Below are 57,671 nucleotides of genomic sequence, written 5' to 3' on the forward strand. Positions count from 1 at the left end.
CCGCAATGACGTCCTAAGAGGGGATATTTTGCTACTTCGTTACATCTAACTCAGGTTAATTAATAAACAAAAAAAACCCCAGCTGCAAGCAGCCAGGGCACGATTTGGATGTATGTTATCCCACGTGTGGGATATTAGTAGGACGATTTGTCGTTGGGAATGTTTCCGCTGTTCGCTAATTATTTTTTCTTTTTCCTTAACTGGTTCCAGGCAATACCTCCCAAAGCTAGTGCACATAGTCCCCAGGCTATTTCCAGGTGTATATAGGAGAGAGGTATACTGGCAAAAACAGTCAAAATGCCAATGGCCCAAATCAGGTCGGCTTTGGGGTTACTTCTTCGGGTACTTATCTCGCGGGTAGCCATATGCCTTTCGGCAAAGATGAATCTCAGCTTGGGGTAGTCATAAATCAAAAGCCACAGATTAAGAACAATAAGAAAGGCGTTGACATAAGGAGTGCCCTGCCAGCCAAGAGAAACCGTAACCATGAAAATATTCGAGATCATGGGCAAACACATAATTGCGCCAAGGGTGGCAAAACGCTGAGTAAGGAGTAGCAAACCTATGGTTACCTGACTGGCTCCAATAAACCGGGCATATAGCCCAAGCCCGTAGGTCGAAAGTTCATCTTCTAACCAAACAGGGCCAATAAAACCGGGGAAACTATGCTCGAAATACAGTTTGGCCATGCCGGAACTGAAGAAAGTAAGCCCTAAAAAAAATCGAACAACAACGATTAGCCTGGGCTGATGTTTTTGGAAAAGAGCTATCATATGGCTGAGGTTAATGCTAAATAATTCGTTTACGCTGCGTATCAATGGCGGCAATGGAAAAGACCACCGCGGCCAAAGCCAGACTTAGGTACACCGGTTCCATGTGGCTCCAGAGGCTAAAGTTTTCGGTACCAACCGGCCCGGAAGACAATACATGATAACCGTAGGGGTGATACCTGGCATATTCCCATCCTTGCACCAGAATCATAAACGATACAATGCCACCTACTCCAATACCTAAGGGTAGAATAAGGTTTTTGGTGCGCTGGCTTAAGTAAAAGTGTATGGATCCAAAGCCCAGTGTGGCCAGAAAGATGGTAAAACAATTGCCAAGTAAATGCCACAGATTAAACGGATCGGCAAAACCCAGGTCAGGGTTGGCCAGGTGCAACAGCCAACCAACAGCGTAGGTCATTAGACCAAAGAGCATTAGGCTGCAAAACAACATGGCTATATACACCAGCATTTTGGAGCAGAACACATTCAGTCGGGAAAGCGGCTGAGCATAAATGAGTTTCCATGTGTTGGAGTTAGATTCTATGGTGTTCACAAAGAGTGCTACTATAATCACAAAGAAGGGAAACAGAAAGTTGGCAGGTCCGCTGCTAAACTGCATCAGGTTTTCCCAGGCCGTACCACCCCGGGCAACAATGGCATCGCCTCTTCTTAAAAAGGCAATGAGGTTTATGGCCGGAATAAAGGCCGGGGCCAACAAAACAAACCAAAATACAAAGGTGCTTCGGTACTTATATATTTCTGCAGAAATACCTTTTTTCAATGCTAGAATGGCCATTACTGATCAAGTTTTTTAGTGAGATTAAGAAATATCGATTCAAGATTTTGAGCTGTTGTGCTCAATCCGTATACCTCTAGGCCGGCATCTACCAACAGCTTATTTACATGCGCAATCTCCTGCCAGGATTGAATGGGTAAGATCAGTGACTGCCCGTTTTGTTCGGAAATGGTGAAGTTGCCGGTTTTGAGTACCTGAACAGCGGTGGCCACATGGTTGAGCTCTACCCTGAGCTCTGTTAGCTGGGATCCTTGACGGAGTCCGTCCAACTTGCCTTGGTAAAGCACCTCTCCCTGATCAATAATTGCAACGTCTGTGGCCAGCTTTTCAATTTCTGAAAGTATGTGGCTGGAAAGGAAAATGGTTTTCCCATGTTCGCGATTAAGGCGAATAATTAACTCCCGCATTTCTATAATCCCGCTGGGGTCCAGGCCGTTGGTGGGCTCATCCAAAATCAGTAATTCCGGATCAGTCAGTAAGGCAGCCGCTAAGCCTAGCCGCTGACACATACCCAGAGAGTAATGCTTGGCTTTTTTGTCGGCATTATCAACAAGGCGAACAATCCTGAGCACCTCGTCTATCCTGGATACAGGAACGTTCACCATTCTTCTAATTACCTCCAGATTTTGGCGGCCGGTGAGGTGTTTGTAAATACTGGGGTTTTCAATAAGGGCACCTACCTGTTTTAGAATAGCACTGCGGGCTGTTTCATAACTCTTGCCAAAAAGTTTTACACCACCACCTGGCGCATGAAAAAGGTCGAGTAAAATTCTAATGGTTGTGGTTTTGCCTGCTCCGTTGGGGCCTAAAAATCCAAAAATACTACCTGTGGGTACTTGCAGGCTAACATTGCTCAGGGCTTTAAAGTCTTTAAAGTAAAAATTGAGCTCCCGGGTTTCTATGCTGTATGACTCCATAAAAAATGGCTGATTTGACAGAATGACGAACTGATGAAGCACTTGGGTAACAAAGACCAGCCAAAAACACAAACGGCTTAGTCCTATCCACCAGAGGAGGTAATAAAAAAACTGTGTTTTAAAGGACACATTCGGCTTAAATCGTCAACCTTTTTCATATAACTGGTGTTAGTGAGGCATGGAAGAATCAAAAGCGGCAAAAGCTACCTCAAAAAAGTCGCCAGACCAGAAAATAAGGGACGGCTACATTGGTCATGTGCTGGAACACGGCAAGGCACCGGCTTCAATTTACCAGTTCATTAAGTCGGTAAAAATTAAGGAAGAAGACTTCTACAACCACTATAACTCGTTCGAAAGCATTGAAAAAGATATTTGGTTGTATTGGTTCAGACAAACAGTAGACACGCTAAAGACCGACCCGGTATATGATGAATATTCGGTACGCGAAAAAATGTTGGCTTTCTTCTACACATTTATAGAGCAACTTAAAACTAACCGTAGCTATATTTTGCAAACGGTGCCGCGCAAAATAAGACCTGAACTTACTCCATACTACCTCACAACCGTACGAAAGAGCTTTAAAGAATGGGTGGGAGAGTTGTTGCTAGAAGGTGAAGAAACAGAAGAGGTACAAAGCCGTCCGTTGATTGGTAAAAGATATGACGAAGCGCTTTGGTGGCAATTTCTATTTGTGCTCGGATTTTGGATTAAGGATGAAAGCAAAGCTTTTGAAAAGACCGATGCCGCTATTGAAAAGTCTGTAAACCTGGCCTTTGATCTTTTGGGGCGGGGCCCGCTCGATGCCATAGTAGACTTTGGCAAGTTTTTATTCCAGAACCGTTAATTCCAGTTCATGAAAGAACAATCTAAAATACCTACCTCTAAGGTGCAGCGTGCTGCCAAATTTGTGACTACCGGAGCCAAGGTAGGGAGCAATTATGTAAAACATTATGCAAAGAAGGCCATTAACCCTTCTCTGGGAAAAGAAGAATTGCATGCCGATAATGCCAGAGATATCTACAATTCGCTAAGTGAATTGAAAGGTAGTGCACTAAAAGTGGCGCAAATGATGAGCATGGATAAGAATATGTTACCAGCCGCTTATCAAGACAAATTTTCCATGGCTCAATACAGTGCGCCACCACTTTCTTACCCGTTGGTAGTAAAGACTTTTCAGCAGTATTTTCAGAAAAATCCGATGGAGATTTTCGATACATTCACCAAGTCGGCTGTCAATGCGGCCTCTATCGGCCAGGTACACCAGGCAACCCGAGACGGCCATAAGTATGCCGTAAAAATCCAGTATCCTGGAGTGGCCAATTCGGTAAAGTCCGACCTCAAGCTGGTACGTCCGTTTGCCGTGCGCCTAATGAACCTGAACGAACGAGACCTGGATCATTACATGGAGGAGGTAGAAACCAAGTTGCTGGAAGAGACCGACTACCATTTGGAAGTAGAACGATCTATGGAGATTTCTGAGGCTTGTTCGCATATTCCTAACCTAAAATTCCCCAGATATTACCCCGATCTTTCGGCCGATCGAATTATTACCATGGACTGGATGGAAGGCAAAGTGTTGAAGGAGTTTATTAAGTCTAACCCCGATCAGGCCACCCGCGACAGAGTGGGACAAGCTATGTGGGATTTCTATGACTTTCAAATTCATACCCTCAGGCAGGTTCATGCCGACCCGCACCCCGGTAATTTTATAATTGATGACGAGGGTACACTGGGTGTAATTGACTTTGGTTGTGTAAAGGTGATTCCCGATCGGTTCTATGACCCTTACTTTAGCCTTATTCGAAAAGATATACTTACGGCCGACAATGAGCTGGAAAACCGATTTAAGGAACTTCAGTTTATTTATGACGATGATACGACTGAGGATAAGGCCTATTTCTCAGGTGTTGTGAAAGATATGATGGGCTTGTTGGGAAAACCGTTTCATCAGGATGAGTTCGATTTTGGTGACGATACATACTTTCGACAGATTTTTGAGATGGGAGAAGTAATTTCTGAATCCAAGAAATTCAGAGCGTCTGAAAAGGCCAGAGGAGCCCGGGATGGTTTGTATATAAACCGAACCTATTTTGGACTATATAATATTCTTAACGAATTGAAGGCCAGGGTGAAGACTACTAAACCTGAATGGGCTGCCCGTGTAGTGGCTTAAGGTAAATTGGAAGGAAGGGAAATGGAGCCTAAAAGGCTACTGGCTGTTACCGACTTTATGGTGAAGTTTAGGTTTTCCAGCTTTTTGAGCTTCTCGTGTTCAAAGTCAATGGGCTGCTTTAGCGTAGTAATGAGTTGGCCTGCTTCATCATATATCTCAAAATAAATAAGCCCTTGTTTGCTTATCTCTTTCATGTCTTCTAGCAGCTCCTTGCGTTCCTTTTTCAGGTTGCGTTTTACAATGCCCAAAAACTGATCGGAAAGATTGTCTGGAACAAGTTGATAGCTAAAAAGGCATAGGGCAAACAGGCAAGCTGCCAAGAGATAGGTGAAAAGTCTGCTCATCATTGCAACTTATACCAGACAAAGCCAAACTACCCTACCTGCCTCTCAAAAATTAGGAGCAAATAGGGGATACGCCTAAGCTATTTCCAGTCATCGTTTATTTCTATCCAGTAGCCGTTCGGATCCTGAATGTAGATTTGCCTTACACCATCGGGTCTGATGGTTACTTTACCCGCCTCGCCTTCCCAGCTTTCGTAGGGTATTTGATGTTCTTTGAGTCGGTTGATAATGGGCATGAGAGCTTCTACCGCTAAACTAAGGTGGAATGATTTGGTCAATTGTATGGCGCTCATATCGCCCTGAAGCATATGAATTTGCTGGCCGCGACTGTTGCCCATCCAGTCAATTAAAGGATTGCCCGTTGGGTCTTCAATGGGCTTAAAGCCGAGGGCTTTGGCATAAAAATCTTTGCTTTGCTGTAGGTCTTTGACCACTATGGCCAGGTGATTGAATTGGGTTTGTGTTTGGGCATGTATCTGCGATACAGCCACTGTTGAAATAAAGAACAGAACGGGAATTAATTTGTGCTTTATCTTATCCATATTTTTTGGTCATATAATCGTACGATTCTTGAATAAGTTGTTCCAATACCTCCAGATCTATATCTTCCAGCCTTTTTACGTACAGGCATGACTTTCCGGTTTTATATTTCCCCAGTTTTTTCATTAGGGAATCGTACCGCTCAAAGCCGGGCATTATGTAGAGGGTCAGATTTTGGGCGCGTGGCGAGAAGCCCACTTTCATAAAGTCACCTTCCCGGCCGCTGTCATATTTGTAGTGGTATACATCGAAACCAACAATGGCAGTGCCCCACATTTTTGCTGGTTTGCCGGTTATTCGCTCCATCATGTTTTTGATGGCAAAGCTATCGGCACGTTTCTTTTCGTCTTTTACCGAATTTAGAAATGCATCAACGCTGGCGTTGTTTTCTGTGGTTTTGTTTTCGTTTTTGCCCATTGGTTCTACTATTTATCCAGTACAGGGATTTTGAATTTAGCTATTTCAGGCTCTTCATGTGCCTCTTCCATTGCTTTTCTTATCCTTTCCACAATATCGGGGTGTTTATTAGCCAGATTATGCTGTTCAGCCGGGTCGTTTTCCAAATCATACAGTTCTATGGCTAAGTTGCCTTCCATCATGTCTTTTCTAATACCCTTCCACCGGCCCATACGTACAGCCTGTTGGCCATTATAACTCGGAAATTCCCAGTACAGAAAGTTGTGAGTGTTTTTGGCTTGCTTGCCATAAAGCACCGGAACAAGGCTTTTTCCATCGGTTTGGGGTATAACTGCGCCAGCCAGTTCGCTAACTGTGGGTAACAGATCGTAAAAAGCACCGATGTGTTGAGATATGGATTCTGAAGGGATATGTCCCGGCCATGAGGCAATAAGTGGTACACGAATGCCACCTTCGTATGTAAAACCCTTGGTGCGACCATAAGCGTTGGGGAATGGCCCCGCACTATTAAAGTATTCGGGGTCTACTCCTCCCGCATAGGTTGGGCCATTGTCGCTGGTGAATATAATTAAGGTGTTCTCGTAAATACCTTCTTGCTTCAATAATGCAACGAGTTCTCCCACCTGATCGTCCAAGTAGTTGATCATACCTGCATAGGCGGCCTTCGGATAGGGGTGGGGAAAGTACCCATTCTGGCCCAGGTAGGGTTTTTCTTCACCAATAATGTCTCGGTACTTTTCTACATATGGCTGTGGCACCTGTAGTGGTACGTGGGGGAGAGGGCTGGCATAGTAAAGGAGAAAGGGAGACTCTTTATCTCTGTTTTTTATAAACTCAAGTGCTTTCTCCTGCATTTTTTGCGGTGCATAGTCCGTTTGAGTAAAGGCATCGTAAGCTTGCGGATTGTATGGGTTGGCTTCTGCAGTTAGCTTGGTGCCTGGAGGCACCGTGTCGTTGTTCAGGGCAACCTTAAGTTCGTTTTCCCACAAGTGAACGGGGTATAAGTTGTGTGCCTGGCGCTGACAATTGTATCCGAAAAAATAGTCGAACCCCTGCCGGTTGGGTGTGCCTTCTGTATTTGGAGCTCCTAGCCCCCATTTGCCTACCAGAGCTGTTTGGTAGCCTGCGGATTGTAATACTTCGCCCATGGTCAGGGTAGAAGCGGGGATGGGACGTTGACCTTCGAGCTCAGGGTTTTTTATGGCCTCTTTATAATTCCAAACATCTCCACGTTCTGTCCATTCGTCATTACCTCTTATAAAGGCATGACCCGTATGCCGGCCGGTGAGCAGTACATAGCGTGAGGGTGCACACACGGGAGAACCTGCATAAAAATTGGTGAAACGCGTGCCTTCTCTGGCCAGTGCATCCAAATGGGGAGTTTGAATCACCTGCTGACCATAGCTGCCCAGTTCGCCATAGCCAAGGTCATCGGCCAAAATTAGCAATATGTTAGGCGGTTTTTGCTCCCTAGGTTTAGTGCAGGCGATAGTAAGGAAAAAACAGAATAGGACAGCGTAGCGTAAAGGCATAGAAAAAATCGTTTCTCCAAAATAGAAAAACGATTCGAATTATTTTCTTGATGAACAGGGCCTTGGACCGGTGGTTGTCAATAAAGCCCCAGAAAATTAGGTTGCGGCTAGTTGTTGCCTTTTAAGGCTTTAAAAATGTTTTTACTGTCTTTTCCTTTCTTTAGCTTAATAATGATAAGGCCTTTTTTATTTTCCAGATCATAAATTTCGAGTACTTGTTTTTGTTTGATTACCTCAATAGTTTGAATGTTTTCCGGGCCAATGGAGTCTATGTTGTCGTTGGATGTCAGTAAATAACTTTCATTGCCATATCGCACCAAAAAAGCAACATCTTCCATGGCTGGGTTTTCTATGTGGCTTCTTACTTGCACTTTGGCCTCGCTTTGATTCGTAATACTTTGGGATTCAGAGGCATTGCCTAAAACAGGATCTACTTCCAGTAGATGGGAGCGCCTTCCTTTTTCAACGTTAAAATAAGCTCGTGTTTCAGGGCTGTCTTTCAACCATATTTGAATGAGCCCATTCTTTGCTGCATTTCCGTACAGAGCCGTGGCCGATTGTCCCTTCAATACGGTTATGCTCTTTATGGCCTCCTGATCAATTTGGTCTAGCCGGGCCAATGGAGAGAGCAGAAGTTTTTCGTTTCCTAAATGTATTTCAATAAGAGGTTTCTTCTTTTGATCAGTTATAGAAGTATCTGAATGAGTGACCGTAAGTTGAAGTTTTTGTTGTTGGGCAACAAGAGAAGCGGATAATGCAACAAGCAGAACGGGTAGAATCAGTAAGTTTTTCATAGCAGTAGTTTGGCGCATTTGTCTCAAAAATAAGGCCAAAGTTTTATTTTTTAGAGGATAATTTAAATTATACTGTGTGAATAGAAACTCTGCTAATTGCAGGGTTTTGCGTCTAAGACACGGAATGCACAAACCGCTATGTTTTGTTCGCCTACACCAAACAGTTTTATTCAACTTTACATTGTTTGAGCAGGAGCTAAGGTGTAATTTGCCCCTCCAAAGGCATGAAGAAAGTATTTCAGTTAATTGTACTAGTGAGTCTATTAGTGGCTTGCGACTCTGATCAAGACAAGGCGGGTAGGTTTTTCATTAAAGGAAACGAAGCCTTGAATCAGGGGCAGTACAACGAAGCCGTACGTTATTATACAGAAGCCATTGCTCTGGCACCTTCTATGAAAGAAGCCTATAATAACCGTGGTGTGGCCTATTACAAAGATGGTCGCTATGCGGAGGCTATTAATGATTACAGCTATGCGTTGGTACAGATAGATGAACACTATGCCGATGCCATTCGCAACAGGGCCAACGCCTACCTGGCCGACCACCGGCACAGCAAGGCCATAGAAGACCTAAACAGGCTACAACGCATTTATCCAGACTCCTCATTTGTCTATTTCACCAAAGGCATTGCGCTGCACGAAGATAAGGCCTATGCTGAGGCAATCGATGCATTCGAAAAGGCCCTCACAATGCAACCGAACGATGCAGAAGCCATGGTGAACCAGGCCAACAGTTATTATATGCTTCAGGAATTTGAGCAGGCAGAGCAGTTGTTGAACAGAGCCGAGTCTATTGACGCATCGGAACCCAATATCTATAACACCCGAGGTCTCATAGCCATGGAAAAGAAGGAGTATAGTAATGCACTCAACTGGTTTAACATAGCTCTAAGAATGGATCCGGGCAATGCGTATTACTTGAACAACAGAGGGTATCTATACCTTCAGATGAACCGTATAAGTGCAGCAGAAGAAGATTTGCGCAGAGCAATAATTGGTGCGCCAAACAACGCATGGGCTTACAGAAACAGAGGTTACTACTTTCACTTAAATAAGCGATACGAAGATGCCATTCGTAACTTTGAATTAGCCGCTAAAATGGACAATGAAGTACCCTTGCTTCATTTCTATTGGGCCCAAACGCTGCAAAGTCTGAACCGTGGAGAAGAGGCTTGTGAGATTTTATCTCGTGAAACCACCACTTTACCCGAGGTTGAAGACCTGCGTCAGCAAGTTTGCCGATAGCCCGATTTGGCCGTATATTCAGATATCCAATATTTTTTTTTCATGCCTGTGTTAACATCGGTACATCACATGGCGTCTCACTTTTGATTATGGATGTATCGCGCTTCAAAGCAGAGATTTTACCTCTTAAGAATAAACTCTACCGCTTTTCGCTCCACATTGTAAGAGATGAGGAACTGGCGAAAGACGTAGTGCAGGAGAGCCTTATAAAGGTTTGGGAAAAGCGGGAAGAGCTGGGGCAAATTCAAAACATAGAAGCCTGGTGCATGCAAATTACGCGCAACAAGTCGCTCGACAAACTCCGAAGCAAGCACGTAAAGAAGACCGACCTTTTTGAGGTGGAATTCGATACCCGAAAGGAGAGAGATACACCCTTTGTGGTCACAGAAAGAGGCGATTTGATGCAACGAATTATGGAACTGATTGAAAATCTTCCGGACAGGCAAAGAGAAGTAATGCACCTGAGAGATATAGAAGGGTATGCCTATAAGGAGATTGCCGAAATGTTGGGCATAGACATCAATCTGGTAAAAACCAATTTGTTCAGAGCGCGAAGAAAATTAAAAGAGAGCTTAATAAAAGTAGATGCTTATGGACTTTAAGACATCAGAACTAATAAAAAAATATTGGGAGGCAGATACAAGTCTTCAGGAAGAAGAACAACTGAAAAGAGAGTTGCTTTCTGCCACCAACGAAACCGATTGGGAAGAAGAAAAAGCATTATTCGCCCACTTTAAACAAGCCAAAGAAGCAGAACTGGACGATTCGTTCGATCAGGCCCTTCTTGCTGAGATTGACTCTCGTGAAACGGCCGGAACCAGGCAAGTGCAATGGACCGACTATTTTAAGCAGTACTACAAAATTGCGGCCGCAGTGGTAGTGCTTCTTGTTTCAGGAATGCTCTATCAGCAACAACAAAAAGAAGTGGTGGTAGAAGATACTTTTGACAACCCTGAAGTAGCCTATGCCGAGTTGAAAAAGCAGTTACTGATTGTTTCGCGTTACCTGAACAAGGGGCAACAAACCGTATCGGAGCTCAACAACCTAAGCAAGGTACCCTCCGAGCTGAAAGACTTTGCCAAAATGAGTGAAGCCTCTGAAGGCCTGGAAATGTTAAGTGAAATGAATGTTGAAAATTAAGTTAGAATGAATATGAAAAAGTTAGTATTAACAATGGTTATGGCTGTGTTTGCTGTAGGAGCAAAGGCACAGACTGATGCGATATCGAAGTACTTTAGCAAGTACGTTTCTGATACTTCCTTTATGCACGTAAACTTTAGCGGTAAAATGTTTCAGATGATTAGTCGTCTGGAAATGGATAACGCTGAAGAGCAAAAAATGATGGAAGAGTCGCTCGGCAAAATTAAGCGCGTGCAGGTGCTGGGGAAAGATAAGAATGTAGACGGAAGAAAAATGTATGCCGAAGCCATTAAACTAGTAGAAGGTAAAGGTTTTGAGGAGCTCATGTCGGTAAGAGAAGATGACAAAGACATCCGTTTCCTTATCAAAGAAAGCAACAATAAAATCGATGAGTTATTTATGGTAATGGGTGGCAAAAACGAGTTTGGCTTGCTAAGCATTGTTGGAGACGGAATCGATTTGAACGCCCTATATAAGCTGTCCAAGAAAATAGGAATGGATGGTTTTGAGGAACTTGAATTCCTGGATCAGCGCAAAGGAAACTAAATTATACCCGAATTGTGGCGGAGCTTTACGATTGGCTCCGTCCCAATTTTTTAAGTCAAAAGCTCACTATTTGGATGTATGAAATGAGCTGAAACCACCCTCCGGAGCCCTGTTTCGGAACTACACTTTTGCGGTTTTAGCAAATTTCATGTGTGCAGACAACACAAAACGATTACACATGAAAAAAATCTTAACCCTTGGTCTATGCCTATGTATGGTAAGTTTTGCCACAGCGCAAAGCAAGCATATAGAGCGGTTTCGAAAAGACCATAAACCCACCACATCGCTCTTCTTTTATAAGAGTACATTAAAAATGTATGCTCGAATGCAGCAAAGTCTGCAAGGTCAGTTCGATGCTGAAGAGTTTTCAGAAATGCCACAGTTGGCCGAAATGATTGATGGAATAGAAAAAATCAAATTCTTTTTATACGAAGATTGGACGTCTCAGCAAGACAGACAATTGTTTGAAAAGCTGACAGAAGATGTGCGATCAGAAGGCTATGAGGAGCTCATGTCCGGCAGGGTTGAAGGTAATCAAATGAGTGTTTTCATGAAAGAGGGCAGAAGCCGTCCGCAAGGCTTTGTGGTGATTGTGCGAATGGAAACCGGATATAGCATTATAGATATTGAGGGCTATCCTAATGTCAATAAGATCATGAAGCTCTCTAACCTCATCAATAATAGCTCCAATAGCCTCAATCTGTCAGAAGCAATTAAGTAAGGTCAACCTAAAATTCACGATTTGGACACAGTATTATCAATAAAAGGTCTTTCCAAGCACTATGGGAAGATAAAAGCCCTTGATGGCCTCAACCTGGAGGTAAAGAAGGGCAATGTATTTGGCATATTAGGCCCCAACGGAAGTGGAAAAACCACTACACTCGGAATGATTCTGGATGTAATTAACCCCACAGCCGGGCAATTTGAGTGGTTTGGAAAGAAAAGTGGACCTGCTACCCGTAAGCGCATTGGCGCCATACTGGAGCACCCCATTTTCTACCCTTACCTTACCGGTAGGCAAAACCTCATGATTGTTTGCGATATCAAACAAGTACCCTATGAAAGGGTAGACGAGGTATTGCTTCAGGTAGGGCTGGAAGAACGCAAAAACTCAAAGTTTAAAACCTATTCTTTGGGTATGAAGCAAAGACTTTCTATTGCTTCTGCTTTGTTGTGCGATCCTGAGGTAATGATTTTGGACGAACCAACCAATGGGCTAGATCCACAGGGTATTGCCGAAATCAGAGACCTGATTATATCCATTGCCAATAGTGGTAAAACCATCATCATTGCCAGTCATTTGCTAGATGAGGTGCAGAAGGTATGTACTCACTTTTGTGTGCTGCAACGAGGCAAACTCATATACAATGGTTTGGTAGAAGATGTGGGCAAAGGAAACCTGAGTGTAGAAGTAAAGGCCGATGATGAGCGACTGGAAGAAGTACTTGGAGCCTGCAATTTACACCTCGAAATGAAAAGGGAGTTAGATAAATACATTCTTACCATGCATGATGGCTACAGTGCAGCCGATGTAAACAAATACCTTTTCGACCACGGTATTACGGCAAAGCACCTAATTGTAAAGACTAAAAGTCTGGAAAAACAGTTCTTAGAAATTCTAAAAGACCAGGAAGGAGGCAAACAATGATACGACTATTAAAAATTGAGCTTAAAAAGGTTTGGCCGAGCCGGGCGTTTCGTTTGCTTTCCATCATGTATATGGTAGCTATGGTAATCATAGCCATGGGCGTAATGCCGTTTTTACGGTGGATGAAGTCTAAGTTTGAAGATTTTGATCTGGACGGAATTGATCCCACCATAATTCCTTTTTATGAATTCCCCGACATTTGGCAAAACCTTACCAGCGTGGCCATTTGGTTTAAATTACTTTTAGGTTTTAGCCTTGTATTTTCTATTACCAATGAGTTTTCGTACCGAACCATACGCCAAAATGTAATCGATGGACTTAGCAAGCATGAGTTTATTCTGTCCAAGATTATTATGGCCGGTTTTTTGGCAGCCGCTTCTACAGTAACCCTCTTCGTACTGGGCTTAATTACGGGATTAATGTATTCTACCGAGATTTCTTTTATGCTTATTTTTGAAGACAGCTTTTTTCTGTTGGCCTTTTTTATTCAGCTATTCTCCTTCCTGCTCTTTACTTTGCTCATAGGGGTGCTAATTAAGAAGTCGATTATTGCCATGGGACTGTTGGTTTTCTGGATACTTGCGGTAGAAAACGGGTTCTACATTTACAGCCAGGTAAAGAAGATTGAATGGATCGAATATTTGCTGCCCATAAAGTCAATCAATGCGCTCATACATAATCCTTTTCCCAAGTACGTATTTATGGAAATACAAGACTGGGTTGCCCTGCCCGAACTACTGCTTGTATTAGGGTATGGCGGTTTGTTTTACTGGGCTACTATACGACTGGTGGTAAAGAGAGATCTTTAAGAGACCCTGCTGCCTGCCAGCGGAACAACCTCAACAGCCCTTACCGGTGGTTGAGGTTTTTTATTTCTTTTTATGTTTCAACAGCCAGAAAATGCAACCCAGCGTAATGGCGAGCAATAAGAAGAGAGCAGGTAAACCACCCAGGTTAGAAAGCATTTTTATACCCTCAATTCCGGCCATACTCACCATAATATAGGCTACAAGACCTATGGTAGTGCCCCAAACAATTTTAATAAAAACCGGGGCAGAAGGCGCCTGAGGCGAAATACCGGTCGAACTAATACCACCCATGGCCTCGGTGTTGGAATCGGCAGCCGTTACATATGAAAGAAAAGCTGTGAAAAGAAATATCAAGGCCAGCAGGTCAGACCAGGGTAAAGCATCGAAAATACCATAAATTACCGATTCGGGCCCCAATGAGGTGAGCAAGCCAAGAAGATCGGCCTTTTTACTTAGCTGAAAATGGAGGGCAATACCACTAAAAATACTCATCCAGAGCATTCCGAAAAGAGAAGGTAGCACCCAGTTGAAAAGCATAAACTGGCGAATGGTATAACCTTTGGCAAGCCGCCCTAAAAACAGGGCTGTAATAGGTGCCCAGGCCATCCAGTTGGCCCAGTTAAAGGTTGTCCAGCTTTTAGGCCAGTCGTCATTCGGGTAAAGCACACTAACCACTGTCATTTCAGGCAGCGATTTAAAGTAAATGACCAGAGCCTGGCCCCATTGCGATAGAATGCTTTTAGTGGGGCCAAAGAAAAGTAAGAACAGAGCCAGAATAAGAAATATGCGGGCATTGATGTCCGAAAGCACCCGAATACCTTTCATTAAACCCGATATAGCCGAAAGAGTAAAGCATCCCACTATGAGAAGGGCAATGAACAGCAACAACCAGGGACTTTGATAACCCATGAGGTTATGAATTCCACCACTAAGGGTTAGTATACCGGCTCCCAAAGAGGCCGCCATTCCAGCAACCAGTGCATAAAGACAAATGCCGTCTATTAGCACTCCCAACTTCCCCTTTGGAGTAGCCTTTTGCCAGGGGAAGAGTGTAGACTCCAGGCTGAAGCTTCGTTTTCGGTTATAGAATGCAATCGCGAACATCAGGGCCGGAATACAATAAATGGCATAGGGAGTAAACGTCCAGTGCAGGTACATGTAACTTAGAGCCTCCTGAGCGGCTTTTTCGCTCAAGGCTGGAGTTTCAGAGAAAGCAGGAGGAGAAGAAAAATGAAACAGAGGTTCGGCAGTTCCCCAGAATATGATGCCCGTGGCAATGGTGGTACACAATACAATAGAGAACCAGCGCCACTTGCTGAGAAAGGGTTCCGCATGCTCACCACCAATTTTTTGCTTTCCCAGGGGGTGAAAGCATATTACGAGGCAACAGAGTAGCATAAGACCGGTGGTTAGGCTGAACAGCCATCCGAAACGAGAAATGATGAGGTCATTGATGCGGCTGGTAGTTTCAAGAAAACCCTCCGCATCTGCAAGACTATAGACAAGAGCTGCGAGAAGGAGGAGAAAGGGAGGCCAGAAAACCTGATGACGAAAATTGGAAAACAATCGATTAATTCTCAACGGTGTTCAGTATATCAGTTATTTTTGAAAGTAAACCATTCTTTATCGTTAAACAAACCATCTGCTATTGGCCATGAAAGCACTGTACACTTCCCTATTCTTTCTTTTTTTTACTACCCTCAGTGCTCAGGATTTACCTTACAGGTCTATCCCTGATGTGCCGGAAGGGCTTTATGCCCAGCAGGCAATGGCACGAATGGTCGATGGTCTGGGGTTTAGGTTTTATTGGGCCTCTGAGTCGCTAAGGCCAGAAGACCTTGTCTTTGGGCCTGAAGGAGAGGGGCGAAATGTAATGCAGACTATTCAGCATATTTATGGCCTTTCTGTCTTTACAATGACCTCTTTAGATAAAACCTTTGAAGCACCCAAGGCAGCCGACACCTATGAAGAGCTTCGTGCCCAAACCCTTCACCTGATCAAGGCTATATCTGATAAGTTGCAGCGAATGGATAATGTTTCACTGCAAAAGGTAGAAGTGAATGGACTGCCCTTTTGGTACTTGATTAATGGCCCGATTGCCGATGCCATATACCATACCGGTCAGATAGTGCTGCTGAGAAGGATGTCTGGTAACCCCACAAACCCAAAAGTGAGTGTGCTAAGGGGAGTAGTGGGCAATTAAGTATTAGAAGTTCTTATCGATAATTTTTTTGAGTATTTCTTCTGTAAGAGGTTTGTGAATAAAGCCCTCTACTTTGGTGCTTTTGGATTTTTCAAGATCATCGGGGTTGAGCGATGTGGTGAGCATTACAATAACCACTTTGGCCTTTTGGTCAATGTGTAGCTTTTCGTAGTGCTCCAAAAACTGCCAGCCGTTCATGCCGGGCATGTTTATATCTAAAAAAATTAGATCGGGCTGCGGATATTCTCCGTTTTCCGATGACTTCAAGAACTCCAGAGCTTCCATGCCGCTTTTAGCTACCACACAGCGTTCGCAACATTCGGCCTCTTCAACAACCATTGAGTTCAGAAAATTGGTGGCAGCATCATCGTCAACCAACAGAATGCATTTTAGCTTCTTTTCCATAGACTATAAATTAGGAATGTTAAAAAAGAAGGTAGATCCTTCATTTGGGGTCGATTCTACCCAGATATTACCACCGTGCAACTCCACTATCTTTTTGCAATGCGACAGGCCGATACCGGTACCCGGATATTCACTTTGGTTGTACAGACGTTGAAAAATGACAAAAATCTGATCCTGATACTGTTTGTCAATACCTATGCCATTGTCTTCTATAGAGAAAGTCCAGCCATTGTTGGGTTTGGCCGAAACGACCACACGGGGTGGAACGTCTTTTCTTCTGAATTTTATGGCATTGGCTATTAGGTTTTGAAAAAGTACTCTTAGCTCTGTTTCGTAGGCGTTGATTATAGGCAAGTCGTTAATAATAAGCTCTCCGTCTACTTCCTCAATAGAGGTTTTCATGTCTTTCTTTACGGCCTTTACCAGCTTAATACAGTCAACCGATTTCAGTTGTTTGTTTTTTCCAATCCTGCCATACTCTAACAGGCCTTTTACCAGGTTGCGCATGCGGTTAGATGAATCGGAGACAAATGAAAGCAGCTTGTTTCCTTTGGCGTCAAGTGTATCGGCATAGTCCTTTTTCAGCTTTTCTGAGAGGTCTATAATGGTGCGTAAGGGTTCTTGCAGATCGTGAGAGGCTACGTAAACAAATTGCTCTATTTCCTGATTTTGTCTTTGGAGTGAAGAAACGGCCCTTCTCAGCTTACGTTCGGCCAATTCGGCCTGCTTGGTTTTTTCGGCTAAATCGTGATTAACGTACTGAAGTTCAAATATAATGCTGGTTAGCTTGGCCATGCCTTCCAGATACTCCTGGTCATGCTCGTCAAAATCACCTTCGAATCGGTCGCTAAGTTGTAAAACACCCACAACTTCACCATTGGGTCGTTTTACAGGTGATGCCAGCCAGCCAGGCATAGGAGGATGCTCAAGTCCACGGGCATCTTTAAGTTCGCTAAAGCGTTTGAACATAGGGTGGCTGTAGAGTTCTTCTTCCGTAAATCTCACCGACTTCCTTTGGTCAATAACCAAGCGCCAGATCCCCTTGCCAGTGGGCATTACGTCATAGGAATTATATTTTTCGTACTTACTCGAGAAGCTATGGGTATGGACTGCCCGCTGAAAATCTCCGTCTGGTATAAAGCTTACCGCTGATTGATGAGCTCCAATCGATGTTCTTATCTCTTGGGCGATGTCGTGCAAGACATCGGCAAAAGACTTGTCATGAGCCAAGCTCAGCGTGGTGTTTATATTAAGTACCAGCTTTGCTTTTGACTCACGAGAATCAGATGTGCCCAAAGAACTAAACATAGACAATTCTTACGCCTAAAAACTTTAATGGATTAATGTAATTACATGTTAATTTACATATAAAATCATATAAATCAATATATGTAAATATTATTCTTTGATATGTTAAGAAGAAAATTTCTTCGAAGATCTGTGAAGATAGACGTATACGGGGTTCTGTTTATACGTCTTAGTCAACATATTGTTTTAAAAAGTTCTTCCCAAAATTCAATAATGGGGTGGAGGCCATAATTTTCAATTCTTCTAAAAGCCCCGTCTCTTCATCGAGAAATCTAAACATTGTGTGCAGTCCATTTTTTCTGAAAAGAGATCCGAAAATTTCTTCACCGGTATATTTTCCTTCGGCTAAAACCCTCAATAGAGTGGCATCATAGGCTTTGAATCGGGAGGTTTGGTAGGGTAGATGGCTGTCGGGTGCTTTTCCCTTTTTCAGGTTTTCTACCATGGCTTGGAGTATTTGCTGTCCGCGCAGAAATGTGTAGCCCGTAGAGGCCTTGGCAAAGCCTCCGTTAATGCCAATGTTATAGACGTTTTCACTTTGTTTGATCACGAAGCGATGATCCGTCATTGGAATTACACCAAACTCTTCCTCAGCAATGGTGTAACCTTCAATACCTAATTGTTTAATGTAGCTCTTCAAACCCAGTGTATATTCTGTATCAGAAAGCATTGCAGGGCTAAATAGGGTATATTCAACAAGAGCCCTTTTGCTGCTGAAAGGCAGCACGTAGCCAAAGCGACAATCGCCTTGTTGGTCTACCGAAAAATCCATGTAGGTGGCTGTGTCCGGCAAAAAACTGTCTGATGCAGTTTCAATTACCCACCCTTTAAAGTGCTGTAAAAGAGTAGTGGAGGCTTCTTTTTGGAGCGTGTTAAGGTTGAAAATGCTGGAAAAAACCAATCGTCCTTTATACTCAGAAGAGTCAGTTTTAACCACTCCGTTTGGGCTTATTTGTTCCACCGTTTCCTGTACCCAGACTACTTGCGGCACATTTAGGTTTTCTTTCATGAAGGCATAGAAGTCTATTGCCCGAATCATCTTATAGGAATATGGAGCGAGAGCATAGGTTTTATGCCACTTTGAGGTAGCTACTCTGGCGTTTGCCCATGTTTTGAACACCAGTTGCTCCAGCAGGTTTTGGCCTTTTTGCCAAAAGCACCAGGTGCGGTCGTTGGTGCTTTTTGAGTCTTTTTCGATTATAAGTATGCTTTTTTGCTTATCTTCGAAACCCGTCAGCAGATAAGCCAGGGTTAATCCGGCTGCCCCACCTCCGGCTATTATATAATCGAACTGCTTCATTAGATCAAACTTAATAGAATAACTGCTATTCTCTCTTTTTGATTTAAATGCTTTTTAAACGACTGTAAGACTGTGTGATAAAGGGTTTTTGGGGAACCTCTTTATGTAAAACTTTTTAAATTGGCGGCCAACTGGGAGACCACGAATGACTAAAACACCTGTCATATGCCTTATGGTACTGTGCCTGCTATCTTCTTGCGGGATACAAATGATATGCCCTGCTTACCATTCTTCCTTTGTGCTGGATGAAGATCACCAGCGCGATCTTTACTCTCTGTTTACTGTAGTGGATGGTGATACCGTGCCCAAGCGTCCTTACGGATTTAAGTACAAAGCAGAAGGTGATAGCATGATGGAAAAGTTTATCAAAGGTACGGAAGGTAAAGGGTTTAGAATACAGACCGGCAGGGTGCATTCTTTAGAAAAGGCCGGTTTTACCTATGAAAACCGGGTGAAAGAAAAACTGTGGGTGAAGATTTTTTCCGGTCGGGAAAAACCTGTTCTTGAAAACCCTTATCTGTTCGACCGTATTACCAAAAAGCGACCGTTCTATAAACTCGACCAGTTGGAGACCGAGCTGGTTCACTTTAACAGTGCCGCCTACGATAGTCTGGTGCGAGCAACTGTCAATCGTGGAGATACTGCGGCTTACGATCGTTTAATGCAGGAGTATAATGCGCTACCTCCGGCTATACAGGCACAACATGCCCCGCTGCTGAGAGGAGGGTTCAATGTGGAGCAAGATGAGTACGACAAGCGTTACAAAGATTACTTTCTGGAACTGCCCGAGCCCCCAGCACCCATAGACAGTAGTTTGTTAAAAGCTCAACAGCCCGACACCCTTGCTACCGATACAACCTCCAAAAAGGGAATTTTAGGGCTGTTCAAAAAGAAAGGGAATAAGAGTGAAGAAAAGCCGCCTAAAAAAGAGCGCAAGCGCGATCGGAAGAATAACGATGAAGGTATCTTGAATGAAGATGATGATAATTAAAGCTTCCGTTTCGGGGGGCGACTTTGTACTAGGTCTTCCGTTTTTTCTTTTTAGCAGCCGGAAATAGAATATTGTTTAGAATAAGCCTGTAGCCGGGCGAATTAGGGAAAAGGTTAAGATCGGTCGGTTCTTCACCTACCCGATGCTGATAATCTTCCGGGTCGTGTCCTCCGTAAAAAGTCCAGAATCCCTTGCCATAGATGCCGTGAATGTATTTGTCTTCATTGGCTGCAATTGTTTCGCCCATTACTACCACATCTGGTTTTACTACCCGTTTCTTAAATGACGTGGTTTGCCCGTAAAACCCTTTAATGAGATTGGTATGGTTTTGTGTGAGCATAGTTGGCACCGGATCCCACTTGGCTGAAAACTGAAAGAGCTTAAAGTAATCATTGCCCTCGTTGAGCGAGCGTTGTCTGCGGGCATCCGTGTTGTCTATATCGGAAAATTCATACTCCAGTGGATTGGTTTTGAGCTTAAAGTTTTCGAAGGCCAGCGTTTGTGTAAAGTCAAACCTTCGTTCTGCCCCCGGCTCGGCAGGGTCGCCATCGTACATAGACTCTATAAAGTCTACTCCATTGGCTGCCAGGGCAATGTCGAAAGAGTCGGTGGCCGAGCACATGGCAAACAGAAAGCCCCCCCCGGCCACAAATGCCCTGATTTTTTGAGCAATGGCCAATTTGAGTTGAGAAACTTTTGCAAAGCCATGTTTTTTGGCCGAAGCTTCATAGTCTTTCTGCTGCTGAATATACCACGAGTAGTTTTTAAAGGTGGCATAGAACTTTCCGTACTGACCCGTAAAATCTTCATGGTGTAAGTGTAACCAATCGTATGAGGTTAGTTCATCGTTCATGAGTTCATCATCATAAACCACATCGTAAGGAATTTCTGCATAGGTCAGGGCCAGTGTTACGGCATCGTCCCAGGGCATTTTGCTTTTGGGTGAGTAAACGGCAATTTTGGGCACCTTCTCCAGCCGCATCATATCCATGTTGCTCGAAGGAGAGGAGAGGAGTTGCTCCAGCTTGAGGGCATCGGCATCAGAAATTACCTGATAGCTCACTCCCCTTACCACCAGTTCATTTTCAATGCCCGTTCGGGCGGGCAGTAAAAAACTTCCTCCCCTGTAATTTAACATCCAGTCAATTGGTTCGTCTTGACTTAAAACCCAATAGGCAATTCCATAAGCTTTGAGGTGGTTGGTCTGGCTTTCGTCCATAGGAACCAATATCTTATTGGCAAAACCAGTGATTGTAAAAAGGCAGAAGAGAAAGGTGAAAACTAGTTTCTTCATAGCGAACAAGATATTAAACCGTTTAGCTGTGGAATCGTTCAATTTACGTATTAGTTGCTAAAACTTGACCAGTGGTCAATTACATTTATAACGAGGTTAGACTCAAGTATTACGCATGAATTTAAGACAAAACATCTCCGAAGGCATTAGCTCCATAAAAGCCAACATTCTCCGAACTGTCCTTACCGGACTCATCATTGCCATTGGTATTACTTCTCTGGTAGGTATGCTCACGGCTGTAGATGGCATTAAAAGTGAAATTGATGCCAGCTTATCCAACCTGGGAGCTAATAGTTTCGATATTAATTCTCGTTTTTCCGGCCGAAGAAACCAGAATGGTAGAAAGGAGAAGTCTTATGAGCCCATTCGCTTTACGGAGGCCAACCGCTTCAAAGAAACTTTTGAGTTTCCTTCTACCACTACAGTTTATACCCGTGTGAGTGGTATTGCGGAAATAAAGTATGGTAGCAAAACCACCAACCCAAATATTTCGGTTACGGGAGGCGATGAAAACTACATAGCTATAAAGGGTATTAATATTGAGCGCGGTAGAAATTTCTCTTCGTTGGAAATTCAATATGGAAACTACGTGTGCATTTTGGGTACGGAAGTAGTAAAGGCCCTTTTCGAAGCCAATGAAGACCCGCTCAACCAACAAGTGAAGTTTTACGGCAACAATTACCGGGTAATCGGAATTTTGGAAGAAAAAGGAGGTTTTGGTGGCGATACAGAAGAAGATAGAAACATTATCATTCCGCTACAGAATGCCAAACGACTGGATAGAAGAGGCTCTATGCGCTTCAATATTACTACCATGATCCAGAACCCTGAAGATATTGAGTATGCCATGGGTGAAGCCACCGGTTTAATGCGTCAGATTAGGGGCGATAGAATAGGAGAAGAAGACTCTTTCGAAGTAGAAAGGAGCGACTCGGTTACAGAAGCCCTTGATAACATTACCAATGGCATGCGAATGGCCGGATTTGGTATAGGTGCTGTAACCCTGTTAGGAGCGGCTATTGGCCTAATGAATATTATGATGGTTTCGGTAACCGAGAGAACCCGTGAAATAGGGATTAGAAAGGCTCTTGGAGCTACTCCAAAGCGCATACTGCAACAGTTTCTTATTGAGTCGGTAGTAATTTGCCAAATGGGCGGTATTGCAGGAGCTGTTCTCGGCATTATTGTAGGGAACATTCTGGCCAAGTTATTAGGAGGAGCATTTATTATTCCGTGGCTGTGGATTACCGTAGGTCTGATTATTTGTGTTGTAGTAGGAGTTATTTCCGGTTACGTTCCTGCCAAGCGAGCTGCCGCTATGGATCCTATTGAGTCGCTTCGCTTTGAGTAAGAAGCTTTCAGATGGTGGGCATTAGAACGAAAGCATTGGTTTACAAAGGTCTGCCATACTTATCGGATTGACACCTATTGGTAATTGCTGCCTACAATATTTAAATTGAAAAGAAAAAGCCATGAATCTCACCGATCCTGTTCACAAAAAAGTCATTGGTATCATTTTCATTATCTTCAGTGCTTTTGGTCTTCTGAGTATTCTGTTTTACGATCAGTTTATGGATTTTATCATTCGAATGGCTGCGCAAGATGGAGATATGCCTCCGGAAGCTGCATGGATTTTCGATTTCATCAGCTCCTTACTTTGGGGGATAGCCCTTATTTTCTTCATTCCTCGAATTATTATTGGGATAGGGCTTGTTAATCAACGCAAGTGGGCCGAAGTTCCGGCTTTGGTATATGGCATAATAAGCCTTATCAATATTCCTATTGGTACCCTACTGGGAGTCTATTGCATTTTGGTACTAACGGCCAAAAAAAGGGCAGAAGAAGACTACTGAGCCGGTATATAGACCACTTTCTTGGTCTCGAAGAACTCTTCTTTAAAGTGCTCTGAAAGTGCATATGTTTTTATACGCTTCAACTTAGACTCCTTTAGTTCTTCATCCAACTCGCCACCTTTTAGGTACAGGATACCGTTTTTGAGGGAGTGGTTAGACTGCTTCATAAACTTGTCTTTCACCCAGGGATAAAAATTGCCCAGACGTGTGACCGCACGGCTCACAATAAAATGGAACTGGCCCTCCACTTGCTCAGCCCTTACGTGCTGACCTTTGACATTTTCAAGGCCCAGGGCATGGGCTACTTCGTTAACCACTTTGATTTTCTTGCCAATGGAGTCTACCAAAAGAAATTGGCACTCGGGGAAAAGTATGGCCAGCGGAATACCGGGAAAGCCACCTCCTGTGCCTACGTCAAGAATCCGCGTTCCCGGCCTGAAGTTCAATACCTTGGCTATACCCAATGAGTGAATCACATGTCGCTCCATGAGGTTCTCAATGTCTTTTCTGGAGACTACGTTGATTTTATCATTCCATTCGGCATATAGACCCGGCAGACGTTCGAACCGTTCTTTTTGCTCTTGGTTCAGGTTGGGAAAGTACTGAAGCAGATTCTTCATGCTGCAAAGATATATGGAATACACATTGACTAGCTCCATTCTTCCAATTTAAAGGGCAGAGGAAGATGCAATGACCGTTGGTGCGATTAGATGTGCTCCTTCTTATTTTTCACCAAATCGTACATGAGCTCTCTGGCACGGTGTAGTTGAGCTTTTACAGTACCCAATGGTGCTCCCAGTTCCTGAGCAATTTCATCGTAGCTCAGTTCATCGAAGTAGCGTAGTTTTACTAACCGCTGATATTTTGCAGGTAGTTTGTCTACAAACATATGGACCAGCTCAATTTTTTGAGCCTTTATGGTTTCATCTTGTGGGTTCAGATTTTTATCCTGAACATCAATGGTTACAGCCTCTCCGTTGTCATCGGTAAACGATGTGTTAAGGCTCATGGTGTCAAGCCGCTTTTTGCGAATAAAGTCAATGGTATTGTTAGTGGCTATACGGAACAGCCAGGTAGAGAAAGTAAAGTCTTTTTTAAACTTATGAAGGTTTTTGAAAGCCTTTGCAAAAGCTTCAATGGTCAGGTCTTCGGCATCATCGACATTACGAACCATTTTAAGGATCATATGATAAACCGGTTTCTTATACCGTTTCATAAGATCAGCATAAGCCTGTTCGTCTAGCCCTGAAACTGCTGCGTCAATTAACCTGAAATCTTCTAATGCCTTTTTTGAGAATTGCTTACCTACTTCCATTCAACTTGCTTCGTTGCCAATGCCTTTATGGCGACTAAGGGATAATAAAAACAATAACAAAGATCTAAAAAAGGAAGCGACCAAATTTCTATCTCTGTTTTGAGTTTTTGCCCCAATTGCCTGATGATTGCATAGTTCAACAGACATCTGACGCCAAAGGCCGTCCATATCCATGAGGGGAGTGAACTGGTAGCCAATGCCCAAAAAAACAATCCCCATCCGACCACACAAGATAACGTAAAAATTCCCAAAAGCGTTTGGTCTTTTTTATCATAGTGCTTTCCGGCTGATAAATGTCTGATTTTCTGATGCAAGTATGATTTAAGCGTCTCTTTTGGCGTACTTACAGTGAATGCAGCTGGTTCAATAAGAATTTGTATGGAGTGTGTTTTGCTCAGGTGGCCAACCATTAAATCATCGTCTCCACCTTCTAAATGACCAATCTTTTTTAGAAAATCAAGGTCGTAATGTTGGTGGGTCACCGCCCAGTTTCTTCCCACTCCCATGTAAGGTTTTTTCCACAAGGCAAAGCCCAAATACTGCATAGCTACCCAAAGGGTCTCATACTGAATAAACCGGTTTAGCCAGCCCTTTCTTTTAGCATAAGGCGAGTACCCCAGTACAACCTGATAATCATTCGCCAGAGCGTTACCCATAAGCTGAATCCATTGATCTGAGGCTGGCAGACAATCCGCATCGGTAAACAGTAGTTTGGAAAACCGGGCTTTTTGTACTCCACAGAACAATGCATATTTCTTTCCGGTCCAACCGGCAGGTAAGGACTCCACATCCACTACGGTCAGGGCCTTCCATTGTTTTTGCCATTCGTTCAGTAGTAAGGCTGACTGGTCTGTAGAACGATCATTTACAACAATTACCTCATACGGATACTCCTGGTCTTGTTCTTTGAGCCTTTGGAGTAACTGATTCAGGTTTTTAGCTTCATTTCGAGCGGCAATAATTACCGATACCCCCTGGTGATTGTCAAACGTTTTTGGGGCTCTATGCCTGATTAATGGAATAACAAGTGCAAGGACAAAGCCAGTTTGCACAGCCATACAGATTAAAAATGCAATATCAATGAGGCTCAATGAGGAAAGAATAAACGCTAAAGAAAATAGAATTAAGCAATACTGCTATTTTTGTGGCTTCAAATCAAGTCGATGGAGTTTAAGCTAGTAGCAGAAGATAAGGGGTCGAAGGCAAGAGCAGGGGTTGTAACTACCGATAATGGTAGCATAGAAACCCCAATTTTTATGCCTGTGGGTACCGCAGGTACCGTAAAGGCCGTACATCAACGTGAACTACACAATGATGTACAAGCTCAAATTATTTTGGGCAACACCTATCACCTTTATTTGAGACCCGGACTGGATGTAATTGAAGGAGCCGGGGGACTGCATCGTTTCAACGGCTGGGACAAGCCAATTCTTACGGACTCAGGTGGGTATCAGGTGTATTCACTGTCTGGAACCCGAAAGATCAAAGAGGAGGGTGTAACTTTTAAATCACATATCGATGGGTCTAAGCATGTGTTTACCCCAGAAAATGTGATGGATATTCAGCGAACCATTGGGGCTGATATTATCATGGCTTTTGATGAGTGTACTCCTTATCCCTGTGAATATGGATACGCCCGTGAGTCTATGGAAATGACCCACCGTTGGCTAAAGCGTTGTTGTGATAGGTTTGATGCCACCGAGGGTAAATATGGATATTCGCAGACCCTTTTTCCAATAGTACAGGGCAGCACCTTCAAAGATTTACGCATCAAGTCGGCCGAAACAATCGCCTCGTTTGAGAGAGAAGGTAATGCCATAGGAGGGCTTTCTGTAGGGGAGCCTCATGAAATGATGTATGAGCAAACTGAAGTGGTTTGTGATATTCTGCCAAAAGATAAACCCCGATACCTGATGGGGGTGGGTACGCCAGAAAATATACTGGAATGTATAGCTCTGGGGGTAGATATGTTCGACTGTGTAATGCCAACCCGTAATGCACGTAACGGAATGCTGTTTACCTCAGAAGGAATTATTAACATCAGGAACGAAAAGTGGAAGAACGACTACAGCCCCATTGACCCAAATCTTGGTGGCTATGTAGACACTTTTTACAGCAAGGCATATTTAAGACACTTGGTGGTAAGTAAAGAAATTTTGGCTGCGCAAATTGCATCCATTCACAACCTTACCTTTTACCTGTGGCTGGTAAAAGAAGCCAGAAAAGAAATACGAAAAGGCACGTTTATTGATTGGAAAAACCAAATGGTGAAAAAGGTGACCAGACGATTATGATGAGAATTCTCGATAGGTATATTCTCGTTAAGTTTCTGACCACCTTTGTGTTTGTGGTCGGTATACTGGTTTCTATTGTACTCATCATTACCTTCTCTGAGCGCAACGAAAACTTCATTAAAAACGAAGTTCCCGCCCGCCTGATCATAGAGTATTTCTTAACCTACGCGCCCTATATAGCGAACCTTATTACCCCTATAACGGTTTTTATTGCTACGGTTTTTGTTACCTCCAAACTGGCCAGTCATACAGAGATTATCGCTATTCTGAGTGGTGGAGTTAGTTATCCGCGCATGCTGAGACCCTTCTTTTTTGGGTCAGTGATTATTGCCATAACCAGCTTCGTTTTTACCGGTTGGGTTATTCCCGAGGCCAATAAATTCAGGGTCGCATTCGAACAGGCTTATTTTGGTCAGGAATTCAATTTTTCGGAACGCGATGTGCACTTTAAGGTGAGCCCCACAACTTATGCCTACATTGCCTCATACGACTCGCGTAGAGATATTGCTTTTCGCTTCACGTTGGAAGAAATAAAAGGAACCGATGTTGAGTGGAAGTTTACTGCCAGGCAGGTAAAGTGGGATTCTTTGCAACAAGGATGGGAGGCTTCAGATTGGACTCTCCGTAAATTTTTATCTATGGGCGAAGACTATAAATACGGAAAGAACAACGATACGCTTCTGAAAATTAACATGAAACCCAGTGATTTTGGTAACCTGAACAGTTTTGAACAAACGCTTACCCTCAATGAACTGGATCAATACATTGCCGACCTTAAAATGAAAGGGGCAGATAATATACCCATATATGTTATTGAGAAGTATGTTCGGTATATGTCGCCTTTCTCGGCTATCATTCTCACCTTCATCGGAGTTATTCTCTCTTCACGCAAAACAAGGGGAGGTGTAGGCTTTCAAATTGCGCTTGGCTTCATGATTGCCTTCATTTATATCATACTCTTTATAGCCGCAAAAAGCAATGCTGAGGCAGGTTCTACCAACCCCTTGCTGGCAGTTTGGATTCCTAATATCATTTTCTCCATTATTGGTGTACTTTTGTACCGTTTTGTCCCAAAATAATGGAATCGGCTTCTTTAAGAGACTTTTTAAAACTCCACTTTATAGTATTTCTCTGGGGGTTTACGGCCATACTTGGCAATGAAATGAGTATCGATTCAACCGATTTGGTTTTGTACCGAACGGGAATAGCAGCACTGGTGCTTTCGGTAGTGATGCGATTCAAAGACAAAACCTTCAAATTCCCTCCCCGAGGGGTTTTTCATTTGTTTCTCACCGGTCTTGTGGTAGCTGCCCATTGGGTTACTTTTTTCGAAGCCGCCAGAGTATCAACAGTGTCAGTTTGCCTGGCCGGAATGGCTACTACTACTTTCTGGACCAGTTTGGTAGAGCCGTTATTCAAAAAACAACGCATTCAGCCTTTTCAGGTATTCCTGGGCTTGGTGGTAATATTTGGTTTATACCTCATCTTTAAATTTGAATTCACCCATGCCTACGGCCTTCTTCTGGCCATTATTTCAGCATTTCTGGCAGCTGTTTTTTCGGTGCTCAATTCTAAATTCACCCTAAAGTATCCGCCCTACGGTATTACCTTTTATGAAATGCTTTCGGCAGCAGTAGGGCTGTTATTGTTCATTCCGGTGTACAAAACTTTTGTACTGCACAGCGAAATAATGTATCAATGGCCGGAGCCAAGAGACTGGGTACTTCTCTTGCTTTTAAGTGGGGTTTGTACCGTATATGCCTTTTCGGTTGGAGTGGAGCTTATGAAGCGTATTTCGGCTTTCGTGGTTAACCTAACCATTAATTTGGAGCCTGTGTATGGTATAGTACTGGCCCTGCTCATTTATGGGGAAGATGAGCAAATGAGCACAGGTTTCTACTACGGTACCCTCGTGATTCTTGGAGCTGTTTTGACATATCCGGTCATTAGAAGAATGCAAAGGCGCAGGCAGCTCAGCGTTGAAAGCAAGCCTAAAATGGGTGCTTAAAAGCGGTATATAGTTCGCCTTCTTGAAGGCTTTGCACTTTGCCCTCTGCTACTTCGAAGCGAACAGGAATAGTGATATATGGCGATTTACCGGTGGTATATACCACAAAGTGGAGATGAGACCCTGAAGCCCAACCGGTAGCCCCTGCGAGAGCTATGGGCTGCCCTTCCAATACTGTATCTCCCAGTGCAACCAAAACACCTCTGTACTTCAGGTGCACGTAGTCTGCCAAGGTTCCATCATCATGCAGAAGGGTTACATAATTTGAGTAGTCGGCACATTCAGAACTTGGGCAGCCTCTTCGAGAGTCTTCTTTTATACGTACCACCACACCCGGTCTGGCTGCCGTTATGGTATCGCCTTCAGGCATCGTAAAGTCCAATGCATTAGAGCCGCGATGGGTTGTTGCTCCGTTATAGCCTTGGCTTAGACGGTAAGATTTGCCTTTGAGAAATGGCAACCGGTAGGTATGGTCATCGTTATGCACGGCCTTGGCGTTGCCTATGGCATAGTTGTAACTGAGTTGATAAGACCATGTCTGATTTTGTGGTTTGGTAATGGAGGTGAGTTTGAGGGCTCGTGTTTTTGGCGGAATTACGTAAAATTCCTCCATATCTTCGGGCAGTTTGGCGTTCACCACTCTCAACTGAAGCGATACTGAAATTGGGAAAAGCTCCTGGTTATCGGCTAGTATCGATACTTCGTTTTCACTGTCCTCTGCAAATATTCTTAGTTCCATATCTACGCTTTGAGCAAACGTCCAGTGTACACTAAGAAGTAAAAGGAAGGTCCAACGCATGGATGAAGAAACGAACTTTCTTACTACAGGCACATGGTTTGATAAAAGAATTTGTCTTTTAGGGCCCGAATTTCTTCCGGTTTAGAATTGAAAAGCCCGAAAATACTTGATCCTGAACCACTCATGGCCGCATATTGAGCCCCCGATTGATAGAGTGTGTCTTTGATTGTTTTGAGTTGAGGATGATCTTTAAAAATCGAATCTTCAAAGTCATTGACCAGCTCTGTCCGCCACCGTTCAAAGTTTTTGCTTAAAAGAAGGGGTTCAAGTGCTGTGGGGGATGCTTTGGGACTCACCCCTGCATAAGCCTTTTGTGTAGCTATGTGAATGGCCGGATATACCAGCACCAGGTACATTCCACTTAAATCAAGAGCCAGGGGAGAAAGCTCTGTGCCGGTGCCCGTGGCCATTGCGGCTTGATTACCGATAAAAAAAGGGCAATCGGATCCTAGCTCTCCTGCATATTCTTCCAGTAAACTATCATCTAAGAACAGCTGAAAGTGTTGGTTCAGGGCTTTGAGCATAAAGGCAGCATCTGCCGAGCCTCCTCCCAAACCTGCTCCAATAGGAATGTGTTTATGCAGGTGAATATCGAGTTCCGGAAGCTGAAAATCCTTCTTTAACAGCTTGTAAGCTCTAAGCACTAAATTGTCCTTTCCATCTTGGGGAATGTGGCTTCCGCTGGCCTGAAAGCTTGTTTTCTTCTTAGCGGGTACAAACTCCAGGGCGTCTTTTAGCGGGATGGGGTAAAAAGAAGTATTGATGGCATGATAGCCGTTGCTGAGTTTCTCAGTGATTTGTAAACCAAGGTTAATTTTTGCGTTGGGAAAAACCAGCATGTTGTATAAAAGGGGGCTTAACAACTACTGTGCTCACCCTAATGGCCTGTGTAAAAAGAATTACTAAAGCCCCGATGATTGACACACGAGTTGCTAAGACCCCTGTTTGTATTAGTTGTCTTTCTTCAAATCTTCGATCAACCGATCTGTAATGCCCGAGGTAGAAAATCCTCCATCGTGCATTAGGTTTTGCATGGTTACCATTCGCGTAAAGTCTGAGAAATACATTACACAGTATTTGGCACAATCTTCAGCACTGGCATTGCCTAGTGGAGACATTTTGTCGGCATAATCATAGAATACATCAAAACCTCCAACACCGGTGCCGGCAGTGGTCATGGTTGGCGATTGAGAAATGGTATTTACACGTACTTTTTTAAGTCGGGCAAATCGTTCTCCATAGCTTCTGGCAATAGACTCAAGCATGGCTTTGGCGTGGGCCATATCAGAGTAGTCAGGGAAGGTTCTCTGTGCTGCAATGTATGAGAGTGCCATTATAGATCCCCACTCATTCATGGCGTCTAACTTCTCGGCTGTTTGCATTACTTTATGGAAGGAGATAGCCGAAACATCGAGTGTTTTCATTAGCCAGTCGTAGTTTAGGTCGCCATAGTTTTTGCCTTTTCTCACATTGGGGCTCATGCCAATGGAATGCAGAACAAAATCTATTTTTCCGCCTAAAACCTCCATAGATTTGGTAAACAAGTTTTCCAAATCTTCTACAGAAGTAGCATCGGCCGGAATAATTTCGGCATTACACTCTTCAGCCAGTTTATTAATTGTTCCCATTCGCAGAGCAATTGGGGCGTTGGTCAATGTAAAAGAAGCACCTTCGGCATGGGCAACTTGCGCCACTTTCCAGGCGATAGAGCGCTCATCTAGCGCACCGAAAATGATTCCTCTTTTTCCTTTAAGTAGGTTATGTGACATGATATTCGATCGTTTTGCGTGTCAAAAATAGGGAATTGGATTTAAAATGGAGAGTTTGCAGAATCACATTTAGCTCAGAATTCAATATAGGCCCTGAGTGCCAGTACAACGGGGTTTTTCATAGGTCTGCGAATTTCGTTCATGCCTATGTAGTGGAAGTAGGGCTGAAGACTGAGCCAGTCGTCAACTTCTTGCTTAAAGTTAATTTCAAGCACTGTTTCAGAGGCCAGCCCATCGGCCAAATTTCCATATTCTGTATTTACTTTGGCATGAGCAACAGCCATTCCCAGAGCATTGGGTCGACTGGAGTTTATGAGATTGTCTATTTTCATTCCCAACCCCAGGTAATAGTCGAGCAAACTTGCCTTTTGTTTAACCGTGAGGTTGTATTGTGCAAAAAGGCTGAGCTTCTTCTTTTCTTGCCATTGCAAGAGCATAAGATCACTCACCAGGTAAAGTCCGGAAAGCCCTTCCGTGGTCGTGTTTGCACCGGGAGTATAATCAGTAAAGGTACCTGAATGATAGTAAAACCCCACTTTCTGCACTAACCGGTTTTTGAACAGTTGGAACCGCGGCTCCAGAACGTAAATGAGTCCCTCTTTTTCATTCAGGGCCCAGTTAATGCCCAGATAGTTGTTTCGGGGCATGGCAAACTGACCATCGAATATACCGGCTTTAATCCTCACCAACTCGGTAATGGGTATCTGAGTGGTAAGTGAAAAACCGGTTACCGGGTAGGTGGGAGCGGGTACGTTCATAGCGGCTACAGCATCTATGCCAAAAGAGCTATGCGTAAAGAGCAATCCGTTGCGGCTAACGAGAAAATCGGTGTTGATATCCACCTGCCCCAGTTTCACCCAAAAGTCACCTTGTTTGTATTGATAATAAACCTCAAAGAAGCCGTAATTGAAACCGGCTTCAAGGTTCGAGAATGTTTGCAAGTCGCCAACAATGTTGGCTGAGGGTTCTCCACCGTGAGTAAGTGCCAGGCTGAGGTTCAGGCTATGACCTTTTGGAAAATTGAGTTGACTGGTGTTGAGCAGCCAGCCAATAAAGTGAATATCTTTCCCTGAATTGGACGATGTGTGAGCCAGTATTTCGGTGAGATAGGCCGTATGATTTTCGTAAGAAATTCTTTGGTCTTGGGCTGCCAGGTTACAAACTAACAGCAGGCACAGAACAGCGTATACAGCGCATCTCCTCATAACTTCCAAAATACTAAAGGAGAGGCTAAAAGTAGTGACCTCGATTGAAATCAGAATTGATCTAAATAAACGTTAATGACTGTCTGGTTTTGAGAGAGGTGTGGAAACGCCTCAACCCATGTTCATTAGTTCGCGGGCCGAGTCCAGGGCTTTGGCCGATGCTCCTTTGCCTCCAATCATTTCGGCAATTTCCTTCAGGCGATCGGCTTCGTTGAGGAGTTTAATCTGGCTGTTGGTAGTGGTTTCAGACTCATCTTTATACACAAAGTAGTGAGCTGCACCTTTAGCGGCAATTTGTGGCAAGTGGGTAATGGTAATTACCTGATGGTTTTGTGCCATTCGTTCCATCATTTGCGCCATTTTTATAGCAATTTCTCCGGAAATGCCCGTATCTATCTCATCGAATACGATTGTAGGTAAGGCGGTTTTGTCGGCCAGAATGTACTTTATGGCAAACATAAGTCGCGAAAACTCTCCACCGGAAGCCGCTTGTTTTAAAGGGCTGGGAGAGATGCCTTTATTGGCCGAAAAGAGAATATCAATTAGGTCTGAACCCGATGGGCTCAATGCAATTTCCTCATGTTTTACCTGAAGGGTGGCACTGGGCATCCCCAGGTCGCTCAGTAGTTCTTTTACCGATTGCTCTAGCTGAACGAATACGGCTTTTCGCGAATCTGAGAGTGCTTTGGCTTGTTGTTGGGCGGCCGCAAGAGCTCTGCTTTCGGCTTTGGCCGCCTCCTCTATGGCTTCATCGAGATTGCCCAGCCGCATTACTTTTTGCCCGAGTTCTTCATAAATATCTAATAGTTCTTCAATAGAGCCTACCTGGTGTTTTTGTTGCAGCTTGTAAATGAGGCTCAACCGCTCCTGACATTCTTGCATACGTTGCGGGTCTACCTCTACCCGAGCCTCCTCATTTTCAAGTTCGCTCACAATATCTTTCAGCTCAATTTGCAGACTTTCAATACGCTCTCTTAATTGTTCATAGGCTTTGCCATAAGCGCTAATTGAACTCAGTGAACCTTTTAATTCCTGAATTAGTGAAAGGGTATTGAATTCGGACTGATCGGTGAGCATTAAGGCTTCGTTGAGCTTTGTTTTAATTTCTTCGGCATGTTCCAGCCGGGAAAGCTCTTGTTCCAATTCGTCTTGCTCATTTGGAGACAAGGCGGCTTTGTCGAGTTCTTCAAACAAAAACTGATAATAGTCGGCCTCTTTGCTCATTTGGTTACCTTCTTCAACAAGCTCACGGTGTATTTTCTGTTTCTCTTTGTAGAGGTTATAAGCTTGTTTGTAGGCTTGCTTGAGCGGTTCATTATTGGCTACAATATCAATTACCTGCAATTGGTATGTGCTATTGCCAAGAGCCAGGGTTTCATGCTGAGAGTGCACGTCCATTAGACGTACGCCCAGGGCCTTAAGCACTTCTAAGGTAGTGGGTGAGTCATTTATAAAAGCTCGTGATTTGCCATTGGCGTTTACTTCTCGCCTTACAATGCACTCCTCGTCATAGTCAAGGTCGTGAGCTTCGAACAGGTCTTGAAGCGCGTAGGCTTTTATGTCGAATATGGCTTCAATAATGCACTTCTTGCGCTCATCGAACACTACACTCGACTCGGCTCTTTTACCTAACAGGAGTCCGAGGGCACCCAGCATAATAGATTTTCCGGCCCCAGTTTCGCCCGTAATAATATTGAGCGAGCCCACCGGACGAATTTGCAGTTGCTTAATGAGAGCGTAGTTTTCTATGGAGAGGCTTTTCAGCATGAAGCAAAAGTATCAATTCAGCCTACTCTAAACAACATCATTTTTTACCGGATGGAGCAATTTTAAGAAGGGAGAGAGTGCAAGTGCCGAGAGGCTAAACTCAGTTTTGAACAATCTTTTGGTACTTTGACCTGCGGGTTGGGTCTAGCTTAAGTAATTCGTTGTATACCTGCCTGCGAAGAGACATTTCACCCTGTGAAAAAATATTTACCAATTCGTCATTTTTTGCATCGAGAAAGGCAATAATGAGGATGGCATTGGGTTGAATAGCATTTACTTTTTGAATCTCTACCAGCGATTCATAAATATTTTTACGAGCTTCTTCGGGGGTGTCTTGAAAAATGTCAAGTCCGTTGAGGTGGTAATCGTATAGGGCTTGTCTAACCGGTTGAAACTGACCGTTGCTAAAGAGGTTTTCTACCAGCCAATATCTATTTCTTCGGCTTTGAAACTGCCCCCAGCCAACGGCTCCGGAGTTTTGTGCATTGTTCACTATGGTTAGGGCTCTTTCATAGTGCGATGTACCTCCAAGCGGACTAAAAGAGTCGTAGTCTACGCCTAGTGCGATATAAGCATAGTAGGCCAGAAGGGAGGTGATGTTGTTGGTAAAGCTGTTTTCATTGAATTGCAACGGCTGCGATTGTGTAAATTGAAATTCCCAGTCGCGGTCGGCAAAGTTGAGCAACAATGTTTCATAGGTGCTACCATACACGGGGCGCACCACCTGAATTTGAGCGTTGGCTGTAAATCTGCCAATACTGGGCTGATCTTGAATGGTGAGAATTAGGTTGCCTTTTATTTTTTCATTGTTTCTGAACTGATCATCGGTCCATTTGGTGTCATTCAAAAACCGTTCGAAAGCGGTTTTCATTTCTTCAAAGATGCCACGCTCAGTGGTTTGAACAACATCGGCATTAATACTTACTGTAAAGTTGAGTTCCTGAGCACAGAGTGGTGCCAGGCCAGTGAGTAACAGAAGTAGTGAAAGGCTAAATTTTTTCAACAATGTTTTTGATAATGTCTTTGGCAACCTCGGTTTTAGACTTTAACTCAAAATGTTGAATATTATTGGCTTTGTCAATGAGGGTAATCTTATTGGTATCGTGTCCGAAGCCTGCACCTGTGTCTTGCAACGAGTTAAGTACAATCAGGTCGAAGTTTTTACTTTTTATTTTTCCCTTGGCGTGTTCTATCTCGTTGTTGGTTTCCAGGGCAAAACCCACATTGAATTGTTCTTCTCTTTTTTTAGATCCGAGTGTTTTGGCAATGTCTATGGTCTTGCTCAGTTTGATTTCAAAGGCATCATTTTCCTTCTTTATCTTATGGTTGGCCACCTGAGCAGGGGCATAGTCGGCCACGGCTGCCGCAAATATATTGATGTGCGATGTGGCATAGTGTTCTTCACAGGCCTCATACATTTCTTTTCCACTTCTTACATTGATTCTATTCACCAGGGGATGTTCAATGACTAAGTGAGTTGGCCCCGCCACCAAGGTGACATGCGCACCCATTTGAGCTGCTTCTTGAGCCAGTGCAAAGCCCATTTTACCCGAAGAGTAGTTGCCAATGAACCGTACCGGATCTATGGCTTCATAGGTTGGCCCTGCTGTAATGAGTACCTTCTTGCCTTTTAGAGGGGCGTTTCTGCCGAAAAAATCAGAGAGACTTTCTGTCAACTCTTCCGGTTCGGCCATTCGTCCCTGGCCAACAAGACCACTGGCTAGTTCTCCATGCCGTGCTTCTATGAGTGTATGGCCAAATTGCTGAAGTCGTTGAATGTTGGTCTGCACCGCAGGGTGCTGATACATGTCTAAGTCCATGGCCGGGGCAAAAAGCACCGGACAACGGGCGGAGAGGTAGGTGGCCAGTAACAGGTTATCGCAAAGGCCATTAGCCATTTTGGCTATAGTATTAGCACTGGCCGGGGCTATAATGAATGCATCGGCCCACAGCCCCAGGTCTACGTGGTTGTTCCACTCACCTTCCTGGCCTTGGGTAAAATCAGAAAGCACCGGGTTTTTAGATAGGGTAGAAAGGGTTAGTGGAGAAATGAATGATTTGGCAGCTTCGGTCATTAAAACCTTCACTTCCGCTCCTTCTTTTACCAATAACCTAACGAAAATAGCAGCCTTGTAGGCTGCTATGCTGCCGGTTACCCCGACTATTATTTTCTTACCCTTCAACATGAAGATTATTTATCTTCTGCTGCAGCCTCTTCGGCCTCTTTGAATCTGAAGTAGATTTCACCATTCAAAAACTCTTCAATGGCCATAGCTGTAGGCTTTGGCATTCTTTCGTAGAATTTAGAAATCTCAATTTGCTCTCTGTTTTCGAAGATTTCTTCCAGGTTATCCACAGTAGAAGCGAATTCGGCCAGCTTGCCGTTGAGCTCCTCCTTCATGTTGCTGGCAATTTGCTTAGCTCTTTTTGAGATAATAGCTACTGACTCATAAATGTTGCCGGTTTGAGCGGCTATTTGGTCAGTATCTCTGGTAATGATTGATGGACTTGCTGCCATATTAATCGGTTTTCAGTTTATTTAATTCTTTTATCGATTGTTCGTAATAGTCTTTAACCCGATTGGTATACTGGCTTTCAGGATACTTTTCGGTAAATTCTCTGTAAAGTTCGATCGTTTTGTCGAACCGCTCTTTCCTCTTGGTTGTAATGCTGTTGTCGGCCAGCTTAAAACTGGTTTCAACACTCAGATACAGCAACTCCTCGTTGTACTTGGAGTCGGGAAAATCTTCTTTAAAAGCCTCAAAAGTAACGAGGGCTGCCTCTAAATAGTTTCTGTAAGAAAGCCCTGTTGTGAGTTTGTAGTATAGTTTGGCTGTTTGGTAGGCTTTGGTTTCAAACCGTACCTGAAGCTCATCTATTATTCGGTTGGCTTCCTGATAGCGCTGAGAGGCGGGGTAGCGGTTCAGGAAGTTTTGCATGGCTATTACGGCCTGTTCAGAACTGTTTTGGTCTAGTTCCGCATCGGGAGAGTCAAGATAAAGCGAATAGGCTTCCATGTATTGTGCCTCTTCTGCCAATGGGCTTCGGCCAAATGTCTGGTAAAATTCTTTGAACTGATAGGCGGCCAACTGGTATAGGCCCATATAGTATTCGCTGTAGGCCCAGTAGTATCTAATTTTTTCCGCTTGTTCAGAACCTCTGTAATAGGGATATATGCGTTCAAAGAGCAATTTGGCTCTATCGTATTTGCCTCTTTCGTAATAGGCTATGGCTCCGTTATACAGCTCGTTGTAATCGTTGGAGCGCTCCAGTTTGCCCAATGTGGTGGTGCAACTTGAGTATAAACTCACAATGGCTAGTAAAACGAAAAAGAAAGGGGCTTTTTTCATGAGCCTGCAAAATTATCAGTTTGATTAGACTTTTCCAATTTGTTCAAATGGCTTAAGAGCAATTAATGCTATGACGTACAGTAGTTTTAAGCCATGGTGCTTCATTTTGAAACGAAGCTCTTGCGTTAAGTATGCTTAGCACAAACGAAGGTAAGAGGTTCATTAATTTTATGTGACTGAGGCTAGAAAGATTAACCATTTTTAACCCGGCTAGCGGTCATATCGTAAATGCCTCGCCACTTGTTCAAGAGTGGGTTTTTCATCGCCAAGCCAATTGAAGCCTCGCAAGCGTCTGTCTAACCGGCTAATCTCAAATTCGGGCTTCACCTGGCCGTCTACCTGTTCATAATTACGGATTTCTGTTATGGTATTTTGGCTAAAATAAAGAGCCATATTGGAGCACTTCATGCTGTTCATAGATACAGCCCCCGAGGTTTCTTTTAGGTAATAAATACTTTCACCGTTTCCGTTTACGTGGGTCTTACTAATGAGCCCCTCATTAAAGTAGACCTCCATATCGCGGCCTTTTACCTGATTGTAGTTTCCCAAAGTATCTTTGGAAATCACAAACGAATTGAGCCTGAGGTTCATTTTGTCGATTTTATTGTTTCGAACCTCAATGTTAATGGAGTCTGCTTTTATCTGGCTGTTCTCTACCCAAATAACCGGATCGGTGTACATGTAAATCACCGAGTCGGCAAAATTATAGCTTACCGAGTCGGCCATGCCTTGCATATTCGATTTGAACATTTTTACCTGATGGTATGCTGTGAGGTACTTGTTGTTCTCATCAGATTGGTCGGAGAACAACGTGTCTGCACTAATAAACAGAGAGTCGCCTTCCATCATTTTTCGCAAATAGGCCTGGTCGTAGACCAGCGAAGTCTTTTTCAATTTATTGTAGAAGCCCTTCTCACCATATATGGTCAGTGAGTCGGGTTTAGAGATAAGCTTGATGTTTCTGCTGGCGTTGTATAACTGCTTTTGGTCGTCTGTAATGAGCGTGTCTGCTTCAATAAAATAGTCCGGGCCATTAATGTTGCCTCGGTAAACTTCGGCATACTGCAACTGACGGTTATAAATAAGCCCATGGTTGGTTCTAAGTGTGTCAGAGTCAGAGGTAATGCCTATGGTTTTTCCCTTGGTTTTGGCCAGAGAGGTGTTAGTGTTGTAGTAAAGCGTATCGGCAGCCAGATCGAAATCAGGGTTGGTCATGGTTACCTTCTGAAAGAATTCGGCTTGTTTGGTTTGGGTATGATAATACCCCCATTGCGACTGAAGCTCATTTTGAGAGTCGATGAGGCGTCCGCCATTAAAGTAGTTTCCGGTTTTAGTAGTGCGGTTGTAGTCCAGAAAATCAGTGTAGAGGGTTACGCTATCGTCTTTCATTACCACATTGTTGCGGAGTTTGGCCCTTCGCGTATTACCATCGTACTCCATGTAGTCGCTCTCGATGTGAAGTGGGTCTACCGTATCTATAATTCTTACTCTGCCAAAAGCTCTGGCCGAATTGGTTTCTTTATTCAGATAGGCCGAGTCGCAGTAAATGTTGGTGTTGCCCTGTACCAGCCAAACATCGTTTTTGAGTCGCTGCATACTTTCTTTGCCAATATTAACTTTTGCTAAAAAGCCTGCTCGTTTGAGCTTTACCTCGGTTTGGCTCATTAATGGGTTGCACAAGGCTAGTATAATTAGGTAAAATGTGAGTCTTCTCATTCGTACGGGGGGCAAAATTAGCGATTTGTGCTATTTTTGGGTCATGTATGATCGCTTTTTACAGTTTATCAAAAAGCATGCCTTGATAGACCCGGGCGATCGCATTCTGGTAGGAGTGAGTGGAGGGGTAGATTCAATGACTCTACTGCATTTGCTCAAAAAGTCAGGATACCCTTTGGTGGTAGCTCATTGCAATTTTCAATTGAGGGGCGAAGAGGCAAATAGGGATGAAGACCTGGTAAGAAATTATTGTCGCAAAGAGGCCATCACTTTTGAGGTACAACGCTTCCAAACCAAGGCCTATTCCCAACAAAAGGGTATTTCTACCCAAATGGCTGCCCGTGAGTTGCGTTATGAATGGTTCAAAATGCTTCGGACAACTCACAATTGCCAGAAAGTGGCTATAGCTCATCATTTAGATGACTCCATAGAAACATTCTTTTTGAATTTGGCCAGAGGAACTTCGTTGAAAGGACTGAGGGGAATTGCGCCATGCAACCGGGAGGTAATACGCCCCTTGTTGGAGTTCACCAAAGAAGAATTGATAGAATTTGCCACAGCAACGGGAATAGAGTGGCGCGAAGATGCCAGTAATGCGGAGTCGTATTACAAAAGAAATCTTATCAGGCATCAGCTCATTCCTATTATGCACCAGCTCAATCCGGATTTTACAGGGGTAATGGCTCAAAACCTGCAAAAACTATCCGCTCGTTATTATACTTCTGAAAGGCTGTATGATGGGTGGAGGTCGGAGTTTATAAAAACCGATACAAATGGTTTTCATTTGTCCAAAAAGGCTGTGCTAAGTGTATGTCAGAGCGCGTATGATCTATATGAGCTACTTAGAGACTTCAGTTTTAACTATGCTACTTGCCAACAGTTGTTCGATTGCTTGCAAGAAAATACAGAAGTTGGGAAAGTATTCCTCTCGGCAAGTCATAGGCTTGTTATAGATAGAGATGATCTTTTAATAGTCAACGACAGCAATGCAGAGGTGCTACCACAGGTGGTTATGGAAAACACCGGTAGCTTTAAGGTAAATGGGGTTGGCTACACCATTCGGTTATGCTCTGCAGGTCAGGTTGCGGTAGATAAAGCGTCTGAAAATGCCATGCTCGACTTCGAAAGACTCCGTTTTCCCTTGCATTTAAGACCCTGGAAAATGGGCGATTCGTTTGCTCCTCTGGGCATGAAGGGCAAGCGCAAACTGGTCAGCGACTTTTTAATCGATGCCAAGGTGCCTTTATCAGAAAAAGGAAAGGTGATGGTTTTAGAGTCTAAAGGAGAAATTGCCTGGCTAGTTGGTTTCAGAATTTCAGAGCACTTCAAATTGTCTACTCAAACCACTAGTATTTGGTATGCCCGGAAAGAGAGCCCAAGCCATTGATAAAATAATGTGCTAAACATTTGTGCCTGAATTTTATTTAGAATTAAGGCTGCTTAACTTTGCCGCGTTTGTAAAAATAAACCCTTAAACCCATGAAAGTAACTGTAGTAGGTGCCGGAGCAGTAGGTGCCAGTTGTGCAGAGTATATTGCTATCAAAGACTTTGCTTCAGAAGTAGTTCTAATTGATATTAAAGAAGGTTTTGCCGAAGGTAAAGCCATGGATTTGATGCAGACTGCTTCATTGAACAGTTTCGATACAAAAATTACCGGAACTACTAACGATTACACAAAAACAGCGAACAGCGATGTGGCTGTAATTACCTCTGGTATTCCACGAAAACCGGGCATGACCCGAGAAGAGCTGATTAGCACCAATGCCGGTATTGTGAAGTCGGTAGCTGAAAATCTGATCAAGCATTCACCGAACGTAATCATCATTGTGGTATCTAACCCAATGGATACGATGACTTACCTAACTCACAAAGCTACCGGTTTGCCGAAGCACAGAATTATTGGAATGGGTGGAGCGCTTGATTCGGCTCGCTTTAAATATAGATTGGCCGAAGCTCTGGATGCACCTATTTCTGATGTTGACGGTATGGTGATTGGTGGGCATAGTGATACGGGTATGATTCCACTTACTCGTTTGGCTACCCGAAACTCTGTGCCGGTTTCTAAGTTCATTAGCGAAGAGCGCATGGAAGAAGTTAAGCAAGAAACCAAAGTTGGTGGAGCCACACTTACCAAGCTGTTGGGTACCTCTGCGTGGTATGCCCCGGGTGCGGCAGTATCGGCCATGGTTCAGGCCATTGCCAACGATTCTAAAAAAATGTTCCCTTGCTCATGCCTGCTGGAAGGAGAGTATGGCCTCAATGACATTTGTATAGGAGTGCCAACCCTTATTGGAGCTAAAGGTGTGGAGAGTATTGTAGAAATAGAGCTGACAGAATCAGAAAAAGCAGAGTTGGCCAGCAGTGCCGATGCAGTAAGAAAAACAAACAGCTTGCTTTAAAGAGCCGGTCTGTTAATTAAATAGAAAGGGTTGTCTATTTGAGCATGAAGTGCTTTACAGACAACCCTTTTTTAGTGCTTTTTTCTATTTACTGTTCGTAAATCACCGAACCTTTGTCGTCTACAATCCTAAACTTGCTTTGCTTTAGAATGGAGATTTGCTCGCTGGTTTGCAAAGCATTTTGGTTTGCATCGAGAAAGATTAGTGTACCTTCTTCGTAAGACTTAAGCTTTTTACCGGGGCCTTTGCTAATTTTTATATTTGTTAGCTTTTCTCCCTGCCCGTAAGCATTAAGGCCAACCTCAAACTGAACTTTGACCTCTCCATTGGCATAAAACTCTGTGAAATCGCCAAAAAGCTTATTCACCTTATAGTTACGAATGCTTTTGACGTCTCCATCTTCAAAGAATTCGGTTGCTTTGCCATGCAATCGGCCATCAAGTGCCGCATAGGTAAACTTGAGAATATTATTCTCATAGTAGTCGATAATTTCTCCCGTAACCGGTTTTTCCTTGTGGATATAAAGTCCTCCGGAAAAGTGAACTTCAGATATAAGTATCTTTTCTGCCACCTTGTCGGCAGAGATACAGCACACTATTAAACAGGTTAGAATCAGTTTGTTGAGTACAAGCTTCATAGGTCTATTTTAAAAATCAACGATTGGCGTGGTTGATTTTCAAGGTTAAGGTTGTTGATATGTGTTTTTAAATTTCTGGGTTAAATGTAAATTTTACAATACAGATTATTGCTGTCTATACTATCTAATTAACCATTTGAATTAACTCGAGTTGCAAAAATGAATTTTGTCCTTGACATCTCCAAGTGAAAACTTTTAAGTCAACTAATTCGCATAAATTGACACCTTTGTGGTTTAAATAGTTGTAAGGCTTATTTAACAGTTCAAGCATTAAACTTTAATTCACCTTGAAGTCTAAAAAAATCCTTTTTGTCGGTTTATTCGTGGTTTTAGCCGCATCCACTTATTGGTTGCTGGAGCTAAAACGGCCAAAAGTCAAAATAGAACACATTTTGCCCGAAACGAGTTTGTTCGTTTTGCATGGTAGCAATTTAAAGGCCAGTTTGTCTTCGGTTGAGAAGTTCGATTGGGTTGAAGCTTTGAAGGAGGTGCCGTTTGTGGAAACCCTATACAACTGGTCGGCCAAGGTAGATTCTCTGCAACAGTCCGGTCAATTGCGATCCGCTGTTGCCTCTTTACCATTCTGGATTTCCTTCCATTCTACCGCGAGCGATGAGGTAGCTCCTCTGTATGTTTTGCAAGCCGATGGCTTTCAATGGAATGAGGAGAGCATTATTACTATACTTCAGGAAATCACAGGTAAAACCTTTACCACCAGCCTTCAGGTGTTCAACGACTATGAGCTTATTAATGTGGTGCATGAAAGCTCCAGACTTGTGATGCTCATACAGGGCGATTATTTGGTTATTTCAGAGGAAAATATCCTGGTAGAAGATGTGGTCAGGGCCTTGCAGAATGAATCGAGCCGACTAGTTGTTGGCGCAATGGAGGCTTACCCTGAGTCCGATATTCAACTGGTGCTAAACACTAAGCGTTTGAGTGAACTGGAGCGGGTGTTTTTTAAAGAAGTGAAGCAGCCTCAGGTCAGAAAACCTGAAATTGCATTTGTCGGACTGAAGTTTACAACCGAGGGTATAGAGGCGAGAGGAGCCGCCTATCTGCAATCTCTATTGGAAGCAGGGGAATCGTCTATTTTTGGTAAAAATCTGGTACCTCTGTCGGCTATAGATTTTTCATGGAGACCCTTTAAGATTGGGATGGAAGAATTCGAACCCTTGTTAAAGGGGGAGCTATTGAGTGTTACCCTCGACATGAATTTTTCTGATGTGTCGAAAGTCTTACTTATAAACACCACCGATACGGTATACTTAAGAAGAACACTAGAACGAATATCAGAACAGTATACTAGTCCTCAGGATTCAGCTGTTTACAGCGAATACTATTTAAGTACCTATTTGGGCTTTGTTCAGCAAGACGATTTTGTAAAAGAGCTTACCGGCCTGGAGGAGCCCATGGGAGCTCCGTATTATGCCATTTTTCAAAATGCGTTGATTTTGAGTGATAATCTTGACGCCTTGAAAACCGTAATGAATGAGTTCGATAACGAATCGACTTGGGGTAAATCGGTACAAAAGAGGGAAATTCTGGATGATATTGTTCAGGAAACTAACCTCACCGTTTTTAAAGATTTTGCCTTTGCTTCAGAGTCAATGATAGATAGGCTTAAACCAAAATGGCATGAGTTTATTGAAGAAAAACCGGCTTTGAAACAGTTGTTTAAGCGTTTTCAGTTACAGTTGAATGCGAGCAACGCCAATTACCTTGTTTCTTCATTCGTTGCTTTTAACGAAATAAAACCACAGCTTTTGCCCGGCAATAAAGTTCCGGCTGGCCAAGAGCAAAGAGAGCTGAATATAAAGGCCAATGTATTTGCCGATACAACTCTTATTACCAAGCCATTTGTAGTTCGGAATCATGTGAACGCCAGTTTGGAAGTTATTTTTCAGGACCACAACAATACACTCTATCTGGCTTCGAGGCAGGGCGATGTGCTTTGGAAGCTACCCGTTGAAGCTCCGGTAATTGGCCCTATTCATCAAATAGACTATTTCAACAATAAAAAACTTCAATACCTCTTTTTTACCGATTCATTGGTACACCTTATCGACCGCAATGGCGAAGTGGTTGAAGGCTTTCCAAAACCATACGAGGCGCCCATGGCTATTGAAGGCTCTGCAGTGGTAGACTATGACAATAGCAAACGCTACAGGTACCTGACCCGCGACAGGAGGGGTAATATTAGTTTGTTCGATAAAGAGGTAAACCTTCTGGAAGGCTGGAATCCCAATGCTATGGAGGGAAATCTTTTACAAACGCCCTTCCATGTACGAGTGAGGGGAAGAGATGCTTTTGTGGCCGTGGAGGTTACCGGAGAGATTTCTCTTTTGAATCGAAGGGGAGAGTATTATCAAGGCTTCCCACAAAAGTTCGATCAAAGGTTTAGTGGCGATGTAGCCTTTATTAAAGGGCCCAATTTTGCGGGAACTCAAATTGCGGTGATTGGCCAGGAGGGTGAATTATTGAAACTTAATCTGGAGGGTAAACTCGTACAGAGCAAACAGTTCTTTAGGCCAACTACCCGCAGCATCTACAGCATGGTGAGTGATGTACTGGAAACCGGATATCGTGTTTTCCGAAACGATCAGAACCGAATAGCCTTTTTTGATATGGAAGGACAGGAGGTTTTTGAAATTCCGTTGGAAAACTCGGGCAATCTGGAGGTGGAGTTCTATAATTTCAGGAATGGCCGGGAGCTTTATGTGATCCGTGATAAGACTAAACAAACCCTTCATTTATTAAATGGAGAGGGTGTAGCTATAGCTCCTATCATTCCGGCAGCCCACAGAGTGAGCATTCTATACTACCAGAATTTATCAGAGTACGAAGTCTTTGTTAACTTCGCCAACCAAATGAATATATATACCATAGATGCGAAGTAGTTATATCCGGATTTTTTTCTTGCTGACCTGCTGGCTGGGTTTAGCTACTACAGGTTTTGCTCAGGCCGATTCTCTGCCCGATGATTTTGCTAATCCCTATGAGGTTATTTACAATCACCTCAATTATTTGCAAGAAGATAATTATCTGCCGGCTCAGTCGGCCAAGTCGCTCTACAGAGGCAGCAGAACTCAAAAAGAAATAAATAACCTCGCCATTGAGCTAAAGCAGATTCTCGATGGCTCCGGCAATTTGGTGCGTATGGAAGACCTGCCAAAGGCCGCCAACTATTACGACTCGCTGCTCAAGCGCAATAGGTATGTTATAACTGATGACTTTCCTGAGCTCTATGTGCAGAAATACGGAGACCGATGGTTGTTTTCAGAATATTCAGTAGATCAAATTGACCGACTCCATAAGCAAGTTTATCCTTTTGGTACAGACAAGCTTTTGAACATTTTGCCCAATTTAGGTACAACCAAATACCTTGGGCTTCACCTGTGGCAGTATCTGGGTATTCTCATTCTACTTACTATTGGCTTTTTGGTGCACCTTATCTTTACGGTCGTACTCAGAAAGATACTATTTGGCTTGCTGCATAAGTATGGCAAGATAGACCTGGCCAACCAGTTTCTCAATCCGGTGGTTAAGCCTTTCAGTTTAATGATCATTGCCTATTTGGCTAAAATACTGGTGCCGGTATTGCAGTTGCCACCATTTGCCGCTACGAATATTATACTTCTTGTACATGCTTTGGTGCCTCTTTTTGCGGCCATGTTCTTCTATCGATTGGTAGATATTCTCGGGCATTACCTTAAGCGTATGGCCGAGCGGTCAGAAAACACACTCGATGATCAATTGGTGCCTCTGGTTACCAAAGTGCTAAAAGTTTTTGTGGTTATAGTGGGCTTTGTGGCTGTACTGAGAGGGTTCAAATTTGACATATGGCCTATACTCACAGGGCTTTCTATTGGAGGTTTGGCTTTTGCTTTAGCTGCTCAAGATACACTCAAAAACTTCTTTGGTTCACTCATGATCTTCATAGATCGCCCGTTTCAGATTGGCGACTGGGTAACTTCGGGAGATATTGACGGAACTGTAGAAGAAGTAGGGTTTAGGTCTACCCGGGTTCGAACCTTCCGAGACTCCGTAATGTACGTGCCAAATAGCATAATATCGAACAGCATGGTCGATAATCATGGAAAAAGGCAGTATCGCAGGTTTTATACCCGCCTGTCCATTACATATGATACTCCGGCCCGACTCATAGAGGTATTTGTAAAAGGGGTAGAGGAGATAGTGAAACAACACCCTCACACGCGTAAAGATTACTATAACATTTTTCTTAATGAATATGCCGGTAGCGCGTTGGAGGTAATGGTGTATATCTTCTTCAAAGTACCCGATTGGAACAGCGAGTTGCGATGCCGCCAGGAAATTATGCTGGAGGTGAACAAACTGGCGGAACATTTAGGGGTGAGGTTTGCGTTCCCGACCCAAACATTGATGATAGAACAAGTGCCTGGTCAAAAGAGCCTGACACCGGAATACAAACAATCCAAAGAAGAAATGGAGGCCGAATTACAAGCCTTCTTTAATAAAAAGTAAACGATATGCGATTCGACACGAAAGCAGTTCATGCGGGAGTAACCCCCGATCCCTCAACAGGAGCTATTATGACTCCTATTTTCCAAACCTCTACCTATGTGCAACAGTCTCCGGGAAATCACAAAGGTTTTGAGTATTCGCGTACCCAAAACCCCACTCGATTTGCTTTGCAAGACAGTATTGCAGCCTTGGAAAATGCCAGGTATGGCTTGGTGTTTGGTTCGGGACTGGCCGCCATCGATGCTGTAATAAAGTTGCTCAAACCGGGCGATGAGGTTATCAGTGCCAACGACCTTTACGGAGGAACTTACAGAATCTTTACCAAGGTTTTCGAAAACTTCGGTATCAAGTTTCACTTCATTGGCATGGAAGACGTAGCCAATATTGAGAATTATGTGAACGACAATACCAAACTCATTTGGTTGGAGACACCTACCAACCCTATGATGAACATTGTAGACATAAAAGGAGCTGCGGCCATTGCCAAAAAGCACAATATCATTCTAGGGGTAGACAATACCTTTGCTTCTCCGGCCCTGCAAAATCCTATGGATTTGGGTGCAGATATTGTAATGCATTCAGTAACAAAATACCTTGGCGGTCACTCCGATGTGGTGATGGGTGCGTTGGCTATGAATAGCGATGAGCTCTATCAGCGATTGGCTTTCATACAGAATTCATGTGGAGCCGTAGCCGGACCACAAGACTGTTTTTTGGTGCTAAGAGGTATAAAGACCCTTCACCTGCGTATGCAAAGACACTGCGAAAACGGGGAAAAAGTGGCTCGTTACCTTGCCGAGCATCCAAAAGTGAACAAAGTGTACTGGCCGGGCTTTGAGTCGCACCCCAACCATGCTATTGCCAAAGAACAAATGAGAGGCTTTGGTGGAATGATTTCGTTTACCTTTCACGAAGATGATATGCAACAGTCGTTCAGGGTTATGGAGCGATTCAAAGTATTTGCCCTGGCAGAGTCTTTGGGAGGAGTAGAATCTATGGCTAACCACCCGGCCACCATGACACACGGTGCCATACCTAGAGAAGAGCGAATGAAAGTAGGTTTGTTAGATTCACTCATCCGTTTGAGCGTTGGTATTGAAGACGCAGACGATCTAATTGCAGATTTGGAACAAGCCATTGGTTAAGCATGAGGTAAAAAAATAAGAATATATGAAGTTGAGTCATTAAAATTTAAAGTACTCAACCAAATAAAATTGCTCGAAAATATCCCGCTACAGGCGGGATTTTTTGTGTCTGGCAATTCATCCGCAATTTTATACCGCTTAACTGTCATTTGAGCAACTCACGAAAAATATTCTACTTTTTTTAAGCTGATCGTTAAACTTTTTCAGAACTTTGTCGTCTAAATAAGCATAGGAAAACGAAGAATATTTGGTAATACTGAATTAACATCATCTAAACACAAACATAAAAATTCGAAACAACATTGGTCATGAAAAAGCAATTCACAACACAAAGAAAATGGTCGGCAATAGTTGCCCTGACCTTGGCAGTGGTAGTTACATTTATGGCAGCCCTTCAGTCTTACGGAGTAACCAAAGTAGAAGAGCTGATAGTATACGATATTAAAGGTTCGTTGGACAGGGCCTATGAAGAGGCTCTGGAGTCAGACAAGCTTTTTGACATAGAAGTTCCTTCGGCTCAACTCCAAACTATTAAAATATTCGATGCGGATGATAACCTTGTGTTATCGGTAGTGATGGAGAAAGATGGAGTAGTAGAAGATGAGAAAGCCAAAAAAATGCTCAATAGAGCAGAGTTTTTGGCCTCCTATTCAAATACGTCTATATACAAACTTATCGATTAAAACACTCCATACCGCATTCTCAAGACCCTCTTAGGAGCAGGCTTCTGGAAAAGAACAGCAGCCTGAAAAACTCCTTAGAGGGTCTTTCTTTTTGCCATTGGTATAAAAAATTAGCCCCTCTTTCTTAAAGTCTTCATCAGTTCATAACTTTTAAGTCTTTGAACTACTCAAATCATCAATATCAAACTAAGAACTATGAAGACTACCACAATTTTTAAGACGAAGCTTCTGGTGCTTGTCTTTGGCTTGCTCTTCTCTACAGTATTCGATGTAGAGGCCCAGCGCAGAAGGCGGGGAGAGCAACCTGAAGCCAGTGCTTCTGATCCTAAAGCCGATGTTTATAAAGGCATTGAGTGGCGTTCTATTGGTCCGTTTAGGGGCGGTCGGGCGTCAACTGTTTCCGGTGTTCCGGGCAAACCCCAGGTATTTTACATGGGAGCAACCGGTGGCGGAGTATGGAAAACTGAAAACGGAGGGCAAACCTGGAAAAATATTTCAGACGGCTATTTTGGCGGTTCCATTGGAGCTGTGGCCGTGAGCCCTTCCAATACAGATGTAATCTATGTGGGTCAGGGTGAACAAACCGTTAGAGGGAATGTCTCATCCGGATTTGAAGGTTTCTGGAAATCTACCGATGGAGGAGAAACCTGGACTAACATTGGTCTAAAGAACGCGATGCATGTAGGGCGTATAGTGGTGCATCCGAAAAACCCTGATATAGTATGGGCTGCCGTTATGGGCGACTTATTCAAGTCGAGCGAAACAAGAGGTATTTATAAGACTACCGATGGTGGGAAAACCTGGAAGCGAACCCTTTTTGCCAATGCCGATGCAGGAGCAGTAGACGTATCTATTGACCCCAATAACCCGGACTTTGTTATGGCAAGTACCTGGAGAGTGCGCAGAACCCCTTATAGCCTAACTTCCGGTGGAGAAGGTTCCGGTATTTGGAGGTCTAAAGACGGTGGAGAAACCTGGGAAAACCTAATGGACAAATCGGGAATGCCGCAAGCCCCAATAGGGATAAGCGGAGTGGCCATTTCTCCGGTAGATTCAGATGTGATCTATGCCATTATAGAAGCCAACAAAGGGGGCGTATATAAGTCTACCGATGGTGGGGAAACCTGGAGAAACACCAACTCATCGAGAGCATTGAGGCAAAGGGCTTGGTACTATTCCCGAATTTATGCCGACACCAAAGATGTGGACAAGGTTTACGTGATGAACGTGGCCTACCATGTGTCTACCGATGGTGGAAGAACTTTTGAGTCAAATGGGGCACCGCATGGCGATCATCACGATTTATGGATTGCTCCGGAAGATAATATGCGTTTGGTGATTGCCGATGATGGCGGAGCGCAGGTATCTTATGATGGTGGCGAGAGCTGGTCTACTTATATGAACCAACCCACTGCTCAGTTTTACAGGGTTACTACAGACAATGCGTTTCCGTACAGAATTTATGGAGCACAACAAGACAACTCAACTGTGCGAATTGCCCACAGAACCTCAGGTTTTGCCATCACAGAAAACGATTGGGAATCTACAGCCGGTGGAGAAAGTGCTCACCTGGCACCCAAGCCAGACAACCCCAATGTAGTATTTGGCGGAAGCTACGGAGGTTACCTGGAAATGGTAGATCATGATAAGGGCATAAGCCGCAACGTAAATGCCTGGCCAGACAATCCAATGGGACATGGAGCTGAAGACTACAAGTATCGCTTTCAGTGGAACTTCCCAATATTTTTCTCTCCACACAACCCCAATAAGCTCTATACCACCTCAAACCACGTACATGTTTCTACCAATGGAGGAGAGTCTTGGGAAATTATTAGTCCGGACCTTACCCGGGCCGAGCCGGATAAACTGGGTAAATCTGGAGGACCTATTACGTATGACGATACTTCGGTAGAGTACTACGCCACTATTTTTGCTGCCACCGAATCGCCATACGAAGAAGGATTAATTTGGGCAGGCTCAGACGATGGCCTCATTCATGTGACTCGCGATGGAGGAAAAAACTGGACCAACGTGACTCCTCCCGATATGCCTAAGTATCTTATGATTAATTCCATTGATGCAGATCCGTTTGTGAAAGGTGGAGCGTACATTGCCGGTACTCAATACAAGCTGGGCGATTATCAGCCATACCTGTATAAAACCAAAGACTACGGTAAAACCTGGACAAAAATCACCACTGGAATTCCTAACGATTACTTTACCCGTGTACTAAGGGCCGATCCGGAAAGGCAAGGATTGCTTTATGCGGGTACTGAGCGTGGAATGTTCATTTCTTTCGATGATGGAGCCTCCTGGAAACCGTTCCAGATGAACTTGCCTATTGTGCCAATTACCGACTTAACCATTAAGAACAACAACCTGATTGCAGCCACACAAGGGCGTAGTTTCTGGATGATTGATGACCTTACCATACTGCATCAGTTGTCCGATGAAATCGCAGCCAAAAATGTGCACCTTTTCAAACCAATGGATGCCTATCGTTTAATGGGCTCAGGCAGCAGCCGATTCCGTGGTGGTAGTGGTAATGCCGGATTGTTGTACGGAGAAAATGCTCCTGCCGGACCAGTAATTTATTACAACATGAAGGAAGCTCCGGCCAAAGGCACCAAAGTATCCATAGAAATTTATGATAGCGAGGGTAAGCTAATCGATAGCTTCGATCAGAGAGATGTGAAGGCCGGACTCAATTCGTTTAACTGGAACATGAGGGTTGAAAATGCAGAAGGGTTTGACGGCCTGATTATGTGGGCAGCTTCTGTTAGAGGTCCGGGGCCATTGGTGCCAACCGGGCAGTACAGAGCCAGACTTAAAGTAGGCGATCAGGTAGAAGAAACTACCTTTAACCTCATCAAAGATCCCCGTTATCCTTCCACCGATGCCGACATCAAAGCACAATACGATTTCCTCATCAAAGTGCGCGACAAGGTTACCGAAACTCACAGAGCCATTAAAGACATTCGTGCTGCACGCGAGCAAATGAACGATTTGATGGACAAGATTAAAGGACAAGAGGAGTATAAGGATGTAGTTGAGGAAGGTAAAAAGCTAATGGCTAAAATGACGGAAGTAGAAGAAGCCCTCTACCAAACCAAGAATGAGTCAGGGCAAGATCCGCTCAACTTCCCAATACGTCTCAATAACAAGCTGGCTGCCCTTCTTGGAGTTGCCGGAGGAGGAGAGTGGAGACCTACTCGTCAGGCCGAAGAGGTAAGAGTGGAGCTGACTCAGCAAATAGATGCTGAGCTGACTAAACTTCGAAATATTATGAACAATGATTTACCGGCTTTCAACAATCTGGTGAAGCAAAAGTCAGTAGACTACATTGTGATTAAGAAAAGAGATAACTAACCTTTGCTGTTAATAGAAAAGAGGCCTTTCGAAAGAGAGGCCTTTTTAATTTCTACTCTCGTCATCCTGTAATTTCAGACGGTTTCAGATAGCAACCTTTGCAAAAAGAAGGTATGTTTATAGTTGATTAAAGAAGACCCAACTCAGAATTACCTTAAATGAAACGAATCAAATACTGTAGAGGATTATCTCTCGTATTGATGGTGTTACTATCTTCCACCTCTCTTTTTGCACAGTCCAAAGTAGATTCCTTGTTGTCCGTTTGGCAAACCGCCACACACGATTCAATCCGGGTAGAAGCAGACATTGCCCTTATGAACCACTATAGGGTTCCTAATTCAGACTCTGCCATTTACTATGGAGAGCGGGCCCTCAAAACGGCCAATAACTCCTCTTTGATTGGCCTGCCGGAATATAAAAACAGGGTGCTGACCTATTTGGGCCTGGCCTATGGCTATTCATCCGATGGAAAACGAAAAGGGATTGAATACCTCAAACGAGCCATTCCTTACTTTCAAGCACAGAACAACCTAAACCAATTAGCCTATAACTATTTCTGTATTGGGTATTTCTTCGATAGTCATTTATATGAATACGATAGTGCTGTGGTCTATTTTACCAAAGCCACACAACTCAGCGATACACTAAATACAGCCTATGTGAGCGGAAGCTATAACAACGGTGGTCTATCTCTCTATCGACTTGGCCGCTATGACAAATCGCTGGAATACTACCTTACGGCCTTAGAAATGAGAAAAGAGAAGGGGAGTGTGTACGATGTAGCCTGCACTATTCTTAACATGGGCATGGCCTATGATAAGCTCAACCAGCCGCAAAAAGCCAAAAGTCATTATACCGAAGCACTGGCCGGTTTTATTGAAGCAGGCCATGTGCCCAACCAGGCCGTGAGCTATAAGAATATTGCCGATGTACTCACCGCTCAAGACAGTCTTAGTAAGGCCCTGGAATATTACGACAAGGCCGGTGAGCTTTTTAAGCAGGTCAACAGTACCTATCTTCTTTCAGACTGCTTTTTAAATATGGGTACCATTTACGTGAAACTGGGAGAGTACAAAAAGGCAGAAGATTTTTTGCTCAATGCAGAATCAACAGTACCCAAAGGGGCAAGCGATCGATTTAAAAGTCAGATATACACTCACCTGGCCCGTACCAAGAAAGCGCAGGCCGATTCGGTCTATGCCAACAACCGTTATTTGAAAAATACGGCCCTGCAATCAGGCGCAGCCTATGGAGAAAAAGCCTGGAGCCATGCCAATACCAGCAATTCGCTGGAGGTAAAAGTAATGGCGGCTCAAAGCCTGGTAGATATATATGATGAGCTGGGCGATTATGAGAGAGGTTTTCGCTATGCCAAACTGCTAAACGAAGCCAATCTGGAAACAGGTGAAAAAACTCAGTCAGATGCAATGGCGCGAATGGCGACCGAGTATGAAACGGAAAAAGTAGAAGCGGAAAACGCGCTTTTACAGCAAACGCAAAGAACTCAAGAGGCTCGCCTAAAGCAGCAAAATCTCATAATTTATGGAGGTATAGTGGTGTTAGTGCTCATACTGGCCATTGCTGTAATAGTTTACAAGAGTAGACAAAAGCTTCAAAAGGCCAACGCAGCCATAGAGAAGTCACTTTCAGAGAAAGAGGTATTGCTCAAGGAAATTCATCACCGGGTAAAGAATAACCTGCAAGTGGTTTCCAGTTTGCTCGACTTACAGTCCAGAGGTATAGACGATGAAAAGGCACTTTCTACTTTTATGGAAGGGCAAAACAGGGTCAAGGCTATGGCGCTTATTCACCAGAAGCTATACCAGAACGAAAATTTGGCCACCATAGATTTTGCAGAATATGCAGATCAGCTTATGAATGAACTGGCCACCATTTATCCCACAGCCGGGGGCGTAAAAACTAAAATAAGTGCCAATGGCGATGCCCGTTTCGATATTGATACGGCCGTGCCATTAGGCCTGATACTCAACGAGCTTATTTCCAATGCCTATAAGTATGCCTTCAAAGAAAACAAGGGTGAACTAAGCGTGTCTGTGACCTCTCTTGGGGAAGGCAAGCATCAGCTTACTGTGGCCGATTCGGGTGAGGGATTGCCGGCCGATTTCGATCTCACCAAAGCCAGAAGTTTGGGGCTTAGGCTGGTAAGAAGACTATCCAAACAGCTCTATGGTTCGGCCGAATATTATTATGAGCAAGGCAGTAAATTTATCATTACTTTCACCGATACTTTGGAAAGAAAAGCCATCTGATGAGCCGGGTTAAAATTTTAGTTGTTGAAGACGAAATTGTAATAGCCGATAATATTTGCCTCATTCTGGAAGACCTGGGGTACGAAGTACTTGAGCCGGCTATTAATTACGAAGAAGCACTGCAAACCATAGAAGCCGAAAAACCCGACCTGGCCATTTTAGACATTCAGTTGGGAGGGAAGAAGGATGGCGTAGACCTGGCCTGGACCATTAAGGAGCAGTTCGACTTTCCTTTTATTTTTTTAACCTCCAATGCCGATGCGGGCACCATTGAGCGTGTAAAGAAAGTGGCCCCTCCGGCCTATCTGGTAAAGCCTTTCAAAAAAGACGATCTATACACCTCCATCGAATTGGCTTTGCATAATTATACCGAGCAAAAAAACAACACCAAGGTAGAGGAGGAGCTTCTCATTAAAGATGCCATTTTCATTAAAGAAAAGAATCTCTTCCATAAGGTTAAGCTTAGCGATATTCGGTTTTTACGAAGCGACCATGTCTATGTAGAAGTGCATACCGTTAGCGGGCAAAAGCACCTCATCAGAGGTAGTTTAACAGACCTTTCGGAAAGGCTTCCTCAAAACTTCTACAGAACCCATCGAAGTTTTACTATCAATGTAGATCACATGGAGGCTATTAACTCTGCCTATGTGCTTATGAACAACGAGCAGATACCCATTGGGAAAAACTACCGGGACGATTTACTAAGGAAAATTCGTGTGGAATAAACCCCTTAGAGCACTTCATCTTGAACCGTGCGTCACCTAGTAATACCCCATCCTCCATGGCATGTCTACCTCAGTAGCTACCTTCGGCAGCACCTCACCCTAAATAGCACGTGACCGCGAAAAGCAAGTCACCCTGAGTAGCACATCAACTCGAATAGCCCATCACCCTAAATAGCACGTCACCCTGAACTTGTTTCAGGGTCTACTCAAAAAAACATCGCCCTTAGTAATACGCCACCTTGAATAGCACGTCAGCCTGAGCAGCACATCAATTTGAATAGCCCATCACCCTAAATAGCACGTCACCCTGAACTTGTTTCAGGGTCTATTCAAAAAAGAACACCGAAAGCCCGCCAACTAGAAGACAGTACACAAAGCGATCCCTTACATTACAATACCCTTTCTAGGTCTCTAAAGCTAGTTTTTCAGCCTTTGCTCTGGGCAAAAACTAAACCCGAAGAGGAGGAGGCTCAGAACAAAAAACACTACTTTCAGAACAATTGCTCAGGTTGCCAGCTATACATTACTATCTTTGTACGCTTACTGCGTAAGCCTCAACGCCAATTTTTGCATTTCTTCCCTTTCACTCTGAGAGGGAGTTTCTGCCCTACCATGGTAGAGTGTCAAAAGCCAAATCGAGGCCCGAACCAAATAGAAATTATCAATCAATTCACATTCAGAACAAGCCAGCCCTAGTTCAGAACAAAATTTTTCATGCTGTATAAACCATTGGTTTATTCGCTACTAACTATTGAATACCGAAACTACTACTATATGAATCCTTTACACCCCATTCGGTCATTTATGATGATCGTCCTGTTCTTGGTTTTCTCACCAATTAAAGGCATGAGTCAAATTGCCGAAGATTTCATTTTTAAATGGGAAACTACAAGGGCAAATCAGACACTAAGTATTCAAACACTGGAAGGATACAACTACTCCTATAAGATAAACTGGGGAGATGGTACAACAGACTATGATCTTTCGGGTAGCACCTCTCATGTTTATGAAACAGCCGGTGTTTATACGGTGAGAATTGATGGATTTGAGTTTCCTGCCATGCAGCGGAATACCAATATAATAAGCATCGAACAATGGGGTGATACTAAGTGGAGAACTCTGGAAGAGTTCTTCTATAATATGCCTGATATAAAAATAAACGCTACAGATGCACCCAACTTGATTTTAGGCCCCAGTCTGAAAGGCATGTTCAGTGGAGCAGAAAACTTTAATGATGATATCAGTCATTGGGATGTGTCTAGAGTGACAGACATGTCTGAAATGTTTAAGAGTGCAAGCTCTTTTAATGCAGATTTGAGCAACTGGGATGTATCCAACGTCACCAATATGCAGGAAATGTTCAGTGGTGCCTCGGCTTTCAATGGTGATATCAGTCAGTGGGATGTCTCAAAAGTTGCCGATATGTCCGGTATGTTTAAGGGAGCTTCAAGCTTTAATGCGGACATCGGTTCATGGAACACCTCAAAAGTTACCGATATGTCTTCCATGTTTGGAGGAGCAAGTAGTTTTAATCAAAACCTGCCGAATTGGGATGTTTCAAAGGTTACAGATATGTCCGAGATGTTTTCGGATGCAACATCTTTCAATGGTGACCTTACGAACTGGCAGTTTAGTAGTATTCAAGAAATGGCCAGGATGTTTGATAACACAACCGCCTTCAATGGGGATGTAAGTGGTTGGAACCTGGCCAGTTCGTCCACAATTAACTTCCAGCAGATTTTTAGGGATGCAACAGCATTTAACAGTGATGTGAGCAACTGGGATCTTTCGAAGGTAACGAATATGTTAGGTGCTTTTCAAAGAGCATCCTCGTTCAATGGAGTTGTGAGTGATTGGGATGTTTCTAATGTAGAAAACATGAATAACATGTTTGATGGAGCTACCACTTTTGATGGAAATATTAGCAATTGGGACTTTTCAAGTGCAACAACCCTCAGATCTTTATTTAAGGATGCAACTGCATTTACAGGAAAAGGAGACTTCACTAATATGTCCTTTCCCGCCACAACAAGCTTAGATGGCATGTTTGAAGGAGCCACCTCATTCAATGGCGACATCAGTGGTTGGGATGTATCTAACATCACCGATTTCTCCGGTCTTTTTAAAAATGCTTCGTCATTCAGTGGAGATTTAAGCTCCTGGAATGTAGGCAATGCCACTAATATGAATAGTATGTTTAGCTCTGCTACTTCTTTCAATTCCGACATAAGTGGCTGGGATGTTTCAAATGTTAGCAGCTTCGGTGGGATGTTTCAGAATGCCATAGCTTTCAATGCTGACCTATCTGGTTGGAATGTATCAAATGCTACTGCAATTAACGTTATGTTTTCGGGTGCAGTTCTTTTCAATTCAGACATTAGTGGTTGGGACGTATCTAAAGTTAATTCTAGTGGAAATGGCTTTAAGGGAGTTTTTAAAGGAGCCACGGCATTTAATCAGAATCTGGGTCAATGGAACATAGCCAATGCCAGAGAACTAACAGACATGCTCTCAAACAGTGGTCTGTCCAATGCCAATTACAATGCTACCCTCATTGGTTGGTCAAATCAAGAGTTGAAAGATGGGGTCACTTTTGGGGTAACCGGCCTGGAGTATTGCAACTATGGCGAGGCTGCACGCCAAAAACTGATTGATGAAAAAGGCTGGGTCTTTGAAGGAGATGCGGAAA

Annotated in this window: 53 protein-coding genes (1 of these 53 running past the window's edge); 26 read left to right on the forward strand and 27 right to left on the reverse strand. The window is 43.6% G+C overall.

Going from position 1 to position 57,671, the window contains the following annotated elements:
* Positions 1–179: 179 nt before the first annotated feature.
* From B3O12_RS18085 to B3O12_RS18095, 3 genes are read right to left on the reverse strand one after another with little or no spacing between them, the layout of a single operon-like run.
* A complete protein-coding gene (locus tag B3O12_RS18085) occupies positions 180–773 on the reverse strand; it encodes a hypothetical protein (protein WP_286757303.1) in 594 nt (197 codons plus the stop codon).
* A gap of 16 nt (positions 774–789) precedes the next feature.
* A complete protein-coding gene (locus tag B3O12_RS18090) occupies positions 790–1,566 on the reverse strand; it encodes an ABC transporter permease (protein WP_286757304.1) in 777 nt (258 codons plus the stop codon).
* Positions 1,566–2,483 (reverse strand): ABC transporter ATP-binding protein, encoded by a 918-nt coding sequence (locus B3O12_RS18095; protein WP_286757306.1) that lies wholly within the window; start codon positions 2,481–2,483, stop codon positions 1,566–1,568. The genes B3O12_RS18090 and B3O12_RS18095 overlap by 1 nt, the downstream gene beginning before the upstream one ends.
* Positions 2,484–2,661: 178 nt before the next feature.
* Here B3O12_RS18095 and B3O12_RS18100 point away from each other — a divergent pair, with 178 nt between their 5' ends.
* On the forward strand, positions 2,662–3,327 hold the full coding sequence (locus B3O12_RS18100) for a TetR family transcriptional regulator C-terminal domain-containing protein (RefSeq protein ID WP_286757307.1): 666 nt from the start codon (positions 2,662–2,664) through the stop codon (positions 3,325–3,327).
* Positions 3,328–3,336: 9 nt separating this feature from the next.
* The gene (locus tag B3O12_RS18105; RefSeq protein ID WP_286757308.1) at positions 3,337–4,656 is read left to right on the forward strand and encodes an ABC1 kinase family protein; all 1,320 of its coding nucleotides are present in this window, start codon (positions 3,337–3,339) and stop codon (positions 4,654–4,656) included.
* On the opposite strand, the gene B3O12_RS18110 is transcribed toward B3O12_RS18105, so the two are convergent.
* The 5 genes from B3O12_RS18110 to B3O12_RS18130 all read right to left on the reverse strand — a co-directional run bounded on the left by B3O12_RS18110 (position 4,653) and on the right by B3O12_RS18130 (position 8,283).
* On the reverse strand, positions 4,653–5,000 hold the full coding sequence (locus B3O12_RS18110; protein WP_286757309.1) for a hypothetical protein: 348 nt from the start codon (positions 4,998–5,000) through the stop codon (positions 4,653–4,655). The two genes, B3O12_RS18105 and B3O12_RS18110, sit on opposite strands and share 4 nt — an antisense overlap.
* Before the next feature lie 80 nt (positions 5,001–5,080).
* Complete coding sequence (locus tag B3O12_RS18115) at positions 5,081–5,542, reverse strand: VOC family protein (protein WP_189629736.1); 462 nt, start codon at positions 5,540–5,542, stop codon at positions 5,081–5,083.
* Positions 5,535–5,957, reverse strand: coding sequence for a DUF1801 domain-containing protein (locus tag B3O12_RS18120; protein ID WP_286745136.1), 423 nt, complete (start codon positions 5,955–5,957; stop codon positions 5,535–5,537). The genes B3O12_RS18115 and B3O12_RS18120 overlap by 8 nt, the downstream gene beginning before the upstream one ends.
* A gap of 8 nt (positions 5,958–5,965) precedes the next feature.
* A complete protein-coding gene (locus B3O12_RS18125) occupies positions 5,966–7,489 on the reverse strand; it encodes an arylsulfatase (RefSeq protein WP_286757310.1) in 1,524 nt (507 codons plus the stop codon).
* Between the two features lie 107 nt (positions 7,490–7,596).
* Complete coding sequence (locus B3O12_RS18130; RefSeq protein WP_286757311.1) at positions 7,597–8,283, reverse strand: hypothetical protein; 687 nt, start codon at positions 8,281–8,283, stop codon at positions 7,597–7,599.
* A gap of 224 nt (positions 8,284–8,507) precedes the next feature.
* Here B3O12_RS18130 and B3O12_RS18135 point away from each other — a divergent pair, with 224 nt between their 5' ends.
* The 7 genes from B3O12_RS18135 (at position 8,508) to B3O12_RS18165 (ending at position 13,670) form a co-directional block, all read left to right on the forward strand.
* Complete coding sequence (locus B3O12_RS18135; RefSeq protein WP_286757312.1) at positions 8,508–9,527, forward strand: tetratricopeptide repeat protein; 1,020 nt, start codon at positions 8,508–8,510, stop codon at positions 9,525–9,527.
* Between the two features lie 89 nt (positions 9,528–9,616).
* Positions 9,617–10,129 carry an RNA polymerase sigma factor gene (locus B3O12_RS18140; protein ID WP_189629741.1) on the forward strand — a complete coding sequence of 171 codons (513 nt, stop codon included), beginning with the start codon at positions 9,617–9,619 and terminating at the stop codon, positions 10,127–10,129.
* Positions 10,119–10,667, forward strand: a complete 549-nt coding sequence (locus tag B3O12_RS18145) for a hypothetical protein (protein WP_189629742.1) — start codon at positions 10,119–10,121, stop codon at positions 10,665–10,667. Before B3O12_RS18140 ends, B3O12_RS18145 begins: the two co-directional genes overlap by 11 nt.
* Positions 10,668–10,679: 12 nt before the next feature.
* Positions 10,680–11,213: a DUF4252 domain-containing protein gene (locus B3O12_RS18150; RefSeq protein WP_189629743.1), complete on the forward strand. Its 534-nt coding sequence runs from the start codon at positions 10,680–10,682 to the stop codon at positions 11,211–11,213.
* A gap of 178 nt (positions 11,214–11,391) precedes the next feature.
* Positions 11,392–11,934, forward strand: coding sequence for a DUF4252 domain-containing protein (locus B3O12_RS18155; RefSeq protein WP_286757313.1), 543 nt, complete (start codon positions 11,392–11,394; stop codon positions 11,932–11,934).
* 21 nt (positions 11,935–11,955) lie between these two features.
* Positions 11,956–12,861, forward strand: a complete 906-nt coding sequence (locus tag B3O12_RS18160; protein WP_189629745.1) for an ABC transporter ATP-binding protein — start codon at positions 11,956–11,958, stop codon at positions 12,859–12,861.
* The gene (locus B3O12_RS18165) at positions 12,858–13,670 is read left to right on the forward strand and encodes an ABC transporter permease (protein WP_189629746.1); all 813 of its coding nucleotides are present in this window, start codon (positions 12,858–12,860) and stop codon (positions 13,668–13,670) included. The genes B3O12_RS18160 and B3O12_RS18165 overlap by 4 nt, the downstream gene beginning before the upstream one ends.
* Positions 13,671–13,730: 60 nt before the next feature.
* On the opposite strand, the gene B3O12_RS18170 is transcribed toward B3O12_RS18165, so the two are convergent.
* Complete coding sequence (locus tag B3O12_RS18170; RefSeq protein WP_286757314.1) at positions 13,731–15,251, reverse strand: BCCT family transporter; 1,521 nt, start codon at positions 15,249–15,251, stop codon at positions 13,731–13,733.
* Positions 15,252–15,324: 73 nt separating this feature from the next.
* On the opposite strand from B3O12_RS18170, the gene B3O12_RS18175 reads away from it, so the two are divergent.
* Complete coding sequence (locus B3O12_RS18175; RefSeq protein ID WP_286757316.1) at positions 15,325–15,873, forward strand: DinB family protein; 549 nt, start codon at positions 15,325–15,327, stop codon at positions 15,871–15,873.
* Between the two features lie 3 nt (positions 15,874–15,876).
* On the opposite strand, the gene B3O12_RS18180 is transcribed toward B3O12_RS18175, so the two are convergent.
* The 3 genes from B3O12_RS18180 to B3O12_RS18190 form a co-directional block, all read right to left on the reverse strand.
* A complete protein-coding gene (locus B3O12_RS18180; RefSeq protein WP_286757317.1) occupies positions 15,877–16,278 on the reverse strand; it encodes a response regulator in 402 nt (133 codons plus the stop codon).
* 3 nt (positions 16,279–16,281) lie between these two features.
* On the reverse strand, positions 16,282–17,586 hold the full coding sequence (locus B3O12_RS18185; protein ID WP_189629749.1) for a sensor histidine kinase: 1,305 nt from the start codon (positions 17,584–17,586) through the stop codon (positions 16,282–16,284).
* A 169-nt stretch (positions 17,587–17,755) separates the two neighbouring features.
* Entirely contained in the window at positions 17,756–18,886 is a 1,131-nt protein-coding gene (locus B3O12_RS18190; protein WP_286757318.1) for a lycopene cyclase family protein, read from the reverse strand.
* A 145-nt stretch (positions 18,887–19,031) separates the two neighbouring features.
* Between B3O12_RS18190 and B3O12_RS18195 the strand changes: the two genes are divergently transcribed.
* Positions 19,032–19,877: a hypothetical protein gene (locus B3O12_RS18195; RefSeq protein ID WP_286757320.1), complete on the forward strand. Its 846-nt coding sequence runs from the start codon at positions 19,032–19,034 to the stop codon at positions 19,875–19,877.
* Between the two features lie 28 nt (positions 19,878–19,905).
* Here the strand turns inward: B3O12_RS18195 and B3O12_RS18200 are convergent, their stop codons facing one another.
* A complete protein-coding gene (locus B3O12_RS18200) occupies positions 19,906–21,171 on the reverse strand; it encodes an asparagine synthetase B (RefSeq protein WP_286745724.1) in 1,266 nt (421 codons plus the stop codon).
* A gap of 115 nt (positions 21,172–21,286) precedes the next feature.
* Here B3O12_RS18200 and B3O12_RS18205 point away from each other — a divergent pair, with 115 nt between their 5' ends.
* Both B3O12_RS18205 and B3O12_RS18210 read left to right on the forward strand, forming a co-directional pair.
* Positions 21,287–22,522, forward strand: coding sequence for an ABC transporter permease (locus tag B3O12_RS18205; protein WP_286757321.1), 1,236 nt, complete (start codon positions 21,287–21,289; stop codon positions 22,520–22,522).
* Positions 22,523–22,643: 121 nt separating this feature from the next.
* On the forward strand, positions 22,644–23,024 hold the full coding sequence (locus tag B3O12_RS18210; RefSeq protein WP_286745727.1) for a hypothetical protein: 381 nt from the start codon (positions 22,644–22,646) through the stop codon (positions 23,022–23,024).
* On the opposite strand, the gene rsmG is transcribed toward B3O12_RS18210, so the two are convergent.
* From rsmG to B3O12_RS18225, 3 genes are all read right to left on the reverse strand, one after another.
* On the reverse strand, positions 23,018–23,644 hold the full coding sequence (rsmG, locus tag B3O12_RS18215; RefSeq protein ID WP_286757322.1) for a 16S rRNA (guanine(527)-N(7))-methyltransferase RsmG: 627 nt from the start codon (positions 23,642–23,644) through the stop codon (positions 23,018–23,020). The two genes, B3O12_RS18210 and rsmG, sit on opposite strands and share 7 nt — an antisense overlap.
* 86 nt (positions 23,645–23,730) lie before the next feature.
* On the reverse strand, positions 23,731–24,339 hold the full coding sequence (locus B3O12_RS18220; protein WP_286745730.1) for an RNA polymerase sigma factor: 609 nt from the start codon (positions 24,337–24,339) through the stop codon (positions 23,731–23,733).
* The gene (locus B3O12_RS18225; protein WP_286757324.1) at positions 24,330–25,397 is read right to left on the reverse strand and encodes a glycosyltransferase; all 1,068 of its coding nucleotides are present in this window, start codon (positions 25,395–25,397) and stop codon (positions 24,330–24,332) included. The genes B3O12_RS18220 and B3O12_RS18225 overlap by 10 nt, the downstream gene beginning before the upstream one ends.
* Positions 25,398–25,502: 105 nt before the next feature.
* Between B3O12_RS18225 and tgt the strand changes: the two genes are divergently transcribed.
* From tgt to B3O12_RS18240, 3 genes are read left to right on the forward strand one after another with little or no spacing between them, the layout of a single operon-like run.
* Entirely contained in the window at positions 25,503–26,633 is a 1,131-nt protein-coding gene (tgt, locus tag B3O12_RS18230; protein WP_286757326.1) for a tRNA guanosine(34) transglycosylase Tgt, read from the forward strand.
* Positions 26,630–27,712, forward strand: coding sequence for an LptF/LptG family permease (locus tag B3O12_RS18235; protein WP_348655403.1), 1,083 nt, complete (start codon positions 26,630–26,632; stop codon positions 27,710–27,712). Before tgt ends, B3O12_RS18235 begins: the two co-directional genes overlap by 4 nt.
* The gene (locus B3O12_RS18240; protein WP_189629759.1) at positions 27,712–28,641 is read left to right on the forward strand and encodes a DMT family transporter; all 930 of its coding nucleotides are present in this window, start codon (positions 27,712–27,714) and stop codon (positions 28,639–28,641) included. Before B3O12_RS18235 ends, B3O12_RS18240 begins: the two co-directional genes overlap by 1 nt.
* Here the strand turns inward: B3O12_RS18240 and B3O12_RS18245 are convergent.
* From B3O12_RS18245 to B3O12_RS18290, 10 genes are all read right to left on the reverse strand, one after another.
* Positions 28,625–29,473, reverse strand: a complete 849-nt coding sequence (locus B3O12_RS18245) for a M23 family metallopeptidase (RefSeq protein ID WP_286757327.1) — start codon at positions 29,471–29,473, stop codon at positions 28,625–28,627. The genes B3O12_RS18240 and B3O12_RS18245 overlap by 17 nt on opposite strands.
* Positions 29,464–30,279: a 4-(cytidine 5'-diphospho)-2-C-methyl-D-erythritol kinase gene (gene ispE / locus B3O12_RS18250; protein WP_286757328.1), complete on the reverse strand. Its 816-nt coding sequence runs from the start codon at positions 30,277–30,279 to the stop codon at positions 29,464–29,466. The genes B3O12_RS18245 and ispE overlap by 10 nt, the downstream gene beginning before the upstream one ends.
* A 111-nt stretch (positions 30,280–30,390) precedes the next feature.
* On the reverse strand, positions 30,391–31,209 hold the full coding sequence (locus B3O12_RS18255; protein WP_286757330.1) for an enoyl-ACP reductase FabI: 819 nt from the start codon (positions 31,207–31,209) through the stop codon (positions 30,391–30,393).
* A 74-nt stretch (positions 31,210–31,283) separates the two neighbouring features.
* Positions 31,284–32,414, reverse strand: coding sequence for a carbohydrate porin (locus B3O12_RS18260; protein ID WP_286757331.1), 1,131 nt, complete (start codon positions 32,412–32,414; stop codon positions 31,284–31,286).
* 111 nt (positions 32,415–32,525) lie between these two features.
* Positions 32,526–34,181 (reverse strand): DNA repair protein RecN, encoded by a 1,656-nt coding sequence (gene recN / locus B3O12_RS18265; protein WP_286757333.1) that lies wholly within the window; start codon positions 34,179–34,181, stop codon positions 32,526–32,528.
* Positions 34,182–34,281: 100 nt separating this feature from the next.
* Positions 34,282–35,184 carry a DUF4835 family protein gene (locus B3O12_RS18270; protein ID WP_286745745.1) on the reverse strand — a complete coding sequence of 301 codons (903 nt, stop codon included), beginning with the start codon at positions 35,182–35,184 and terminating at the stop codon, positions 34,282–34,284.
* Positions 35,171–36,367, reverse strand: coding sequence for a bifunctional phosphopantothenoylcysteine decarboxylase/phosphopantothenate--cysteine ligase CoaBC (coaBC, locus tag B3O12_RS18275; RefSeq protein WP_286757335.1), 1,197 nt, complete (start codon positions 36,365–36,367; stop codon positions 35,171–35,173). Before coaBC ends, B3O12_RS18270 begins: the two co-directional genes overlap by 14 nt.
* 5 nt (positions 36,368–36,372) lie before the next feature.
* Positions 36,373–36,699: a DNA-directed RNA polymerase subunit omega gene (locus B3O12_RS18280; protein WP_189629767.1), complete on the reverse strand. Its 327-nt coding sequence runs from the start codon at positions 36,697–36,699 to the stop codon at positions 36,373–36,375.
* A 1-nt stretch (position 36,700) separates the two neighbouring features.
* Positions 36,701–37,531 carry an outer membrane protein assembly factor BamD gene (locus B3O12_RS18285; protein WP_189629768.1) on the reverse strand — a complete coding sequence of 277 codons (831 nt, stop codon included), beginning with the start codon at positions 37,529–37,531 and terminating at the stop codon, positions 36,701–36,703.
* A gap of 210 nt (positions 37,532–37,741) precedes the next feature.
* Complete coding sequence (locus B3O12_RS18290; RefSeq protein WP_286757336.1) at positions 37,742–39,247, reverse strand: OstA-like protein; 1,506 nt, start codon at positions 39,245–39,247, stop codon at positions 37,742–37,744.
* Here B3O12_RS18290 and tilS point away from each other — a divergent pair.
* Positions 39,234–40,634: a tRNA lysidine(34) synthetase TilS gene (gene tilS, locus B3O12_RS18295; protein ID WP_286757337.1), complete on the forward strand. Its 1,401-nt coding sequence runs from the start codon at positions 39,234–39,236 to the stop codon at positions 40,632–40,634. The genes B3O12_RS18290 and tilS overlap by 14 nt on opposite strands.
* Positions 40,635–40,726: 92 nt before the next feature.
* The gene (gene mdh / locus B3O12_RS18300; RefSeq protein ID WP_286757338.1) at positions 40,727–41,647 is read left to right on the forward strand and encodes a malate dehydrogenase; all 921 of its coding nucleotides are present in this window, start codon (positions 40,727–40,729) and stop codon (positions 41,645–41,647) included.
* 88 nt (positions 41,648–41,735) lie between these two features.
* On the opposite strand, the gene B3O12_RS18305 is transcribed toward mdh, so the two are convergent.
* Positions 41,736–42,284 (reverse strand): toxin-antitoxin system YwqK family antitoxin, encoded by a 549-nt coding sequence (locus B3O12_RS18305; RefSeq protein WP_189629772.1) that lies wholly within the window; start codon positions 42,282–42,284, stop codon positions 41,736–41,738.
* A 287-nt stretch (positions 42,285–42,571) separates the two neighbouring features.
* Here B3O12_RS18305 and B3O12_RS18310 point away from each other — a divergent pair, with 287 nt between their 5' ends.
* From B3O12_RS18310 to B3O12_RS18345, 8 genes are all read left to right on the forward strand, one after another.
* On the forward strand, positions 42,572–45,184 hold the full coding sequence (locus B3O12_RS18310) for a hypothetical protein (RefSeq protein ID WP_286757339.1): 2,613 nt from the start codon (positions 42,572–42,574) through the stop codon (positions 45,182–45,184).
* Positions 45,174–46,790, forward strand: a complete 1,617-nt coding sequence (locus tag B3O12_RS18315; RefSeq protein WP_286757340.1) for a mechanosensitive ion channel family protein — start codon at positions 45,174–45,176, stop codon at positions 46,788–46,790. The genes B3O12_RS18310 and B3O12_RS18315 overlap by 11 nt, the downstream gene beginning before the upstream one ends.
* A gap of 5 nt (positions 46,791–46,795) precedes the next feature.
* Positions 46,796–47,935 carry a cystathionine gamma-synthase gene (locus B3O12_RS18320; RefSeq protein ID WP_286757341.1) on the forward strand — a complete coding sequence of 380 codons (1,140 nt, stop codon included), beginning with the start codon at positions 46,796–46,798 and terminating at the stop codon, positions 47,933–47,935.
* 308 nt (positions 47,936–48,243) lie between these two features.
* Complete coding sequence (locus B3O12_RS18325) at positions 48,244–48,618, forward strand: hypothetical protein (protein WP_189629776.1); 375 nt, start codon at positions 48,244–48,246, stop codon at positions 48,616–48,618.
* A 195-nt stretch (positions 48,619–48,813) separates the two neighbouring features.
* Entirely contained in the window at positions 48,814–51,987 is a 3,174-nt protein-coding gene (locus B3O12_RS18330) for a VPS10 domain-containing protein (protein WP_189629777.1), read from the forward strand.
* 158 nt (positions 51,988–52,145) lie between these two features.
* Positions 52,146–54,257, forward strand: coding sequence for a tetratricopeptide repeat-containing sensor histidine kinase (locus tag B3O12_RS18335; RefSeq protein ID WP_286757342.1), 2,112 nt, complete (start codon positions 52,146–52,148; stop codon positions 54,255–54,257).
* Positions 54,257–54,982, forward strand: a complete 726-nt coding sequence (locus B3O12_RS18340; RefSeq protein ID WP_189629779.1) for a response regulator — start codon at positions 54,257–54,259, stop codon at positions 54,980–54,982. The genes B3O12_RS18335 and B3O12_RS18340 overlap by 1 nt, the downstream gene beginning before the upstream one ends.
* A 714-nt stretch (positions 54,983–55,696) precedes the next feature.
* The coding region annotated (locus tag B3O12_RS18345; RefSeq protein ID WP_286757343.1) for a BspA family leucine-rich repeat surface protein crosses the window boundary (this coding region is incomplete at its 3' end): on the forward strand, positions 55,697–57,671 show 1,975 of its 15,149 nt. The annotated region continues 13,174 nt past the right edge of the window.

This window comes from Roseivirga sp. UBA838, from assembly GCF_002296035.1.
GTDB classification, from domain to species: domain Bacteria; phylum Bacteroidota; class Bacteroidia; order Cytophagales; family Cyclobacteriaceae; genus Roseivirga; species Roseivirga thermotolerans.

What these genes read in the sequence shown, in the direction of transcription:
- B3O12_RS18085 (WP_286757303.1), bottom strand. Translation starts at nt 773, where the DNA reads ATGATAGCTCTTTTCCAAAAACATCAGCCCAGGCTAATCGTTGTTGTT.
- B3O12_RS18090 (WP_286757304.1), bottom strand. Translation starts at nt 1,566, where the DNA reads ATGGCCATTCTAGCATTGAAAAAAGGTATTTCTGCAGAAATATATAAG.
- B3O12_RS18095 (WP_286757306.1), bottom strand. Translation starts at nt 2,483, where the DNA reads ATGGAGTCATACAGCATAGAAACCCGGGAGCTCAATTTTTACTTTAAA.
- B3O12_RS18100 (WP_286757307.1), top strand. Translation starts at nt 2,662, where the DNA reads ATGGAAGAATCAAAAGCGGCAAAAGCTACCTCAAAAAAGTCGCCAGAC.
- B3O12_RS18105 (WP_286757308.1), top strand. Translation starts at nt 3,337, where the DNA reads ATGAAAGAACAATCTAAAATACCTACCTCTAAGGTGCAGCGTGCTGCC.
- B3O12_RS18110 (WP_286757309.1), bottom strand. Translation starts at nt 5,000, where the DNA reads ATGAGCAGACTTTTCACCTATCTCTTGGCAGCTTGCCTGTTTGCCCTA.
- B3O12_RS18115 (WP_189629736.1), bottom strand. Translation starts at nt 5,542, where the DNA reads ATGGATAAGATAAAGCACAAATTAATTCCCGTTCTGTTCTTTATTTCA.
- B3O12_RS18120 (WP_286745136.1), bottom strand. Translation starts at nt 5,957, where the DNA reads ATGGGCAAAAACGAAAACAAAACCACAGAAAACAACGCCAGCGTTGAT.
- B3O12_RS18125 (WP_286757310.1), bottom strand. Translation starts at nt 7,489, where the DNA reads ATGCCTTTACGCTACGCTGTCCTATTCTGTTTTTTCCTTACTATCGCC.
- B3O12_RS18130 (WP_286757311.1), bottom strand. Translation starts at nt 8,283, where the DNA reads ATGAAAAACTTACTGATTCTACCCGTTCTGCTTGTTGCATTATCCGCT.
- B3O12_RS18135 (WP_286757312.1), top strand. Translation starts at nt 8,508, where the DNA reads ATGAAGAAAGTATTTCAGTTAATTGTACTAGTGAGTCTATTAGTGGCT.
- B3O12_RS18140 (WP_189629741.1), top strand. Translation starts at nt 9,617, where the DNA reads ATGGATGTATCGCGCTTCAAAGCAGAGATTTTACCTCTTAAGAATAAA.
- B3O12_RS18145 (WP_189629742.1), top strand. Translation starts at nt 10,119, where the DNA reads ATGGACTTTAAGACATCAGAACTAATAAAAAAATATTGGGAGGCAGAT.
- B3O12_RS18150 (WP_189629743.1), top strand. Translation starts at nt 10,680, where the DNA reads ATGAAAAAGTTAGTATTAACAATGGTTATGGCTGTGTTTGCTGTAGGA.
- B3O12_RS18155 (WP_286757313.1), top strand. Translation starts at nt 11,392, where the DNA reads ATGAAAAAAATCTTAACCCTTGGTCTATGCCTATGTATGGTAAGTTTT.
- B3O12_RS18165 (WP_189629746.1), top strand. Translation starts at nt 12,858, where the DNA reads ATGATACGACTATTAAAAATTGAGCTTAAAAAGGTTTGGCCGAGCCGG.
- B3O12_RS18175 (WP_286757316.1), top strand. Translation starts at nt 15,325, where the DNA reads ATGAAAGCACTGTACACTTCCCTATTCTTTCTTTTTTTTACTACCCTC.
- B3O12_RS18180 (WP_286757317.1), bottom strand. Translation starts at nt 16,278, where the DNA reads ATGGAAAAGAAGCTAAAATGCATTCTGTTGGTTGACGATGATGCTGCC.
- B3O12_RS18185 (WP_189629749.1), bottom strand. Translation starts at nt 17,586, where the DNA reads ATGTTTAGTTCTTTGGGCACATCTGATTCTCGTGAGTCAAAAGCAAAG.
- B3O12_RS18190 (WP_286757318.1), bottom strand. Translation starts at nt 18,886, where the DNA reads ATGAAGCAGTTCGATTATATAATAGCCGGAGGTGGGGCAGCCGGATTA.
- B3O12_RS18195 (WP_286757320.1), top strand. Translation starts at nt 19,032, where the DNA reads ATGACTAAAACACCTGTCATATGCCTTATGGTACTGTGCCTGCTATCT.
- B3O12_RS18200 (WP_286745724.1), bottom strand. Translation starts at nt 21,171, where the DNA reads ATGAAGAAACTAGTTTTCACCTTTCTCTTCTGCCTTTTTACAATCACT.
- B3O12_RS18205 (WP_286757321.1), top strand. Translation starts at nt 21,287, where the DNA reads ATGAATTTAAGACAAAACATCTCCGAAGGCATTAGCTCCATAAAAGCC.
- B3O12_RS18210 (WP_286745727.1), top strand. Translation starts at nt 22,644, where the DNA reads ATGAATCTCACCGATCCTGTTCACAAAAAAGTCATTGGTATCATTTTC.
- rsmG (WP_286757322.1), bottom strand. Translation starts at nt 23,644, where the DNA reads ATGAAGAATCTGCTTCAGTACTTTCCCAACCTGAACCAAGAGCAAAAA.
- B3O12_RS18220 (WP_286745730.1), bottom strand. Translation starts at nt 24,339, where the DNA reads ATGGAAGTAGGTAAGCAATTCTCAAAAAAGGCATTAGAAGATTTCAGG.
- B3O12_RS18225 (WP_286757324.1), bottom strand. Translation starts at nt 25,397, where the DNA reads ATGGCTGTGCAAACTGGCTTTGTCCTTGCACTTGTTATTCCATTAATC.
- tgt (WP_286757326.1), top strand. Translation starts at nt 25,503, where the DNA reads ATGGAGTTTAAGCTAGTAGCAGAAGATAAGGGGTCGAAGGCAAGAGCA.
- B3O12_RS18235 (WP_348655403.1), top strand. Translation starts at nt 26,630, where the DNA reads ATGATGAGAATTCTCGATAGGTATATTCTCGTTAAGTTTCTGACCACC.
- B3O12_RS18240 (WP_189629759.1), top strand. Translation starts at nt 27,712, where the DNA reads ATGGAATCGGCTTCTTTAAGAGACTTTTTAAAACTCCACTTTATAGTA.
- ispE (WP_286757328.1), bottom strand. Translation starts at nt 30,279, where the DNA reads ATGCTGGTTTTTCCCAACGCAAAAATTAACCTTGGTTTACAAATCACT.
- B3O12_RS18255 (WP_286757330.1), bottom strand. Translation starts at nt 31,209, where the DNA reads ATGTCACATAACCTACTTAAAGGAAAAAGAGGAATCATTTTCGGTGCG.
- B3O12_RS18260 (WP_286757331.1), bottom strand. Translation starts at nt 32,414, where the DNA reads ATGAGGAGATGCGCTGTATACGCTGTTCTGTGCCTGCTGTTAGTTTGT.
- recN (WP_286757333.1), bottom strand. Translation starts at nt 34,181, where the DNA reads ATGCTGAAAAGCCTCTCCATAGAAAACTACGCTCTCATTAAGCAACTG.
- coaBC (WP_286757335.1), bottom strand. Translation starts at nt 36,367, where the DNA reads ATGTTGAAGGGTAAGAAAATAATAGTCGGGGTAACCGGCAGCATAGCA.
- B3O12_RS18280 (WP_189629767.1), bottom strand. Translation starts at nt 36,699, where the DNA reads ATGGCAGCAAGTCCATCAATCATTACCAGAGATACTGACCAAATAGCC.
- B3O12_RS18285 (WP_189629768.1), bottom strand. Translation starts at nt 37,531, where the DNA reads ATGAAAAAAGCCCCTTTCTTTTTCGTTTTACTAGCCATTGTGAGTTTA.
- B3O12_RS18290 (WP_286757336.1), bottom strand. Translation starts at nt 39,247, where the DNA reads ATGAGAAGACTCACATTTTACCTAATTATACTAGCCTTGTGCAACCCA.
- mdh (WP_286757338.1), top strand. Translation starts at nt 40,727, where the DNA reads ATGAAAGTAACTGTAGTAGGTGCCGGAGCAGTAGGTGCCAGTTGTGCA.
- B3O12_RS18305 (WP_189629772.1), bottom strand. Translation starts at nt 42,284, where the DNA reads ATGAAGCTTGTACTCAACAAACTGATTCTAACCTGTTTAATAGTGTGC.
- B3O12_RS18315 (WP_286757340.1), top strand. Translation starts at nt 45,174, where the DNA reads ATGCGAAGTAGTTATATCCGGATTTTTTTCTTGCTGACCTGCTGGCTG.
- B3O12_RS18320 (WP_286757341.1), top strand. Translation starts at nt 46,796, where the DNA reads ATGCGATTCGACACGAAAGCAGTTCATGCGGGAGTAACCCCCGATCCC.
- B3O12_RS18325 (WP_189629776.1), top strand. Translation starts at nt 48,244, where the DNA reads ATGAAAAAGCAATTCACAACACAAAGAAAATGGTCGGCAATAGTTGCC.
- B3O12_RS18330 (WP_189629777.1), top strand. Translation starts at nt 48,814, where the DNA reads ATGAAGACTACCACAATTTTTAAGACGAAGCTTCTGGTGCTTGTCTTT.
- B3O12_RS18335 (WP_286757342.1), top strand. Translation starts at nt 52,146, where the DNA reads ATGAAACGAATCAAATACTGTAGAGGATTATCTCTCGTATTGATGGTG.
- B3O12_RS18340 (WP_189629779.1), top strand. Translation starts at nt 54,257, where the DNA reads ATGAGCCGGGTTAAAATTTTAGTTGTTGAAGACGAAATTGTAATAGCC.